Here is a 55,960-nt window from a genome sequence, read left to right as displayed (position 1 = left end):
GGACTTCGCCGCTTCGGTCGCCGGCCTCTCTTTCGCGGGTCGGGTGCTGCGCCACGGACCGCGGCCACCCTACGATGAGCCGATGTCCTCGCCCCGACTCGATGTGCTGCGCTGGCAGTTCGACCTCACCTGGTCGCTGTTCGAACTGCACCTCGGACAGTTGCAACCCGGCGACTTCCTGTGGGAACCCGCGCCGCTGTGCTGGTCGGTGCGCCGCGGCGACGACGGCGAATGGGTATCGGACTTCGACGAATCCGAGCCCGACCCCGCGCCGGTACCGACGATCGGCTGGCTCACCTGGCACCTGGGCTGGTGGTGGTCGGTGACGATCGACCATGCCCGTGGCCGGACTCCCCGCGAGCGCACCGAGATCCGGTGGCCGGGCGACGGTGCGTCGGCGATCGCTTGGCTGCGTGGCCTGCGCGACGAGTGGACGGCCCTGTTGGACACCCTCGGTGACGCCGATCTCGACGCCCCCGCGCCGTTCCCGTGGCCGGACGACCCCGACAAGACCGTCGCCCACATGATCGCGTGGGTGGACGCCGAGTTGATGAAGAACGTCGCAGAAATCGGCCAGTTGCGGTTGCTGCGAGCCGCAGTGTCCTGACGCTGCCCGTTCATCCACGTGGCAGTATCCCGGCCATGCATCGCATCGCGTCCACCGGTATCCGGAGCATTCTGCGCTCTGCACTCCGCATCGCCGATTCGGCCGAATCATCGGACGGACAACCCTTCTCGGAACCGGAAATCCTCCTGCCGCGTCTGCGGTCCCGCCGGTACGGATGGACACATTTCGGAGTCATGATTCCGGATCTTCCGGAGCCGCACCGGTTCTTCTCGATGATGTCCCTGGTGGGCGCGACGGGATCCGTCGCATTCGACAACGACGACGCGATCGCCGGGAGTCCTCGCCGCAACGCGGCGCTGGTGGCCGGGACCGCGGCGTCCCATCCCGCGCACTTCGGCAACTATGCATTCGGCGACACCTTCGTTGCCGAACCGGACGGCTCACTCGTCCGGTTCGGTGACGACCTGACGCTGACCGGCAGCTACCCGGAGTACCGGCTTGCCGGTCGACTCGGCGGCGTCGATATCGCTTTGCGCCTCACCAATACCGACAAGGTGTCGTGGTTCTTCCGCAACCCGGTCTACAAGCACTTCGGGCTACTGACCGAGTACGACGGGACGATCACCCATCGCGGGACCACCGCGGAGGTGAACGGGTTGTGTTCCTTCGAATACGGGGCCTGCCCCAGCCCGTATCTCTTGCGCGACCGTCCACTACCCGCGGCACTCAAGGCACCGCTCGACTACTTCGTGTACCAGATCGTCAATCTCGATGCCGACAACCAGATCCTGCTGAGCCGGTACTCCCTCGGCGGAGTCCCGTTCATGACCACCGCGCTGCACCGGTCCCGCGACAGGTACGGCACCCGTTTCGAGAACGTCTCGTTCGAGGTGGTGCGACTGCGTGACTCACCCGAACCGACGCCGTACGGAGTCCCGATGCAGGTACCGGCCGAGACCCGATTCGTCGTCGTGGACGCCGACGGACACGCGTGGCTGGATCTGCACGCGACCATGGATACCGAGTTCACGTTCGGTCTCGGCAGCGGATTCGTCACCGGGTTCGCATACAGGGCGGTGTGGCGAGGAGCCGAGGTCTCCGGACGAGGTTATTTCGAGTTCATCGATCGGCGGTCGCCGGATCGACGGGCTCTTCCAGGCCGCGGGCGCCTCGCCGAATCACCAGTACGGGACACGCCGCATGTTCGGCGACATACGAACTGACCGAACCGAGTAGCAGTCCGGCGAATCCCCCGTGTCCCCTGCTGCCCACCACGACCATGGTTGCGTCGTGGCTCGCCTCGGTCAGGACCTGAGCCGGATTCCCTTTGGCGACGCGCTCGCGTAGACCCGGTGGACGGTTCTCTCCGAACGCATCGGTCAGAGCCGTCCCGAGCACGCTCGCCGCGTCCACGTCGGGGCGGTAGTCCTCGGGATACGCCACGAATCCGTAGGTGTTCGGAAGCTCCCACGCAGTTACGGCGTCGATGCCCGCGCCGAGGCCGGACGCGAGTCGCGCTGCCCATCGGAGAGCATTGATCGACGATTCGGACCCGTCGACTCCCACCACCACTCGCGGAGACTCGTTGCTCGAGGTCATCGTGCGGCTGCCCTTCGTCGCGGTCCTTCGACCGTAATCGAATGCCGTACGCGACCGCAGGCGAACGCATCCGCCTGGTGCAGGCGTGCGTCAGATGCCGGGGATGAACCCCGGATAGACGTAATGGCTGTTTCCTCCGCCCGGCATGGAACTGCCGGTCACGCTGGGTATGTTCGCGGGCAATTTCACGAGCTTGTGCGGGTTTCCGTGCTCGTCGGCCTGCCAGCAGTCGTACGTCACGCCGTGGAATGCGGTGCACACGATTCGCGTGGAGGTCCCGAAAGGCGACGTGAGCCGCTCCCGTGCGTCGAGCGGATTCCAGTAGCCCGGGTCGGTCGGGGTGAGGAAGTTCTTCGTCTCGAACGGCACGAACGGCGTGGGATAATCGGGCATCGGCGGCCATTCGTCGGCGGCAGCGGTCCCCGCCGCGCCCAGGGCGACGGCTACAGCACATCCCACTGCGAGAACACCTCGGGCGACGTATCGCGATACGGAAGTCATCGGATCTCCGTTACTGTCGCTGCCCGCTCGTCCGCCGGCAGTTTCGGAAACTGTAGACCGGCGCGGCGGCGATGCGGCCGCGTTTCCGCCATTGGGTCGGATGGTTGTTATCCGTCACTATTCCCGGACCCGCCATTGTTTCCGGATCTGCTCCGGGTCAGCACCAGTCCCGTTCCGACGATGCCGATCACACTGATCGCCAGCGCGACCGACGGCCATCCTTCGGATTGCCAGTACACGTCTTCGAGAGTGATCAGCAGTGCCGCCTCGTCGACGATGAGAGCGAGCGCCACCCCCAACGCGAGACCCATCCACGCTCGCGCTTTCGGAGTCCGGTCGACCAGGCCGAAGATCGCAACACCTGCCAGCAGGACGATCCCCCACAGATAGTGGTGCAGGTGCACTCCGCCTGCGCTCACGTCACCGAGGTTGCTGGTGTCGACCTGAATCAGCCACGTCACGAGTCGGGCGCCACCGAACGTCAGAGTGAAAGCGACCCAAGCCAGCACAACACCCCGACGCGAGGGATCGATCTGCTTCCACCGCCGAGGAACCCTGCGTTGTGCTTCAGCACAGTCCGACGATCGCGTCTCTGTCATCAATCAGTTGTATCGCAGCCGATCGGGTCGACTCACGTCAGGTTTCCCACCGATCCAGCGTGGGCGTTCCGGCGCCGGGTCGCCGATTCAGGGCGTGCGTTGCCGGGTACGCAGCGACGAGTACCCGCCCATCGAATCAGGAGGACGATGTGTCAACCCATCTGACGGCCGATGATCTGCGCGACCTGCTCAGCTCGTCGTCTCCGGACCCCGTGCTGGTTCTCGAGGAGGGCCGGTTCCACGTCGTGGACGCCGCCGACACCGACGAGCGCCGTCGAGCATTCGTCGTCGTCACGGGAGAGGAACTGCGGCAGCAGTTGCCGCAGGACCGAGAGCACACCGAGACCGACCTCGAACTGGTGGCGAGCACCCTGGAGGCGACGGTCGCACATCTCGGGGGATGACCCGGACGACCGGTTCCCACCGACGACGGAACGGCGAGGGCCCGTGGGTCGAACCCACGGGCCCTCGCTGCGCTCTACGAGCCCGCTACAGACCGGCAGCCTCAGCCGAACCGGAGAAGAAGTTCAGGGCCTCGAAGAGGTTCGCGGCGGCGCTGAAGAAATCTGCCAGGAAGGCCAAATCGATCACGGTGCTTCTCCTATCAGGCGGTGTACATCGGTCGTATCAGTGACGTCTGCCACTGGCATCCCATTGTTACCGCATTCCGTCGCTTCCGCAGCCTGGGGGGCGAGATCGACTCGGGGCGAAGGTTATTGCGGGGATTGTCCGGTTTTCGGAGTCGGTGACGTGCCCCGCGTACTCCGACAACGATCGGGTCAGTCGAGATTTCCCGACAGGCGCTCGAGGCGCTCCATGCTCACGCCGTCGAGTCCGACGATCTCCACTCGCTTCCCCTTCTCCGCGTACTTGTGCTGTACGGAATCGAACGTCGCCACGGTCGAGGCGTCCCATACCTCCGCATCGGTGAGATCGATGACCACGTGCTCGGGATCGCCCGCATAGTCGAAGCGGTACACCAGGTCGTTGCTCGACGCCCAGAACAGCTCGCCGGACACCCGGTAGGTGCGACTGCCTTCCCCCTCGTCGACCGTCTCCACCCGGGTCATGTGCGCGACGCGCCGAGCGAACGCGACCATCGCCGTGAGCACACCCGAAACCACTCCGATCGCGAGATTGTCGGTGACCAGTGTCGCGCCGACCGTCACCAGCATCACCACGGTTTCGCTCCGGGGCATCAAGCGCAACGTCCGCGGTGCGATGCTGTGCCAGTCGAGGGTGGTCACCGCGATCACGAGCATCACCGCCACGAGCGCAGCCATCGGGATGGCCCCGACCACGTCGCCGACCGTCACACACAACAGGAGCAGGAACAAGCCGGCCAGGAACGTCGAGATCCGGGTCCGCGCGCGTCCCTCCTTGACGTTGATCATGGTCTGGCCGATCATCGCGCAGCCGCCCATGCCACCGAAGAGCGCACCCGCCCAGTTCGCAACACCCTGGCCCCACGCTTCGCGGGTCTTGTCGGAACGACTGTCGGTGATCTCGTCGACGAGCTTCGCCGTCATCAGTGATTCCATGAGTCCGACCAGCGCCAGGCCCACCGCATACGGGGCGATGATCGCGAGGGTGTCCATGGTGAAGGGGACGTCGGGAATCATCCACGTGGGAAAGCCCCCGGGCAGCTCGCCCTGATCGGCGACGTCGGGCACGTCGATACCGAAGAGGACGACCACACCGGTGAGTGCGACGATCGCGATGAGCGCGGCCGGCACTGCGGTCGTGAGTTTCGGGATGACCACGATCATGACGATCCCCGCCGCGACCAGCGGATACACGAGCCACGGCACCCCGAACAGATGTCGCAGTTGCGCCGCGAAGATGAGGATCGCCAGGGCATTGACGAAGCCGATCATCACCGATCGTGGGATGAATCGCATGAGTTTCGCGACTCCGGCGACGGCGAGCACGATCTGCAGCGCACCGGCGAGCCAGACGGCCGCGATCAGATAGTCGAGTCCGTGCGAGGCGACGAGGGGTGCGATCACCAATGCAGTCGCACCGGCCGCGGCGGACACCATCGCCGGCCGACCGCCGACGAACGCGATGGTCATCGCCATGATGCAGGACGTGTAGAGCGCGACCTTCGGGTCGACTCCGGCGATCACCGCAAAGGAAACGACTTCGGGGATCAACGCCAGCGACGTCACCAAACCGGCAAGAACCTCGGTCGTGAGTCGTCGAGGCGAGCGGAGAGTGTCGGACACGGTGTGCACCGGAAGATTCTAGGCGCGGCGCGTCCGGACGCCGTGTCGCGTCGCCGTAGCCGACATCGACATATAGGGTGTGATGCAGCGCACGGTCGTAGCCCGCACCACGCAGCCCGATGAACACCCGTGCTCCACAAGCACATCCGAGCGGACTCGATCGTCATCGCGCCTGATCGTCCAGCGCACGTGATCGTCAGCGGGCCCGATCGTCACAGGACCCCGCACGTTCTACCCGCCCCGGCGACCCTCACCGCCGAGAACGCTTCCGTCGCCCCGAGTTCCGAAGAACCCTGTTCCGAAAACCCCGTTCCCGAAAGCCCGAGTCCGAAAGAAGGACGGCATGAGCCACGACAGCGAGTTCACCGGTCCGCTCTTCCTGCAGCCGAGCAACCCGAACGACGAGACAGTGCCCGAATCGGTGCCCCAGAGCCCGCCTCCCGCCGCGCCCGAGTACGAAGGGTTGTTCTCGTCGCGCCCCTGACATCGTCACGTAAATCACACGTCCGCAGGTGCGGTCGCCCCACGCTTCGCGACAATGCGTGCCCCAGGCTGCACGACGATGCGTGCCCCACGGGGAGACGACGACTGCACCTGTGTGCCGACGATCGCACTTCCGGCGCACGGGGAACTTTGCGGCAGGCATATCCGTCTTATCCTGTGAAGACCCTTTGTCCGCGAGTTACCAGAGAGAGCCATGAGTCGCGCCAAGCGCAAACCTCGAAGACCCATCCCGCCCAACAGTGACGACCCCCCTGTCACCGAGCCCCGGATCCTCCCGTGTTGACCGCCCTCGGAATCGCGTTCGGAATCGCCGTCGTTCTGGCCATTACCGCCGTGACCGGCTACTTCGTAGCCCAGGAATTCGCCTACATGGCCGTAGACCGGTCGCGTTTGAAAGCCCGCGCAGAAAGCGGCGACACCTCCGCCGCACGCGCCCTGTCCGTCACACGACGCACCTCCTTCATGCTCTCCGGCGCACAGCTCGGAATCACCGTCACCGGCCTTCTCGTCGGTTACGTCGCAGAGCCCCTCATCGGTAGCGGGCTCGGAGAAGCATTCGGCGGACTAGGAATCCCCACCGCAGTCGGTGTGGTGTTCGGCACAGTACTTGCCGTCCTTTTCTCGACAGTCATCCAGATGGTCTTCGGCGAACTCGTCCCGAAGAACCTCGCCATCGCACGGCCGGAACCGGTCGCACTGTGGCTGGCACTGTCGACGACGATCTACCTGAGGCTGTTCGGCTGGCTGATCCGGCTGTTCGACGCTTCGTCCAACCTGCTTCTGCGAGCACTGCGAATCGAACCCGTCCACGACGTAGAGCATTCCGCGACACCCCGCGACCTCGAGCACATCGTCGCCGAGTCCCGCAACGCGGGCGAACTCCCGAAGGAACTCTCGACGCTTCTCGACCGCATCCTCGACTTCCCCACCCGCACTGCAGAACACTCCATGATCCCGCGCGCACATGTGGACGTCGTGGACCTCGACGAACCGGTGAGCGACATCCTCGCGAAGATGAGCACCGGGCACACGCGGTACCCCGTGGTCGGTACCTCGTCCGATGACCTGCGCGGCGTCGTACATCTGCACGATCTTCTCGACGCCGGTGTCCAGGCAGGTACAGCCGCATCGGTGTGCCGTCCACCGGTCATCGTCCCCGCGACATTGCCGTTGCCGGACGTGCTGACCGAACTGACCGCGGCAAACGATGAGATGGCGCTGGTGATCGACGAATACGGCGGTTTCGCCGGTGTGGTCACGATCGAGGACATTGCCGAGGAACTCGTCGGTGAGATCGCCGACGAGCACGACCCGGCGGCATCGGCCGAGGTCATCGTGCGAGACGGTGACGGTTGGCTGATTCGGGGCGACGCCCACCTCGACGAGGTGAGCCGCACCCTCGAACACGAACTGCCCGAAGGTGATTACGAGACACTCGCCGGCTTGGTCATCACCGAATTCGGTGGCCTGCCCGAAATCGGAGACACCGTCGAGATCCCACTCGATCCTGATCCCGCGGACCTCGTCCACGAGGAACGGCCACCACGTCGAATGCTCGTCGCGGAGGTCCGCGACATCGACAAGCATGTGCCGGCCTCGCTCCGCGTGACCGTCGAGAACCGTGACCGTCGAGGACAAGGAGGCGGCACGCGATGAGTAATCCCTGGGTTGTCGTGGTCGTCACGGTCGGATTGATCGCGGCGAGCGCGTTTTTCGTTGCCGTGGAGTTCGCTCTGATCGCCGCGCGCCGCCATCGGCTCGAAGACGCGGCACCTGACAGCCGGTCCGCACGCGCGGCCCTGCGCAGCGCGTCGGAACTGTCGGTGTTGCTCGCGGGATCTCAGCTGGGCATCACGGTGTGCACGCTCGCGCTCGGTGCGACGACCAAGCCCGCCGTGCACCACTGGCTCACTCCCCTGTTCGGGGCGTGGGGAGCGCCGTTGTGGCTGGCCGATGTCGCCGGGTTCATCCTCGCGCTGATCGTCGTGACGTTCTTGCACCTCGTCGTCGGAGAAATGGCGCCGAAGTCCTGGGCCATCGCGCATCCCGAGAAGTCGGCGACGATGCTCGCGATTCCGATGCGCGGCTTCATGTGGCTGACCCGGCCGATCATCGTCCAGCTGAACCACCTGGCGAACTGGTGCCTCCGCAAGGTCGGTGTCGATGCGGTCGACCAGGTCAGCACCGGCCAGGATCCGGATGCGCTGCGGCATCTCGTGGAGCATTCCGCGACTGTCGGCACGCTCGACGAGAGGTACCACGGGCACCTGACCAGCGCGCTCGAACTCGAGGCACTGACCCTCGCCGACATCGTTACTCCCCATCCGCCGAGCAGCGTGCGGCCGGAGGCCACTGCGCCGGAGATCCAGGAAACGGCCCGTCGCACGGGTCACCTGAGACTGCTGGTGCGCGGCAACGGCCATGTCGACGGAGTCGTGCACGTACGGGACAGCCTGCGTGCGGACGCCGACGTCACCGCTGCGGATCTGATGCGGCCGGCGTTGACCCTCGACATGTCGGTGCCTGTATACGAGGCGTTGCGCACCATGCGGGAAACTCGCAATCATTTGGCGACGGTCACAGAAGACGGTCGGGTGGTCGGCTTGATCACCCTCGCCGACGTCCTCGCCAGGTTGCTCCCGACGGCGGCGGCGCCCGCCTGACGAGCACACGCGCTCGAGCCCGAACACAACCAGGGGCCACCCCGCCGGTACATCCGGCGCGGTGGCCCCGCGGTTTTTCGCATACCCCGCCACCTGGCCTTTCCCCACCGATCGAGCGCGACACGCCGTACCGGCGAGTAGGGCTGCGTGTCTGTCATAGTTTTCACGTGGACACGGTGTGTGCGTAACGTCACTTTTCGATCACAGTCCAGGCCGCACCACTCTGAGGTACAGCACAAGACAGGGGCTCGACACATGCAGACATCCCAGCGACGCCTGTTGTTCGTGGGTTATCCCGATGCTTCGGAGATATCCCAATGGGCGGCGGTGCGTGCAATCGCGGTTCAACAAGGCTGGCAGACGACCCGGACCTATACGCCGGGCCACATCGCTTGTGCCGTCGTGTCCGAGAACGTGCTCGACGGCGTGTGCTCGCCGACCGAGGCAACACTCATGCAGAAACTCCATGCCGACGACGTCCGGTGCGCGAGCGCACTCGACGCCGTCAGCGATCTGTTCGCCTCCGCAACGTAGCTGCCGCCGACTCTCGGTAGCTCGAAGACCCTGTCACTCGGACGTCCTGTCGCTCGGACGTCCTGTCACTCGGACGTCAAGGCCCGGATGAGGTCGGAAGGAGCCGGTTCGGGACGCTCGAGAATATCGAGTACGAACTCGCGACGCTGCTCGGGCACGACGTGCACGCCGCCGTAGTTGTGTAGTTCCGAGTCCACCGGCAGGAGCCGGAGCGCGACCGTGGCACCGTCGAGGACGGCGGAGACCGTGCGGTCCCGGACGTCGGACACGGTGCCGGTCCGCACGTTCCGGACGGTGAGTCCTTCTCCCGGATCGGTCGCCTCGACCACGAACCCGTCGAGGGACGCTCCCCTCCATCGCAGTGCGAGCTCACCTTCGTCGACCGGGAGCAGCGCCGACCAGTTGTCGACGAACTCGTCGAACGCCCCCGCATCGAACAGCGCGACATCGGCGACGAGCCGATCCACCGAGGACTCGCCCACGTGTGTCCCCGCTGCGACGTCGAGTTCCGCACGCACTCCGGTCCACCGCGGTTCGTCGAGGACCACGCTCGCCTTCGCATACAGCCACACCGCACGGTCGCTCAGTGATGCGTCGGATCGTCCCAGATGGCACACCTTGTACTTGCGTCCCGATCCGCACCAGCACCTGTCGTTGCGCCCCAGCTCCGGATGTTCGACCGGCTCGAAACGACGAAGGAACGGATACATGCCGTGGGATGTGCCCCCGGTGGCCCGTTCGAGCAGGCGAAGACCGCGTGCCGCATCACCTCGCATCGCAGCGATCGTGGCGAGGTCTTCGAGCGCAGGTTCCCAGTCCGGGCTCTCTGCCAGGGCGAGCTGGTAGCGGTGTTCGGCCTCGTCCACGTCACCGCCCACCTGGGCGGCCCGGCCGGCGATCCAGAGGGCACTCGCACGCGTCCGGCGCGGTCCTCGCCGCAGCACCTGTTCGGCGGCCGCGGCCACCACCACCGGATCGAACCCGAGCCGCCCGAGCGCTTCGTCCACGCACACCCGGGCAACACGCGCGTCGGCGAGACCCGCGAAGTCGTCGGGCTCCGCGAAATGCGAGTCGAGGGTGGTGGTGCTGTCGCTGCCGACGGCAAGCGATCCCGCAAGGGCGAGGAATGCCATGGCGCCCCGTGCGGACCGGGTGTCGAGATCGAAGGCACGGGAGAAGGAGTCGGTGGCTACTTCGACCAGGTATCCGCCTGTCGGTGCCGAAGTGACGGTGCCGGACCGCACCAGCCGGAATCCGTCCCGCACGAGTCCGGCCCCCTCGAGTTGCTCGCTCAGGGGCAGGCACGCGTCCCGGGCCAGATCCTTGTCGTCGGCGAGGGCGACGAACAGATCGGTGTCGGGGTACAGCGCGTCCTCAGGGTCCGACAACCGGGCGGCGCGATCGGCCAGCCACCCGCCCAGACTCCCGCGACCGGCATTCTGGTCGGGATACAGGTCGACGACGAGTTCCCCACCGACGCAGGTCACCGCGATCAGGTCACCGAGAGTGGTGTCGGAGAGAAAGCCTTCCGGGAAGAGCAACACCCCGAGACGGGCCCAGGCCACGCCCGGCAACCCCCGTGCTTCGAACGATTCCTCGCCCGGCATCACGACACGCATCGCCGGGTCCGCGCTCGGCAGGCAGACCGGGATCATCACGTCGAACAGTTCTATCGCGTCTGCCGAGATCTCCCCGGCCGTGAGGCGGTGCGTCCAGATGCGTCCCTCGAGCAGGTTGCGCGGCAAGACGAACCGGCCGTCGCTCAAGTGCATGATTCGCGGGTCGTCGAACGCGTCGCCCAGTTCGAGGGCTGTTTCGAGCGTGCAGACGTCGCCGAAACCACGATCCGACAGCGCCGCGGCCATTTCGTCGACGGTGAGCGGCCATCGTTCGTCGAGTATCGCGACGGCAGCGGCGACAGGGTCGGTTGACGGTTCGTTCACCACACGATCCTACGGCCCCGTCTCGGACGATCGACGTCCTCTGCTGTGGCGGTGTGCCCGTCTCGTGGCGACTCGGGAAAGCCGCCACCCCGGTCATGCTGCGGGGCTGCCGAGGGCCGCGTGCATTTCCCACACGATGATTTCGGCACCGGACCGGGTGGTCACGTGCTGCCCTCCCCCACCGCTGATGCGCACGGCGTCGCCGGCTGCCAGCGGACCGACACCTTCGAGCGCCGCTTCACCGCGGGCGACGAAGACATGCAGGTACGGTGCGTCCGGCAGTCCGATCGGCTGCCCGGGCCGGACCCGGGACACGTGCATCGCCGCGTACTTGTTCTTGATGCGGATCGCGGAATGGTCGGCGTACTTCGTCATGCCGGACGCCACCGGTACGAGACCCCCGGACAGCAGTTCGTGGTCGATCTCGAGTTGTTCGTAACCGGGAGTGATGCCCGCTTCGTCGGGCAGCACCCACATCTGGACGAAGTGCACCGGATTGTCGTGCCGGTCGGCGTGAATGCCGCTCGCCCCGTCGAAACGCCACGCATCGTTCTTCTCGGAGTGGAGGATTCCTGTCCCCGCACTCATCCGCTGAGCCAAGCCCGGGTAGAGCACACCGGAGTGCCCGGCCGAGTCCTGGTGGACCAGCGACCCTTCCAGGACCCAGGTGACGATCTCCATGTCCTGGTGCGGATGCGTGTCGAATCCCTGTCCGGCCGAGACGATGTCGTCGTTGTTGACCATCAGCACCCCGTGGTGGGTGTTGGCGGGATCGTAGTGGTGCCCGAACGAAAACGAATGACGCGAATCGAGCCACCCGATCGTGGTCTTGTCGCGCTCGTCCGCGCGCCGAACGTCGAGCCGGATGTCGTGGGCTGCGGTACTCATCGGTTCTCTTCCCGGGGTCGGTAGTGCGCGTCTGCGGTCGGCGGGTTGCGACGCGGTCGGATACGAGCGTGGGGCAACTGCGGAGCAGGCAGGCGCGCCACCTCGCCCGCGTAGCCGTCCACCCGGCCGAAGCGGTCGGATTCCCGTTCCCATTCTTCGCGGAAGGCGGCGATCTCGTCGTGGTCTCGACCGACGAAATTCCACCACATCACGATCTCTTCGCCGAACGGGGTTCCGCCCAGCAGCACCAGGCGCGCGGGGCTGTCGCCGGGGTTCACCACCCACAGCGAGGACACGCCGGTTCCGACATAGCCGAGCACACCGCGGGACAACCGCGTGTCGAACAACTCGACAGCTCCGGTGTCGACCAGCAGTCCGTGTTCGAACGCGGGATCGATCTCGACCGTGACGCTCGCGCCTGGTTCGACGACGATCTCGGCACCGAGCAGCGGCGTGAACGTGGTGACGGGCGAGGACGACCCGGCCAGGGTCCCGAGAAACACCCGCGCCCTCCCGCCGCCGAGATCGATGGCCGGCGGGACGTAGTGCTGGAAGTCGCGGGCAGCATCCCGGGCACCGTCCGGCAGCGCCACCCACAGTTGCACGCCGTGCAGCGTGGTCGTGCCGGCCGTCGATACTTCCGAGTGGCAGATGCCGTGCCCGCCGGTCATGAGATTGACCTCCCCGGGACGGACGAGTGCGTGCACACCGTGACTGTCACGGTGCTCTATTTCCCCGGTGAACAGCCACGACACGGTCTGCAAGCCGGTGTGCGGATGGGGTGCGACATCCATGCCGCCGGTCGCGGCCACATCGTCGGGACCGTAGTGGTCGACGAAGCACCATGCGCCGATGAGTGAGCGCTGCCGCTGCGGCAGAGTGCGGCGCACGGGCATGGCTCGTGGACCACCGAGAGGCACGTCGCGCGCGCTGATGATCTCCACGCGTGGGTGCCGCGCGGCGCCGACCGCACGATCCTCGGTGCAACACCGGATCTCGGTGGGATCTGCCTCTGTGTTGCTCATGGATTCGGTGCCTCCGATCGAGGGACGGACGTAGGGATCGCGGGAGCGGATCGGGTCAGAGCACGTCGGATCCGTACATCTCGCCGAGTGGATCGGCGATCAGTTCGAGTCGTGCTCCGTCGGGGTCCCGGAAGTAGAGCGACACCTCGTTGTGTTCGAGCAGGTCCACACCCGCGTCGACCAGCTTGTCTCGCAGGCGATTCCATCGCACGGGTTCCACACTGATCGCGACGTGGTGCAGCCCCCCGAGGACCTCGCGATACGGCCCGAGGTCGAGGCCGGGAAAGTCGAAGAACGCCAGGAGATTCCGGTTTCCGATGTCGAAGAAGAAATGCGAGGATCCGGCGTAGTCGCGGTTCTCGATCACCTCGGTGAGCGGAAACTCGAGCAACCCCTGATAGAACTCGACGGTGCGTTCCACATCGCTGCTCACGAGCGCCGTGTGGTGAAGTCCCCGCGCCGAGGACGCCGGGCGGGTAGCCGGGGGCGCCAGATATCGGGCGCGGATCCGCTCGCGCTGCTGCTCGAACCGGTCGGCCGAGCCGGTGCGGTCGTCGGTCATCGCGGCCTCCTCCGTCCACCGGCGATCGTACGCCGGACCGATGTAGTTGATTGCTCAACCAGAGTCGCACACGGTTCGTTGCACAGTCAACTACTTCGGATATAGTGCACATATGGCGACGACGTGGCTGGACGACGAGGAACAAGCATTGTGGCGGTCCTACCTGGACGTCACTCGCATGCTGTTCAAAGAACTCGACAAGCAACTTCTCCGCGACGCCGGAATCTCCTCCGCCGACTTCGAAATCCTGGTGCTCCTGTCCGAAGCACCCGACAGGCGCATGCGCATGAGCGATCTCGCGGAGGCGAGCACGACCACCCGCAGCGGAATCACGCGGGCGATCGCACGGATGGAGAAAGCCGGGTGGGTCAGCCGAGTGGAATGCGAGTCCGACAAACGCGGCGCCTGGGCCGAGTTGACGGACAAGGGTTCGTCGACCCTCACGGACGCGAGTCCGGAGCACGTCGCCACAGTGCGGGCTGCGATGTTCGACGTACTCGATCCGCAGGAGGTGGCCGTGATGGGTGAGGCGTTCGCGAAGGTGCGCACTCGTCTGGCCGAACGGCGCCGACTCGCCTGACACCCCGTCGCCGCGGGCCGCTAGGTTGTGTAGCGCCACAGACTCGACACCCGAAGGCGGTTCCCCGATGCGCCACGACCCGCGCCGCACCTCGCTCGATCTCTATCCCATCCAGCGAACGATCACGACGCTGTTCAGCGACACCGACTCGCTCGGGCACATCAACAACATTTCGATCGCGCGCTACTTCGAACAAGCCCGGGTCATGATCATGGAAGCGATCGCGCCGGCACACGGAAGCCCACTGTTCGAGCGTGCAGTACTCGCGCGGGTGGAGATCGACTATCTTTCCGAGGTCTTCTATCCCCACGAGGTCGTCATCGCGACAGGGATACTGCGCGTCGGCACGTCCTCGCTCACGGTGGGCTCGGCGCTGTTCCAGCAGGGCCGGTGCGTCGCCCTGGCCGATTCGATCGATGTGAGCACCGCACTCGGTGGCGGCCCGCGCCCGATCACCGACGACGCACGTGCCGTCCTCGACAAGTTCCTGCTCGACCTCCCCGCCTGAACGGACTGCCGAGCCTCAACTCCCGTGGTGTGCGGCGAGCGGGTCCGCCCACTGCACGACCGGACCTTCCACCGCGTTTCTCAGCGCCGACGTCTCGGGATCGTCACCGATCGTGCCCTCGTTCGCCAGCAGGTTCTTCTCCAGGAAGCACCGGACCGGCGCGGCATCGAGACCGTCGCCGCGCCGGGACCGATCGTCGATGGCGAACGCCAAAAGCAGGAGATGCGGCACCCGCACGTCCTCCGGCCGCAACCGCGGCTGGAAGTAGGGCACGTCGAGCACGCGTGCCCCCTCGTTCACGTAGAACGCGAGCCTCCGGCCCGGATCCCCGAACCCTCTGTCGCGGTGATGGCGCGGATCTTCCGCTTCTCCGAGGATGAGCAGCGGATCGTATCGCCGTAGCCACTCTTGCCTCACGGCCCGGAGCACCGCCCGGCCTATCCCACCGCCGCGGCGCCCCGGGTGCGTTGCGAGATACACCGTCAAGAGCACTCTGCATTCCGGAAACCACTGTCCGACAGCGCCCCCCACGACAAATCCGTCGTCGCTGACAGCTACGGAGGCGCACATCGTCCCCGCAGGGTCGGCAAGGGCGGCAGCGAGCGCATCGGGTGAGAGCAGTTCCTCGTCCGGAAACGACGGCGTGAGAACATCGTCGTAGAACTCGTCGAGCATGTCTGCCGGAAGATCCCCGATATCGACGATCCTGATCGGGAGCCCACCCGCCACATTCGCTTCGGTCATCACACTCTCCGTTTCGGACAGATCGCCGACTCGACATCCTCCCCCGACGTTACAGATACGGACGGGTTATCAGCTCGATGGCGTGCCCGGACGGGTCGAAAAAATACACCCCTCGCCCACCGTGCCCGGAGTTGCATTCACCCGGCCGGGTCATCTGCGGATCGGCCCAGTGGTCGATGCGGCCCGCGGTCAGTCGCGCGTAGGCACGGTCGAACAGGTCGTCGTCGACGAGAAAGGCATAGTGCTGCATCTGGATGTCCACCGGCGGTTCCGCGAACTGCAGCAGAACGCCGTCGTCGAGCACGAGGTTCGTGAACACACCCCAGGACGGGGCTTCCCCGAGTTCGAGCAGTTCGCGGAAGAAGTCGGCCGATCGGTTCCGATCCCTCGACGCAATGATGGTGTGGTTGAACGTAGCCGGCATGAAGAGACCTCGCTTTCTGTTCGTGGAGTAGTGGCTGCGGTACTCACGAAAGCGAGGCGGTCCTCGAACTGTGGTGTCACGACGCCGTGTCGGCGCCTGTGCGGAGATCAGAACTCCACCGGATCACCAATCCGTGTGTGGCATGATGCCGGCCCGGTGTTCACCGGCCCGAGGCTACACCGCAATGCTCCGGCGGACAACGCTTTCCGGCCGGGAGAAAGTCAGAACAGGGTCGGCGCGACGACCGTGCCGGCGTCTTCCCTACCCCGCTCGGAAGACACCGGCGGAATCTCCCGATGCTCGAGTTTCCGGCCGCCGAGTCCGTAACGCTCGACCAGTGGGGCAACCCGGTCGTCGAGCCAGCGCGAGTATTCCGGAGACACGTAGGCACCGCGCCCGTAGAGCGCGCGATAACGCCGCATCAGCGCAGGATGTTCCTGCCCGAGCCACGACAGGAACCATCCGCGGGTGGCACCGCGAAGATGCATCGGGATCACCGTCGTGGAGGACGCGCCGGCAGCGGCGAGGGCTGCGAAGAGTTCGTCGAGGTGGCGGCTCGAATCCGTGAGGAACGGGATGACCGGAGCAACCATCACGTGACACGACAACCCGGTGTCGGTGATGGCGCGAATCATGTCCAGACGCGCCCTGGGCGACGGGGTGCCCGGCTCGATCTGCTGCTGCAGGTCGTGGTCGCCGATCGGCAGAGACACCGCGAGCCGGACATCGACCTGCCGGGCAGCGAGTGTCAGCAACGGCAGGTCGCGGCGCAGGAGGGTGCCCTTGGTGAGTATCGAGAAGGGTGTGCCGGATTCGGCGAGGGCACGAATGATCCCGGGCATGAGCCGGTATCGCCCCTCCGCCCGCTGATAGGGATCGGTGTTGGTGCCGAGTGCGACGTGCTCGCGGGTCCACGACCGGCGCGCGAGTTCCCGTCGCAGCACAGCGGCCACGTTGGTCTTGACGACCAGCTGACTGTCGAAGTCGTGGCCGGCGTCGAGATCGAGATACTCGTGCGTGGGCCGGGCGAAACAGTACCGGCACGCATGGCTGCACCCTCGGAAGGTGTTGACCGTGTACCGGAAGGGCAGTTTCGATGCCTCGGGGGTCTTGTTGAGCGCGCTCTTGCAGAGCACCTCGTGGAACGTGATTCCTTCGAACTCGGGGGTCTGCACGCTGCGTACGAGACCCGCCCGATCCAGTCCGGGCAGGGCTCCGTCGTCCGCATCCACTGTCTGAGCCGCCCACCGCATACAGACAGTCGAACATGTGTGCGATGACCTGTCAATCGGCAATCCACGACGAGATGGGTCGCCCGATCACCTACGGCACGGAGAAGGTGGCAAAACCTGGGGTCGTGGTCGTGCCGACTGTCGACCGGAGTGTGAGAACAACCTGCCCACTGCCGGTGTTCAGAGTGGTTTTCGGCGGGAACCCGTTCAGCCCGTCCGACAGCCACGCGGTGCCCGAGGCGCCGGTCGACAGGTTCAGCCACGTCACCTCCGAGCCGACGATGCAGCCCCACCCGTCCTGCTTCCCGCCGGAGATGGTGACGATACCGGGGCGATCCTCGAGCACGGCCACGCATCTGGACGGCGGTACGTCGAAGCTCCCGTTCGGGTTTCCGAACGATGCGGGGTCGATCTGGAACGGGACGGTCGCTGCCGCAGAGGCGATCCCCGCCGTCGCGGAAGCAGAGATGCCGAGTGCGATCGTGCAGGCACCGAGAGCACGCAAGAGGTTCATGGGATTCCTGGGGTCGGTGAGTCCGGAGAGATCCTGCGAAGCATATGCGCCGACGACGGTGAACGGCTGGGTTTCGTTGCCGCGACGGCGGTCGTCGTGGGTCCTGTGCCGCGTTACCGGAAGTCCCCGGCGTAGTAGTGTCCTGTTCCGCCGTTCTGCGGAAGGATCGGTGCACTTGTGCGCCCGAGCAAAGGGGAACTCGTGAGCGAAACCACCGTGCCTGTGACCGCCGCCGGTCCCGGCCGAGACCGCCAAGGCGTTGTCTACCGCAGCGGAGCGCTGGGGCGCCGGCCCGCAGTGCCGACCGCGTTCGGCGATCTCGAACGCGCCGCGCGGCGCGCCAGCTCGACGCGGGCCTGGGCGTATGTCGCCGGCGGCGCCGGCGAGGGGCGCACGATGCGCAACAACCGGCGCGCGTTCGACCGGTGGGCGATTGTTCCGCGGATGGCACACGGTGTCACCGAGCGTGACCTGAGTACGACGGTGGCGGGCACGTCGTTGTCGTCGCCGCTGTTGCTTGCCCCCGTGGGCGCCGGCGCGCTGATGGCCCGCGACAGCGACCTGTCGATCGCGCGGGCAGCGGCGTCGACCGGCGTGCCGTACATCTTCTCCAATCAGGGCTGTAACCCGATGGAGGACTGCGCCGCCGCGATGGGCTCGGCGTCCCGCTGGTTCCAGCTCTACTGGAGTTCGGACGAGGACCTCGTCGACAGCCTGCTCCGTCGGGCGGAGGCGAGCGGTGCCGAAGCCGTCGTCGTCACGCTGGACACCACGATGCTGGGATGGCGTCCCCAGGATCTGAATCTCGGTTCGCTGCCGTTCGCGCGGGGCGAAGGCATCGCCCAGTACACCTCGGATCCGCGCTTCCTCGACATCGTCCGGCAGCGGGTGGCCGCAGCGCGGGACTTCGTCACGGAACGGCCGGACATCACAGCGGGAGCGGTCCGCACGCTGATGTCGATGACCCGCAACTATCCGGGCAGGTTTCTCGACAACCTTCGCTCCCCGATGCCCCGCGCAGCCGCGGAAACCTTCCTCGACATCTACTCGAATCCGGGCTTGAGCTGGGAGCACCTCGCTACCCTCCGCGACCGGACGAGCCTGCCGATCGTGCTCAAAGGAATTCTGCACCCCGACGATGCCCGCCGCGCCGTCGATCTGGGTGTCGACGCGATCGTGGTGTCGAACCACGGCGGGCGCCAGATCGACGGGTCCATCGCGTCGCTCGACGCGCTTCCCGAGATCCGGGCCGCGATCGGGCGTGAACCTACTCTGTTGCTCGACAGCGGTATTCGAAGCGGATCCGATGTGTTCGTCGCGCTCGCGCTCGGTGCGGACGCCGTGCTGCTCGGCCGGCCCTACATGTACGGATTGGCCGTCGCGGGACAGCGCGGGGTCGAAGAAGTGATCCGCAACGTGATCGCCGAGTTCGATCTCACCATGGCGCTCGCCGGGGCCCGGTCGATCCCCGACATCGACGAGCGGTTCGTTCGCCCCAATCCGTCGTTCTGACGGTCCGCGGCCGAGGACACACCGATCGGGATGCGCACGGCCGCCGACCGCCGGCTGTCACCTCGCCGACGCAGGTGCCTCGAGCTACAGTGCTCGGCACACTGATCTTCGAGGGGGGTTCGATGAGCGGTTTGTTTCCCGGTGCCGGAATCCGGGTGGTGCCAGAGGGAATCAGGGCATTCGGTACCACGAATCTGCACGCGGCCGAGAGTGTCGCGCACGCCGGGGCGATCGATCTGCACGCGAACATCGCGTCGCTCAGCCCGGCGTTGGGGTTGATCGGCGCCGAGTTCCTCGGCGTCTTCGGCGCAGCGCAGTCCGAGCACACCCGCGCCGTCGGGCAACTCGCTCTCGCGTACGGCTCCTGCGGGATCGCGGCGCACGAGGCCGCAGCCGGGTACGAGAGCGCCGATGTCACCACCGCAACAGCACTGTCGCAGGCAACGGGGGCACTGTGAACCAGGCCGTGCACACCGCTCTTCCGCCGGCGCCGACCGTTCTCGACGCACTCCGTGCATCTCCCGTCGGACCGGTGCTCGACGCGCCGCTCCCGGCGCTCACGTGCCCCACACCGCCGCCGCCGGGGGAGCTTCCCCCGTTGCCCGACGCGAATGCGATCACGGAACTGCTGCAGTCGCTTCCGGTTCCGGTCCTACCCGATCTCCACGAGTTCCTGCGGCCACTCACCGAACTCGGCTCGCTCTTCGGCACGGGAGTCGTCGAGGCACTCGATCCCTCGGCCGTGCTGCAGCAGGGGTCACGGCTCCTCGAGAACGCGACGGCGCTGGGACGCAGCGCACTTCACGCTCTTCCCGAATCGTGGGAGGGCTCGACCGCAGATTCTGCCGCCGATCACAGCCTCCGTGCCCGGCAGGCGAGCGTCGAACTCGCCGACCGCGGCGACCGGATCGGCGCCGTGACGCGCGCGGCGACCGCAAGTGTCGAGCGGGGAAACATCGAGTTGACCGGTATTGCAAGCTCTTTCGTGTCGATCGCGGTTGCGGCCGCCCCGGTGGCGATCACGCCGCCCGGCCAAGCGGCACTGATCGCCTCGGCAATCGAACACCTGCACGCCGCACTCGCCGTCGTCGCTCGAACCCGAGGTGAGCTCGCGGTACACACCGGGGCGATGACTGCGCTGACCACGCCCATCCCGGTGCCCGCGCCGGTGGCGACGGCGCTCACCGACCCGCGGGCGCTTTCCGGGCTCGCGACCGACACCGTCTCGACGGTCACCGGAACGGTCTCCAGCCTCGCCGGCTCCGCAGCGCCGGGTGGCGATGCCTCCACCACCCCCTCCGCATACGCACCGACAGTTCCCGCAGGGCACACCCTCCCGAATACCGTGCCGAGCGCCACTGCGAGCGGAGGTATGTCGTCCGCCTTTGCGGCGCCGGGCGCGGGTTACGGGGCCGCCGGGTCGAACCCCGTCTCCCTCCCCCCGGCTGTGCCGGGCGCGGCGATGGCACCGGGCACAGCGGGCGGAGCCGGTGCGGCGGGTATCGCAGGAACGACGGGACGTGGGTCGATGGCCGGGGCCCTCCCGTCGACCGCGGGCGCGCGTCAGGACGACGGCGAACACCGCACCACCCCCGGTTTCCTCGTCGCCGCGGCGACGAGCACCGACGTGGTGGGCGACTTGCCGCTGGTGACCCCGGCGGTCATCGGTGGCGACCACACCTGGTAGCCGCAGCCCACACAATCAGGCCCGAACCTGCGGTACCGAAGGACGGCCGGGACCGAGGTCCTCTCGCGTACCGTCGTGAGAGTGGTCGATGTGCATCCGAGGCAGATCGGCGTCGAAGAGGAATTTCAGCTCATCGACGTGAGGACGCGACGTCTCGTTCCGCGCGCACCCGCACTGCTCGCCCGTCTGTCCGACGCGAGTTACGTCGCGGAGATGCAGCGGTGTGTCGTGGAAGCCAACAGCGCCGTCCATACCCGTCTCGCCGCGTTACGAGCCGACCTGCAGGCCAAGCGCGCGTTCCTCGTCTCCACCGCGGCGACGATGGGGCTGGGCGTGGTCGCAGCGGGATCGGTTCCTCTGGCTGTGCGGGAGGAGATCCGGGTGACCGAGACTCCCCGGTTCCGCCGCATGCTCACGGATTACCAACTGCTCGCACATGAACAGTTGATCTGCGGAACCCAGGTTCACGTCGAGATCTTCGACCGCGACGAAGCGATCCGGGTGGCACACCGGGTGGCGGCTCACCTTCCCCTGTTCCTCGCGCTCAGCGCGAGCTCACCGTTCTGGCCGGACGGTTCGGACACCGGGTACTCGAGCGTCCGGCCGCTGATGTGGATCCGATGGCCCACCTCCGGGCCCGCTGCGCCGGTGTCGTCTGCCGCCGAGTACGACCGACTGGTCGCGGACCTGGTGTCGAGTGGGGTCATCACCGATCCCGGAATGGTCTATTTCGATGTGCGCCCCTCCTCGCATCTGCCCACCCTCGAACTGCGCGTGTGCGACAGTTGCCCGTCGGTGGACACCATCACGCTCGTCACCGGTCTCTACCGCGCCCTCGTCGACCGGGAAGTCGCGGCGGTGCGAGCGGGAGACGCGAACCCGGTCCCGTCGCCGACGCTCGTACGGGCGGCGATGTGGCGAGCAGCGCGAAGCGGCATGGAGGGCGACCTCATCGATCTCGACGTGTCACTCCCCCGCCCCGCCGTCGACATTCTCACGCGGTTCGTCGACACAGTGCGGCCGCAACTCGAAGAGAACGGCGACTGGGACCTGGTGTCGCAGCTCGCATCGGACGCCGCCACGCGCGGAAGTTCGGCCGCCCGGCAGCGAAGAGTGTTGCGCCGCAGAGGAAAACTGACCGATGTCATCGATCATCTGCTCGCGGAAACCGCCGGCTGCCCCTCGTCGGCCGGGGCCGCGACGCGCCCTCCCCGCACCTTGTTCCACGGGTACCGGTCTTCCGGTGGCGATACGCCGTACGACGAAGCGATCGACGCCGACGGTGCGCCGCGAGCCGTCTACCTGCGCACGGTCGAGGCCTTGTCGCGGTTCGGCGCTGCGGCGCTGCAGAAGGTGCAGGAGGACATCGGACATGCGCAGCGCGCGGAGAAGTTCACCTTCCGTGCGCGCGGTGCCGGAGGCCCCCAGCCGTTCCCCATGGACGTGGTGCCCCGGATCGTCACCGCCGAAGTGTGGCAGCACCTTCAACGCGCGCTCGAGCAGCGCGCGAGAGCCTTGAACAGCTTCCTCGTCGACATCTACGGGCGCGGGGAGATCGTCGCGGCGGGCGTGCTGCCACCGGAGGTTCTCGATCTCGCACGCGGTTACCGCAGTACCGGAAAGGTGTCGCAGGGACGCGCGGTGCGCGCACACATTTCCGCCGTGGACCTCGCCTGCACAGGACCGGGCCGCTTCGTTGTGCTCGGGGACCACCTCCGCAGTCCGTCGGGTACGGGACATGCGCTGGCACACCGTGCGATGACGCGGCGTTTCCTGGGCGATCTGTGGCCGGCGACCGGCGTCGTCGACGTCGAGACGGTTCCCGCGCAGATCGCACGAACGCTGCGGGACGCTGCGCCCCCGGCAGCGCGCGGCGACGCCACCGTTGCCGTCCTGAGCGCGGGAGCGCAGGACCCCAGTTGGTTCGAACACACGATGATCGCCGATCTCGCGGGAATCGAGCTCGTCCAGACCGACGAACTGGTCGTGCGCGACGACGTCACCTACATCCAGCGCGGGCCGTCCTTCACGCGGGTGGATGTGCTGTACGCACGGATCGACGAGGACAGGTTGCTGTCGTCGGCCGGCTACGACGGGCGTCCGCTGGGACCGGGACTTCTCGCGGCGATGCGCGGCGGGACCCTCACGCTGGCCAACGCGCTCGGCAGCGGCGTGGCCGAGGACAAGGCCGTCTTCGGCTACGTGCCCGCGATGATCGAGTACTACCTGGGACAGCGTCCGCTGCTCGACCAGGTGTCCACATGGGCGTGTGCGGACCGTGCGCACCGCGACCATGTTCTCGCCCACCTCGGCGAACTGGTGGTCGAACCCGTCGACAGCAGCGACGACGCGGAGATCATGATCGGTCCGGAGGCCGGTGCCGCCGAACTCGACCTCCGCCGCCACGAGGTGATGTCGTTTCCGGAACGGTTCGTGGCCCACGAAATGGTGCCGTCGTCGACGCATCCGACGTTCGACGGCGAGACGGTGCATCCCCGTGCGGTCGATCTCCGTGCGTTCGTGCACCTCGTCGCGTCCGGGTCCTCGGTGTCCGCCGAAGTCGCACCGGCGCTGCTCACGCGCGTCGCGCCGATCGGGAGCGCGGTCGTCGACAGGTCGCGGGTCGGTGGAACCAAGGACACCTGGATTCTCGACGCCTGAGACCGCGCAACGACGCGCACCCGCGACACGTACAACCCCGGCCCTGCTTCACTCGATGAGCGAGGCCACTTCGTGATCGGTCAGGGTGGTCTGAGGAACCCGCCCCGCGTCCCGGGCGAGCACGATCGCCCGGTAGAGCGGCCGTTCGACGAGGCCGGCGTCGCGTGCCTCGGCGCGGAGCTGTTCCACCAGAACCGACGAGATCGCCGCTGCCGGTGCGAGTTCGCTCGCGGCGAGCGCATTGGCGAGGGTGCGCAGCGCGAGCACGTCGAGTTCGCGCGCTCCCTCGCCGGCGTAGAGCGCCAGAGGAATCGTCACCAGGCCGTGGTTGCCGTCGTTGACCCGCAGCACCACCTGGGACACGCGCGCGACCCGGACGAGCAGTTCCACCCCCGCGAGCTGCCGTAGATCCACACTCCGGGAACGGAGCACTCCCGAGACGGTGACGACCGTCCCGTCGATCCGCAGATGGCGGTGGGTTGCGGCGAACGCACCGATCGTCGGCGGGGCCACCACCAGCACGCCCACCACGATCGCGGCCCACAACGGGGCGATGAGGTACACGAGTACACCCGCGACGAGTCCGATCCCCAGCGCGGCCAGCGCGACCTTCCGAACACGTGGCCGCAGCAAGCGGGCAGGGATCAGGTCGAGAGACACCGCTGCGGGCGAACCGCCCCGGCCTCTCGCGGCCGAGCCGTCACGCCCGTCATCCGCCGGCAACGACCTGCCCCACGCGTGCGACGACATCGGCGAGCGGCACGGTCTGCTGTTCACCGTTGCGGAGATCCTTGACGACGATCTCCCCCGCTTCGAGTTCCCGCTCGCCGAGGACCAGCGCGACCACGGCGCCGGACTTGTCCGCCGCCTTCATCGCACCCTTGACGCCGCGTCCGCCGTACGCGAGGTCGACGCGGATCCCGGCCGCGCGCAAGCGATGTGCGACCGGGACGAGTGCAGCCTTGGCCGCATCGCCCATCGGCACCCCGTACACCTCGCAGCGCGCCGGGTTTCCGGCCGTCTTGCCCTCGGCGGCGAGGGCGAGGATCGTGCGGTCGACACCCAGCCCGAACCCGATGCCCGACAACGCTTGCCCGCCGAGTTGTTCCATCAGTCCGTCGTACCGTCCACCGCCACCGATGCCCGACTGGGCGCCGAGGCCGTCGTGCACGAATTCGAACGTCGTCTTCGTGTAGTAGTCCAGTCCGCGCACCATCCGCGGGTTGACCACGTACGGGACGCCGAGCGCGTCGAGATGACCGAGTACCTCGTCGAAATGCGCCTTCGCACTGTCGGAGAGGTGATCGAGCATCAGCGGAGCGTCCGCGGTCATCGCTTTCACGTCGGGACGCTTGTCGTCGAGCACCCGCAGCGGGTTGATCTCGGCGCGCCGTCGGGTGTCCTCGTCGAGAGGAAGGCCGAGGAGGAACTCCTGCAGCAGGTCCCGGTACCGGGGACGGCAGGTCTGGTCGCCGAGCGAGGTGATCTCGAGCCGGAATCCCTCGAGACCGAGGCTCCGGAATCCGGCGTCGGCGATCGCGATGACCTCGGCGTCGAGCGCCGGATCGTCCACACCGATCGCCTCGACGCCCACCTGCTGGAGCTGACGGTAGCGGCCTGCCTGCGGCCGTTCGTACCGGAAGAACGGACCCGCGTACGACAGCTTGACGGGCAGTTGCCCGCGGTCGAGGCCGTGCTCGATGACCGCACGCATCACGCCCGCAGTACCTTCCGGACGCAGCGTGACGGAGCGGTCACCGCGGTCGGCGAAGGTGTACATCTCCTTGGAGACGACGTCGGTCGACTCACCGACCCCCCGCGCGAACAGGCCGGTGTCCTCGAAGATCGGCAACTCGATGTGCCCGTAACCGGCGAGTCGCGCAGCTCGGGTCAAGCCGTCGCGCACGGCGACGAATTCCGCGGACTGCGAGGGAACGTAATCGGGCACACCCTTGGGCGCCGAGAACGTAGAGGCCTTGCTCACTGGTACTGCTTTCTCTCGTGGGCGGTTCGATGGTGCCGGCAGCGCGAAGCCGTCAGCGGGACTGCGGGAGCCCGACCAGGAACTGGTTCGACGTACGCTCCTGGCCGATAGTGCTGGACCCGCCGTGTCCGGGCAGGATCGCGGTGGAGTCGTCGAGGACGAGCAGCTTGCGCGCGATCGAGTCCAGGAGCTGTTCGTGATTGCCACCGGGCAGATCGGTACGGCCGATCGAGCCCTGGAACAGGGTGTCGCCGGTGAGGGCTACCTGCAGGCCGGCACCGTCCGGGGTGCTGGTGCGGGTGCGGAGCACCACCGAGCCCTGGGTGTGGCCGGGCGTGTGGTCCACCACGAACTCGATGCCTGCGTGCTCGATCTCGTCGCCGTCGGCGAACTCGACCACTTCCTGCGGCTCGACGAACTCGACGCCGTCGAGGAAGGGCGCGAGGCTCGACCCCATGCCCTGCAGCGGGTCGGTGAGCATCATCCGGTCGCCGGGATGGATGTAGACGGGGATCTCGTACCGGTCCGCGACAGCCTGAGCCGACCACATGTGATCGAGATGGCCGTGCGTGAGCAACACGGCGCGCGGCGCGAGATCGGAGCCGATGAGGAATTCGCCCAACGGCTCGGCGGCATCCTGTCCGGGATCGACGACGACGCACTCCTTCGCGTTGTCCTGCGCGAGGATGTAGCAGTTGGTCTGGAACATCCCGGCAGGGAATCCGGTCACGAGCACGGGCATCGCTCCTACGAGTGTGGGCATTCGCGGTCCCCTACAGAGTAGGCGCAGCGCCCCGTCCTTTCGCTCTCAGGTTGGGGTGGCAAACTCGACTCGGCCCGAGAGCGCGGGCACACCATCGATCGGTTCACGGGAGGACAACTGCAGTGCCGAGCAACGCACAGCGGCGCAACGCCGCGAAACGCAAACTCGAACGGCAGCTCGAGCACAGGGCCGAACGCGAGCGCAGGCGCCGACGCATGACCATCGCGCTGTCGGCGCTCGGCGTCGTCGTGGTCGTCGCTGCCGCCGCGGCCCTCTGGTCGATCACCGGGAGTGAGGACGACACGGCCACGGATGCGTCCGCGGCCGAGACGACGGCCGAGACCGACAGCGAGTATCCGGCACTGCCCGCGGGCCGCTCCGAACCGCTGCCGGAGACCGTGAACTGCGAGTACCCGGCCGACGGGAGCGAACCGGCGAAGCCGGTCGAGGCGCCGCGCACCGAAGGCATCATGACCACCGGTGAGAACAACACCGATATCAGCGTGAGCGTGGAGACCACCCAGGGCAACATCGGGCTGATCCTGCACAACAGCGACTCCCCGTGCACGGTCAACAACTTCCTGTCCCTCGCGAGCCAGGGATATTTCGACGACACGACCTGCCATCGCCTGACCACGTCGCCTTCCCTGCGGGTACTGCAGTGCGGCGACCCGACGGGCACCGGTACCGGCGGACCCGGCTACGGCTTCGCGAACGAATTCCCCACCGACCAGTACGCGGCCGACGACCCCGCGTCGCAGGAGCCGGTGGTCTACCCGCGCGGAACGGTCGCGATGGCGAACACGGGCCAGCCGGGTAGCAACGGCAGCCAGTTCTTCCTGGTGTACGGGGATTCGCTGCTGCCCCCGCTGTACACGGTGTTCGGCACGATCGACGAGACCGGACTGACCACTCTCGACAAAATTGCCGAGGCGGGCGTCTCCGGTGGGGCCGCCGACGGTGCCCCCGCGGCAGCGACGACACTCACCTCGGTCAGGATGGACTGATGATTCGATTCCGTACCACCCTCGCCGTCGGCGCTGGGCTCGCATTGATCCTCACCGGATGTTCGGACGACGGGGGTGACGACACCGCCGCCTCCCCGTCCGGATCGGCGACGGCAAACGGTGCGGCGCAGTCACCCGAGTACACGGGCGCGCTGCCCGAGCGTCCCGCGGGCGGAGACCCGGTGTCGTGCACCTACACCCCGTCCGGCGACCCTGCTCGTGACGTGAGCGCTCCGGCCGCAACGGACGTACCCGCCGACGGCACCGTCGGCGTGTCCCTCACCACCAGCGTGGGGCCGATCGGGCTGGAACTCGACCGGGCGGAAGCACCGTGCACGGTCAACAGCTTCGTCTCGCTCGCCGAGCAGGGCTACTTCGACGACACGCCGTGCCACCGGCTGGTGACCTCTCCCGGTCTGCAGGTCCTGCAGTGCGGAGACCCGAGCGGCACCGGGACCGGAGGACCCGGATACGGGTTCGACACCGAGTACCCGGAGAACCTCTACCAGCAGGGTGACGCGCAGCTTCGGCAGCCCGTGATCTACCCGCGCGGCACCGTCGCGATGGCGAACACGGGACGGCCGGGCAGCAACGGCAGCCAGTTCTTCCTCGTGTACGCGGATTCGCAGCTTCCGCCGTCGTACACCGTGTTCGGCACCGTGGACGACGCCGGACTCGCCGTGATCGAAGAAGTCGCGGCCGAAGGTGATGACGGCTCGATGGCCGCCGGCGGCGGCGCGCCGAACCGCGGGGTACAGATCGAATCGGTGACCGTCGAGGGCTGATTCCCACCCGTTCTCACGACCGCCGGTCGTCCGCCCGTATGCCGGGACGGACGGCCGGCGTCGTCTCTGGGCACTCTCATGGCGCCTCGTACCGCGTGAGCGCCACTCCTCCACGGAATCTCCGCGCATCCAGGAGACGCAGCCCGGCCGTCGTGTACCCGTCGGGAAACAGCCGACGACCGCGGCCCTGCACCACCGGGTACACGAACAGCCGGTACTCGTCGACCAGGCCCGCCTCGATGAGGCTGTGGCACAACGTGATGCTTCCGGTGGTCACGATGTCCAGGCCGGGACCGGCCTTCAGTGTGCGGACCTGTTCGATCGGGTCTCCCCCGAGAATCGTGGCGTTCTGCCATCCGGGATCGCGAAGGGTCGACGACACCACGTACTTGTCCACATCGTCGAGGTATTCGGCCACCCCGGTCGGATCGTCGCGCTGCAGCGGCCAGTAGCTACGGAAGTCTTCGAACGTCCGCCTGCCGAGCAGCATCGTGTCGGATTGCCCGGACTGCGCACGGGTCTCCGCGAGGAGGTCCTCATCGGCGTCCTCGACCTCCGTGGGCGGGGAGAACCAGTCGTCCAGGATCTCGATGGATCCGTCGAGGGTGATGTTCTGGGTTATCGCGAGTGTGCGCATCGCGCCTCCTGGGGCAGTCCGGTTCTGTACCCGTACCGACCCCGGCCGGGAAACGAACTCATCGAGGATCGCTCGTACGAGGGCATGTCATCCGGTGGGACGACATCGGGTCCCTATCCGTTCGTCACCGCGTAGGCTACGCTCCCCGAATTGTGACCTTCGACACTTCTGTGCGTACGCACCTGGTACGTCTCGTTCTCGCGGTATTCGTCGCCGCGGTACCGGTTCTCGCAACCGGTTGTAGCAGTGACGAAGGCAAGACGGCCCCGGTCCTCGCCGCCGGGGAATCGAGCACGCGTGGCGCGCCACCCCGTGACATGTCCATCTACCCCGCACTGCCCGCTGTACCGCGTCCCGCCGCGGCGACGGTCTCGTGCACCTACGTCGACCGGGGAGAAGGCACCGTTGCCCACCCGCCGTCGACCGCACCCACCTCCGGCGTCGTGAATCTGACCTTGGACACGTCGGCCGGGCCGGTTCCCCTCGTCCTCGACCGCTCCCTCGCGCCGTGCGCCGTCAACAATTTCGTGGGTCTCGCGGAGCGCGGTTTCTACACCGGAACGTCGTGCCACCGGCTGTCCAACGATCCGGGCAGTCACCTCTACCAATGCGGTGACCCGACCGGGACCGGCACGGGCGGCCCCGGATACACCTTCGCAGACGAGTATCCGGTGCCGGCCTACGACGGACAGCCGCACCGGCCCGCAGCCGTCGTGTACCCGCGTGGCACCGTGGCGATGGCCAACACGGGCGTGGCCCACACCAACGGAAGCCAGTTCTTCCTGCTTCTCGGCGACTCGCTGCTGCGTCCGAACTACCCCGTGTTCGGACGTGTCGCCGATGCGGGGCTGCCGGTGCTGGACGCGGCTGCGGCATCCGGCAACGACGGCACCAATCCACTCGGCGGCGGCACGCCGATCACGCCCGTGACCATCGAGGCGGTGCGATAACCCTGCCCGTCAGGACGCAGAGGTGACCCGGTACACGTCGTACACACCCTCGACGTTGCGGACCACGTTCAGCACGTGGCCGAGGTGCTTGGGATCGCCCATTTCGAACGTGAAGCGGCTCACCGCAACTCGATCACCGGTCGTGGTCACCGAGGCGGACAGGATATTGACCTTCTCGTCGGCGAGAGCCTTCGTCACATCCGACAACAGCCGGTGCCGGTCGAGTGCCTCGATCTGGATCGCCACGAGGAACACCGACGACGGCGAGGGCGCCCATTCGACGTCGATGATCCGCTCGGACTGCTCACGCAGCGAACCGGCATTGGTGCAGTCGGTGCGATGCACGCTCACCGCACCGGTGCGGGTCACGAACCCCATGATCTCGTCGCCCGGCACCGGGGTACAGCACTTCGCGAGCTTCGAGACGGTGCCCGGTGCACCCGGCACCAGCACGCCCGAGTCGCCGCTCTGCCGCGACCGGGTGGGGATGGTGGACGGCGTCGACCTCTCGGCCAGTTCCTCCTCCACCCCTCCGACACCGCCGAGCAGTGCGACGAGGCGCTGCACGACATGGTGTGCCGAGACGTGGTGCTCGCCCACCGCGGTGTAGAGGGCCGAGACGTCGGAGTACTTCAGTTCCCGGGCGACACCGAGCATCAGGTCGGCGTTCATCAGACGCTGCAACGGCAGACCGACGCGACGGACTTCCTTCCCGATCGCGTCCTTACCGGACTCGAGCGCCTCTTCGCGCCGTTCCTTCGCGAACCACTGGCGGATCTTCGCCTTCGCACGCGGCGAGACCACGAACGACTGCCAGTCGCGGCTCGGGCCGGCGTTCGGATCCTTCGAGGTGAACACCTCGACGACCTCACCGTTCTCGAGTTTGCGCTCCAGCGCGACGAGACGGCCGTTGACACGTGCCCCGATGCAGCGATGCCCCACCTCGGTATGCACGGCATACGCGAAGTCGACGGGCGTCGAACCGGACGGAAGGGTGATCACATCACCCTTCGGGGTGAAGACGAAGATTTCCTTGACGGCCAGGTCGTACCGCAACGACTCGAGGAACTCGCCCGGGTCCGCGGCTTCCCGCTGCCAGTCGAGCAACTGCCGCATCCAGGCCATGTCGTCGAGTTCGCCGACGTCGCCCGAGTGGCGTCCCTTGGTCTCCTTGTACCGCCAGTGCGCGGCGATGCCGAACTCCGCGGTGCGGTGCATCTCGTGCGTGCGGATCTGCACCTCGAGCGGCTTGCCCTCGGGCCCGATCACGGTGGTGTGCAGCGATTGGTACACCCCGTAACGCGGCTGCGCGATGTAGTCCTTGAACCGTCCGGCCATGGGCTGCCACAGCGAATGCACGACACCGACCGCGGCGTAGCAGTCGCGTATCTCGTCGCACAGGATCCGCACACCGACCAGGTCGTGGATGTCGTCGAAGTCGCGGCCCTTGACGATCATCTTCTGATAGATCGACCAGTAGTGCTTGGGGCGTCCCTCGACAACCGCATCGATACGCGATGCCGCGAGCGTCTGATTGATCTCCGCCCGGACCTTCGCCAGATAGGTGTCACGAGAGGGCGCACGCGTCGCGACGAGACGAACGATCTCCTCGTACTTCTTCGGGTGCAGGATCGCGAACGACAGATCCTCGAGTTCCCACTTGACGGTCGCCATGCCGAGCCGGTGTGCGAGAGGTGCGATGACCTCGAGCGTCTCCCGCGCCTTGCGCGCCTGCTTCTCTGGCGGCAGGAACCGCATCGTGCGCATGTTGTGCAACCGGTCGGCGACCTTGATCACGAGTACCCGGGGGTCCCGGGCCATCGCGATGATCATCTTCCGGATGGTCTCGCCCTCGGCGGCGTTACCGAGCACCACCTTGTCGAGCTTGGTCACACCGTCGACGAGGTGTGCGACCTCCTCACCGAAATCGGCGGTGAGGTCTTCGAGCTTGTAGCCGGTGTCCTCCACGGTGTCGTGCAGCAGTGCCGCCACGAGAGTGGTCGTGTCCATGCCCAGTTCGGCGAGAATCGTCGAGACCGCGAGGGGATGGGTGATGTACGGGTCGCCGGACTTGCGCTTCTGATCGGCGTGGCGTTCTTCCGCTACGTCGTAGGCGTGCTGCAGCTGCGACAGGTCGGCCTTCGGATACAACTCGCGATGGATCGTGACGAGCGGTTCGAGAACCGGCTTCAAGGTGGTACCGCGCTGGCCCGTGATGCGGCGCGCCAACCGGGCGCGCACACGGCGGGATGCGGACGTCGACGCCGGGGTCGGCGTCGGTCCGGAGCCTTGGGACCGATCAAGATTCTGGGTCATGCCACTCTCCCATCTCGGCCACGCGCCCGGAGTCCGGACAGATCCTGTCCGGACGTACGGGGCACGGCCGGTCCACCGGTACCTGCCGCAACTGTAGTACTCAGATCCGGACGAGCGAGGTCAGTGGGTACCCCGCGAGCCGCGCACGCCCGCCCAGGGCCTCGATCTCCGTCACCACGGTGACGCCGACGATGTCGGCGCCGGCGCGCTCGAGGAGTTCGACGGTCGCGCCGAGAGTGCCGCCGGTGGCGAGCACGTCGTCGACGATCAGTACCCGCCGCCCGTGCAGAATCTTGGAATCACCCGGGATCTCGATGGCGGCAGTGCCGTATTCCAGGGTGTACTCGCACGTCTGCACCGGCGGGGGAAGCTTGCCGGCCTTGCGCACGGCCAGCACCCCGACGCCGAGATCACGGGCGATGCCACCGCCCAGCAGGAACCCGCGGGCGTCGATCCCGGCGACCAGTTCTGCACCGGGCGCAACCGAGGACAGAGCGGAGATGATCGAGGAGAACGCCGGACCGTCGGCGAACACCGGCGTGAGATCGGCGAATCGGACACCCGGGTTCGGGAAGTCGTCGACCCACCGCGTGTGGGCGGTGACGGCAGCGGCGGCCTGGTCGATCAAATCGGAGGAATCGGTCCGAGAAACGTTCATCCTGTCAGTATCCACCGGTCCATGTTCCAGCCCGAACCCGCGGTGGTGGGATTCGGAACCCCGGCTGCCAGCCCGGACGCAAACCCGATCGAACGGGGCTGCACGAACAGCGGCAGAGTCGGCATCTCGTCCCACAGGATCCGTTCTCCGTCGCCGACGAGACCCGAGATGCCCTGCTGGTCGCCCGCGACGAGCAGTCCGTCGAGAATCTCGTCCACCCGCCCGTTCGCGAATCCGCCGATGTTGCTGCCGGTACCCGAGTGCAGCGCCCCGCGCGCGATGTCCATGTCGGCAGTGCCACCGGAACCTGCCGCCGCGGCGGTACCGGCGAGCACGGCATCGACGTCCGTTCCCAGCTGGGACGGGACGAACGACTCCGATCCGGCGTCGACCACGTCGATCCCCGCGTCGCGGCACGACGCGGCGATCAGCTCGACGGTGCGGGCCCGCCTGTCGTCCGGCGCGAGGTAACCGACCCGGACCTCCATGCGTTCCTGACCGGACGCGGTGCGTTCGCCGCGCGCCGCCTCGAGGTCGGGTTGGAGGTATCGCTCGGCGGGACCAGCCGTCTGCGGGTACAACGGCGAATCGGTCGCCAGCAGACGCGAGGAGACCGGGCCCGTCGCGAAGCCCGAGCCCGCGCCCGAGGCACCGAGCTCGTCGAACAACTGCGTGCGGGGAACGCACAGCGCGAATGCCCGGCGCGCTGCGGGATTCTCGAAGACCCCGCGGGTGGCGAACACGATCTGTTCTAGATTGCGGGAGATCACCGTGGAGGATTCGACGGTGCCCACCACCCTGTGCGCCTCGCTCATGGATCCGGCGCCGACGTCGACGACCTGGATCTGTCCGCTTTCCGCCGCAGCCGTCATCTCCGTCCCTCTCGGCCAGACGACGATCCGGTCGGTGCCGGGTGCGTTACCCCACCACCGTTCGTTGGCGACCAGGACGAGTCCCTCCTCCACGGTGTAGGACTCGATGCGGTACGGGCCCGCGGACGGGAACAACGCGGGATCGAATTCGCCCGGCGTGAGCGACCATCCGGTGTTCCAGAACTCGGCGATCCGGCGGACGTCGTCGAGGTTGTTGCCGTTGATCGCCCCGACCAGGTCGGCGACACCCGCCTGCCGCGCGGCGATGTGGGCGGGCATCAGTTCGGTCGCACCGAAGAGCGTGTTCCAGTCCGCGTCGCCGCGACCGCCCTTGAACACGACGGTCGCGTCTTTCGATCCGGGTTGGCAGTCGACGCGGTCGATGTCGGCGTACCCGCCGCGCCGGGACGAGTCGAACACGTTGACCTGCCCGCCGGATTCGTCCGGCGTGGTGAACCGTCCGCTCGCCGCCGCCCAGGTGAGTACGAGATCGTCACACGACATCGGCACACCGTCCGAGTAGACCGAGTCGGGCGAGAGCCGGTACTGCACGGTGAGCGGATCCCCCGGCACCGCGGTGGCGGTGCCGATGTCCGTGTCGGAGACGGCATAGCCCGACGGGGCGATGTACCCGAAGCCCGGCAGTACCCGCGTGAACGCCTGCCGGGCTCCCGACGCAGCACCGTCGACCGTGTTGGCGTTGTAGCTGGTCACCGTGTTGTCGATGGCGTAGCCGATCGAGTGCACCCGTTCTTCTTCCGTGGCACACGAGACCGTTGCCGCCGCGACCACCGCAAGCGCGATGCCCAGAGCCGCGCGTCGTGGCCGGCCCCTCCGGCGGGAGGCGTGCGTTCGCTGAATCCACTCGGTCACCGGCATATCAGGACTTTCTCTTGGCGCGCTTTCCGGTCGGTCGGGCTCCCGGCCTGGGGGCTCGCTGAACGGGCGCGTAGCGGGCTGCCGGAGGACCTGCAGGCGTGGCCACCGAAGTCCCTGCGGTGCCGGGGACTTCGCCGCTTCCGGCGGCTGCGGCGCGTGCCGCTGCCTCCTCGCGCTTGGCCAGTACCTTGCGGGTGTGCTTGGCGATCGGTCCGCGCCATTCCTTCAGCGTAACGAGCAGCGGGGTGGCGAAGAACACCGACGAGAACGCGCCGACGATGATGCCCACGAGCTGGACGAGTGCCAGATCCTTGAGCGTGCCGACCCCGAGCAACCACACCGCCACGACCATCAGCGCGATCACGGGCAGCACCGAAATCACGGTCGTGTTGATCGACCGCATGAGGGTCTGGTTCACGGCGAGGTTCGCCTGCTCTGCGTAGGTCCGCCGATGCAGATGCAGGATGCCCCGGGTGTTCTCCTCCACCTTGTCGAACACCACCACCGTGTCGTACAGGGAGAAACCGAGGATGGTCAGCAGGCCGATGACGGTCGCGGGCGTCACCTCGAAACCGACGAGCGCGTACACACCCGCGGTGACGATCATGTCGAAGAACAGGGCGGCGATCGCCGCGACCGCCATGTCCCGTTCGTACCGGATCGCGATGTACACGCTGACGATCACCAGGAACACCACCAAGGCGATGAGTGCCTTGTCGGTGATCTGGCTGCCCCACGTCTCGCTCACGTCCGCGACGCTGATCGAGTTGATCGAGGGCTGCCCGTCGGCGCCGGCCGGCTGGAACTCCTCGAACAGTGCCGACTGCACGGCGGCGACCTGTCCTTGGTCGAGAGTGTCCGAACGGATCTGGATGGTGGCGCCCGAACCGGCGCCGACCGTCTGGACCGACTCCGGCTCGAAACCGAGCGTGTCGCTGAAAACGGTCTCGACGTTCTCGGTGGTCACATCGGCGACGACCGGCATCTGGATGCGGGTGCCGCCTTCGAAGTCGATGCCCCACGTGAAGCCGCGCACGAGCATGCTCAGCAACGCGAGCAGCACGATCACCGCGGTCACGATGTACCAGCGTTTGCGCTGCCCGACGATCTCGAAGGCGCCGGTACCGGTGTAGAGCCCGGCAAGTGTTCCGCGACGCGTGGTGGGTCGTTCCGCTGTTGTCGTGTCGGTCATGGTCACGCCTCCTTCGCCGCTACCGCAGCGAGCTGGCGCTCGTGCGCCACCTGCTGAATTGCGCCCAGACCGTTCACGCTCGGCTTGGACCAGAACTTCGACCGCGAGGCCAGGTGCACGAGCGGCCAGGTCACGAGGAAGACCACCACGACGTCCAGGATCGTGGTCAGACCCAGGGTGAAGGCGAACCCTCGCACCTGTCCGACCGCGAGAACGTACAGCACCGCTGCGGCGATGAAGCTGACCGCATTGCCGGACAGGATGGTACGGCGGGCACGTGCCCAGCCTCGCGGCACTGCGGAGCGGAAGCTCCGGCCTTCGCGGATCTCGTCCTTGATGCGTTCGAAGAAGACCACGAACGAGTCTGCGGTCATGCCGATACCGATGATCAGGCCCGCGATTCCGGCGAGGTCGAGCGTGAATCCGATGTACCGGCCGAGGAGCACCATCACCGCGTAGACCGCCAGCCCGGACAGGATGAGGGACAACGCGGTGAGGATACCGAGCATCCGGTAGTAGACCAGGCAGAACAGGAACACCAGGACCAGTCCGACGGCACCCGCGATCAGACCCGCTTCGAGAGAAGCGAATCCGAGGGTGGCCGAGACGGTCTCGGCTTCCGATGCGACGAAGGACAGTGGCAACGAACCGTACTTGAGCGTGTTCGCGAGTTCGCTCGCCTGAGTGTTGGTGAAGTTGCCGGTGATCGAGGTGGCACTGCCCGCGGGCGTCGCACCCTGGATGACCGGAGCGCTGACCACCTGCGAGTCGAGGGTGAAGGCGGCCTGCTTACCGATGTTGGCGGCGGTGAACTGCGCCCACGTGTTGCTGCCCTCGGTGTCGAAGGTCAAGCTGACCTCGTAGCGGGACTGCTGAGAGTTGAATCCCGAGGACGCGTCGGCGATCTGCTGTCCGTCGATGATGCTCGGGCCGAGCAGGTAGACGGAGGTGTCGTCCGTCGAGCAGGCCACGAGCGGAAGTGCCGGATCGTCGTTGCCCGCGAGCGGGTCGGCAGCCGAACAGTCGAGCGAGAGAGCCGCCTCCTGCTGAACGGCAGGGTCGGAACTCTGACGGAGGGCCCGGGCCGCAGCGATCTGGTCGGCGGCCTCTGCCTGCGGGCTTCCGGGAACCGCGTCGGCGGCCGGGGCTTCGGCGGGAGCGTCCGTCGCGGGAGCGTCTGTCGCAGGCGCAGGTGTGTCCGCGGGCTCGCCCGGTTCGACCGGCGCGTCCGTCGGGTTCTGTGCCGGGAACGGACGGCCCTGCGGCTCCGCGCCGTCCGTGGCGGGTGCCTGACCCTCTTCTTCGGCCGGCGGAGCTTCTGCCGGAGCGTCCGTCTCCGATTCCGGGGCCGGGGCGCCGTCGGCGGGGCCGTCCTCCTCGACAGGCTGCTCGGCCGCCGAGTTGGAGCTTGCGATCGGTCCTCCGAGCACGGGACGGATATAGAGCCGCGCCGTCTGTCCGAGCGTCTTCGCCTGCGAGCTGTCGTCGCCGGGCACCGTGATCACCAGGTTGTCGCCGTCGACGACCACCTCCGAGCCCGATACACCGAGCCCGTTGACGCGGGTTTCGATGATCTGCTGAGCCTGCTTCAAGCTGTCGGCGCTCGGGCTGCTGCCGTCCGGGGTGCGCGCGGTGAGCGTCACCCGGGTGCCGCCCTGCAGATCGATGCCGAGCTTGGGAGCCGGCGACTTGTCCCCGGTGAAGAAGACCAATGCATACAGCGCTACCAGGATCACCCCGAACAGGGCGAGCGAACGCGCGGGATGCACCGATCCATTGGAAGGTGCCACGGTGTGTGTGTCTCCTCGATACGAGTGAGTGGAATCGGAGATGAGCAGCCCTCAGAGGCGCATTACGCGCGTGGGGCGGCCACGCAGCCGCATCGGCGCCGACACAATGTCTCGGTGCGCCGCAGCGTCGGCGTCAGTGCTCGGTGGGACGCCCTTCGGACGGGTCGTCCTTGCCCAGCGACACGATGCCGCCGTCGTCTGCGGAGTCGTGCGCGGGCTCGACGCGCTCACGAACGACCAGGCGCGACCATGTGGTCACGACGCCCGGTGCGATCTCGAGTTCGACCGTGTCCTCCGCGAGCGAGACCACCGTGGCGTGCAGGCCTGCCGTCGTCATGACGCGGTCGCCGATGCGCAGCGAGTCCTGCAGCTCCGCTACCTTGGCCATTTCCTTCTTCTGACGCCGTACGCCCAGGAAGGTCGGGACGAGCAAGGCGAGAATCAGGAGCGGGAATAGCAGTTCCATCGTTGAAGTCAGTCCTCGGTTGTAGCCAGTGTCGTGGCGGCAGCAGGGCCGGCTCGACGTCGGAATCGGCCTCCACGGACCGATGCAATAAACCAGTGTGCCATTACCTCGCCGCAGACCCTACGACCACGCGCACGGGGCGCTAGACCCCGGGTGGTCCCGGGCCCTCACCGGATCGATCGAGCTGCGGTTCCCGTGCGCGCACCTCGATGCCACCGGTGGCTGCCTCCGGGGGCGGAGTCAGTCCGAGCTGCAGCCAGGCCGCCTGCGTCGCGACGCGACCACGTGGCGTGCGGGCGATCATTCCGGCACGCACGAGGAACGGCTCACAGACCTCCTCGACGGTTCCCGGCTCCTCGCCGACCGCCACCGCCAATGTCGACACGCCGACCGGCCCACCACCGAAGCTGCGCACCAGAGCGCCGAGCACCGCGCGGTCGAGGCGATCGAGGCCGATCGGATCGACGTCGTACACCTCGAGCGCCGCGCGGGCGATGTCGCGTGTCACGACACCGTCTGCCCGGACTTCGGCGTAGTCGCGCACCCGGCGCAGCAGCCGGTTGGCGATGCGCGGTGTGCCGCGCGAGCGTCCGGCGATCTCGGCGCTCGCGTCGTCGTGCAGGTCGATACCCAGAATCGTCGCCGAACGCCGCAGGATGAGCTGCAACTCCGCGGGTTCGTAGAAATCCATGTGGGCGGTGAACCCGAACCGGTCGCGCAACGGACCGGTGAGAGCACCTGAGCGGGTGGTGGCACCGACGAGCGTGAACGGCGCGACCTCCAGGGGTATGGAAGTAGCTCCCGGCCCCTTCCCCACAACCACGTCCACCCGGAAATCCTCCATGGCGAGGTAGAGCATCTCCTCGGCCGGGCGCGCGATCCGGTGGATCTCGTCGATGAACAGGACGTCGCCCTCGACGAGGTTCGACAGCATCGCCGCGAGGTCGCCCGCACGCTCGAGCGCCGGACCGGACGTCAGGCGCAGCGACGCTCCCAACTCGGCGGCGATGATCATCGCCATGGACGTCTTGCCCAGCCCGGGAGGACCGGAGAGAAGGATGTGGTCGGGTGTGCCGCCGCGCATGGTCGCGCCGCGCAACACCAGCTGGAGTTGCTCGCGCACTCTGGGCTGCCCGATGAAGTCGTCGAGACTCTTCGGACGCAAGCTTGTTTCGATGTCACCGTCGGTCGCGGTGAACGCGGCCGTCACCGGAGAGTCGTGCGGATCGTCGTACGAACCGCCCTCGTCGGGCAGGTCGTCGCCGGTCACCGGGACTTACCCAGCAACGACAGCGCCGCCCGCAGCGCGGTGGACGTGTCGGCGTCCGGGGCATCGGCCAGCACCGTGTCGGTGGACTGCTCCGCCTGTTTGAGCGGGAAACCGAGACCGACGAGCGCCTCGACGACCTGCTCGCGCACCGGCGATGCGGGCACGGCCGACAGTGGAGGCGCGCCGTTGCCGCCGAACGCGGCGACCTTGTCGCGCAGTTCCACGATCATCCGTTCGGCGCCACGCTTGCCGATTCCCGGAACCCGGGTGAGGGCGGCGGTGTTGCCGTCCGACAGCGCCGCCCGCAACGCGTCCGGTTCGAGGACGGCGAGCGTCGCCATCGCGAGCCGGGGTCCGACGCCGGAGACGGTCAACAGGAGCCCGAACAGATCGCGGGCATCGGGATCGGCGAACCCGAACAGGGTCATCGAGTCCTCGCGCACGATCATCGCCGTCATGAGCCGCGCGTGCTCGCCGCGTCGCATGGTCGCCAGGGTTGCCGGGGTCGCGTTGACGCGGTAGCCCAGCCCCGCCGATTCGATGACGACGTGGTCGAGTGCGATCTCGAGGACCTCGCCGCGGACGGAGGAGATCACCGTGTTCCTGCCTTCCGGGCTGCGGCCTGCTCCCGCAACCGTGCCTCGTAACGTCGTTTCTGTTCTGCCGCAGCGGCTTCCGCCGCGGCCATGCGGGCCATCATCGGCGCCCGCCAGCAATGGCAGATCGCCAGGGCGAGAGCATCGGCGGCGTCGGCGGGTTTCGGTGCCTGCGCCAGCCCGAGGATGCGGGTGACCATCGCGGTCACCTGCTTCTTGTCTGCTCCACCGTTGCCTGTGACCGCCGACTTCACCTGGCTGGGAGTGTGGAACATGACGGGTATGCCGCGTCGCGCGGCGGACAGTGCGACCACTCCCCCGGCCTGCGCCGTTCCCATCGCGGTACGGACGTTGTTCTGCGAGAAAACTCGTTCGACCGCGACGACCTCGGGCCGGTACCGGTCGAGCCAGGTCTCTGCCGCATCGGAGATCTGCAGCAGTCGTGTCGCAAGGTCGAGATCGGTGGGCGTCCGGACGACGTCGACGGCCACGGCGGTGACCTCCCGCCCCCGGCCGGCGTCCACGATCCCGAAGCCGCATCGCGTCAGCCCCGGGTCGACACCCATCACACGCACCCGTCATACCCCTTACGCACTACGAACAATTGTTCGATAGCCTATCGGAACGGGTCCGCCGCCCGCCGGTCCGACACGCGATCGGCCGGCGGACGCCGGGGGGTCAGTCTTCGAGTTCGGCGAGGACCTCGTCGGAGACATCGACGTTGGTGTACACGTTCTGCACGTCGTCGCAGTCTTCCAGCGCGTCGACGAGCTTGAAGACCTTGCGCGCGCCTTCCGCATCGACGGGGACCTCGACGGACGCCCGGAAATCGGGATCGGCCGAGTCGTAGTCGATACCCGCGTCCACCAGCGCGGTGCGTACCGCGATGAGATCGCCGGCTTCGGAGACCACCTCGAACTGGTCGCCCAGGTCGTTGATCTCCTCGGCGCCTGCTTCGAGCACGACCTCGAGGATCTCGTCCTCCGAGCGCTCGCCCTTGTCGAGCACGACGACGCCCTTGCGGGTGAACAGGTAGGCCACCGAACCGGGATCGGCCATGTTCCCGCCGTTGCGGGTCATGGCGGTGCGGACCTCGCCCGCTGCACGGTTGCGGTTGTCGGTCAGACACTCGATGAGCACCGCGACACCGTTGGGGCCGTAGCCCTCGTACATGATGGTCTGCCAGTCGGCGCCACCGGCTTCTTCGCCGCCGCCGCGCTTACGGGCCCGCTCGATGTTGTCGTTCGGGACCGAGCTCTTCTTCGCCTTCTGGATGGCGTCGAACAGCGTCGGGTTTCCGGCGGGGTCACCACCACCCGTCCGGGCTGCCACCTCGATGTTCTTGATGAGTTTCGCGAACATCTTCCCGCGCTTGGCGTCGATGACCGCCTTCTTGTGCTTGGTGGTGGCCCATTTGGAGTGGCCGCTCATTCGCTTGGAGCCCCTTCCGGCGAGGTACGTCGGATCACTACCGACTGTTCGGAGAGCCGATTCTACCTGCCGGATCACGCGTGTACGCGCACCGCATCGACGAAGAGCCGGTGCACTCGCAGATCACCGCCCACCTCGGGGTGGAACGAGGTCGCGAACACCGCGCCCTGCCTCACCGCGACGACGCGGCCCACAGCAGGTCCGGTGGGCACGGTGGCGAGGACTTCGACGTCCGGTCCTGTCCTCTCGACCCACGGGGCCCGGATGAACACCGCCCGGACCGGACCACCCTCGACGCCCCTCACATCGAGGTCCTCCTCGAACGAATCGACCTGCCGCCCGAACGCATTGCGGCGCACGGTGATGTCGAGCGCGTCGAGGTGCTCGGCGTCCGGTCGCGTGTCGAGAACCTCGGAGGCGAGCAGGATCATCCCGGCACACGAACCGTATGCGGGCATCCCCTCCCCGAGCCGGGATCGCACCGGGTCGAGCAGATCGAACACGCGCAGCAACCGGCTCATCGTGGTGGACTCCCCGCCCGGGATCACTATCCCGTCGACAGCGTCGAGTTCACCGGCGCGGCGAAGCGCGATCGTGCGGGCACCGGCGGCCTCGAGTGCTGCGCGATGCTCCCGCACGTCGCCTTGCAGTGCGAGCACCCCGATGGTCGGCGTCGTGGTCATGTATTCGTACCTTCTCCCGGGGGAAGCCACCTACGGCCGCGGCGTGCGGCTGAGGCCCTCCTGCACGACGGCAGCGACGAATTGTCCACGGCTGTCGAAGATTCTGCCCTGGGTCAGTGCGCGCCCGAATCCCGCGGCCGGAGAGGTCTGATCGTAGAGCAGCCAGTCGTCGGCGCGGAACGGGCGCATGAACCACATGGCGTGGTCGAGCGAGGCGCCCTGGATGTCCTCGTCGCGGTGGATGACCATCGACGAGCCCAGCAGCGTCATATCGCTCATGTAGGCGAGCGTGCACACGTGGAGAACCGGGTCGTCCGGCAGCGGCAGGCGCGACCGGAACCACAACTGCTGCTGGGAGGCCGAGCCGTCGCGTCGCACGATGCGATCCTGCGGTACGAACCGGAACTCCCATTCCGACCACTCCCGGTTCACCCACCGGTATTCGGGGTCGGGTGAGTCCATGGCGTCGGTCAGCTCGTCAGGCATCGGCACCGCGGGCATCACGTCCTGATGCTCGATGCCGTGGTCCTCGATGTGGAACGACGCCGACATCGTGAAGATCGCCTTGCCGTCCTGTACGGCCGTGACCCGCCGGGTGGCGAACGAGCGTCCGTCCCGCATCCGTTCGACCTGGTACACGATGCTTTTGTCCGGATTCCCCGGACGCAGGAAGTAGCCGTGCAGCGAGTGCACACCGAAGTCCGGATCGACGGTGCGCACCGCGGACACGAGGGACTGCCCGGCCACCTGACCGCCGAATGTCCGCTGCAGCAACGTCTCGGTCGCGATACCTCGGAAGATGTCGTTCTCGATCCGTTCCAGCGCCAGGATGTCTTCGATCTTCGCCATAGGGGCCCCTTCTCTGCTCCGTACCCGTTGAAGGCTAGCGGCAGGCCGGAACGGACACGCAGTTGCTCCTCCGCAGGTCGACGAGCACGCAGTCTCCGCAAGGGCCCGATTTGTGGCACTCTCTCACGCAAGGGAGGGTGGACATGGGGAACCACGTGCGGACACCGAGCAGGAACCACGTCACCGTAACCGGACGCCGAGGCGCCCCGGTGATCGTGCTGGCACACGGTTTCGGCTGTGATCAGAGTCTGTGGCGTCTCGTGGTTCCCACCCTGGAACAGGACTTCACCGTGGTGCGGTTCGACCATGTCGGAGCCGGCCGCTCGGACCTGTCCGCATGGAGCGCGTCGCGGTACTCGACTCTCGACAGCTACGCCGAGGACGTGCTCGAGGTGTGCCGCGATCTGGGGCTGGGACCCGTTGTCTTCGTAGGTCATTCGGTGAGCGCGATGATGGGGGTTCTCGCCGCGGCACAGGACCCCGACGCGTTCAGCGGCCTGGTTCTCCTCGTGCCGTCGCCGTGCTTCATCGACGACCCGGCCACCGGATACCGGGGCGGGTTCAGCGCCGAGGACATCGACGAGCTTCTCGAGGCACTGGAAGCGAACTATCTGGGCTGGTCGGGTGCGATGGCGCCGGTCATCATGGGGAACCCGGAGCGTCCGGTACTCGGCGACGAACTGACCGATCTGTTCTGCCGCACCGACCCCGACATCGCCCGTGTCTTCGCGCGCGTGACCTTCCTGTCGGACAACCGCGACGATCTTGCGGCGGTTTCGGTGCCCACGCTCGTCGCGCAATGCTCGCGCGACGCGATCGCACCGCCGGAAGTGGGCGCTTTCGTCCATGCGGCCATCCCCGGCAGCGATCTCGTGACGCTGGATGCGACAGGCCACTGCCCACAGCTCAGTGCGCCGGACGAAACGGCCGCCGCCATCGCCGAGTTCGTGTCACGGATCGGATGACGACCCCGCCCCATCCCGAGGACCGGCCCGCGCGACGCGACCTGCCGGGCGCGCACCCGGACGACGAACCGGGGAGCGCAGCCCTCGGGCAAAGCCTCCAGGAAAGCGCGGAAAGCCTGTACGAGAATGCTCCCTGCGGCTACATGACGACCCTCCCCGACGGACGCATCGTGAAGATCAACACGACGCTCCTGGCGTGGCTCGGCTATCCGCGCGAGGACCTCGTGGGCCGGCGATACTTCTCCGATCTGCTGTCCGTGGGTGGACGCATCTACCACGAGACCCATTTCGCGCCACTTCTCCTGCTTCACGGCGAAATCGGCGGAATCGCATTGGAATTGACGGCGGCGAACGGGTCGCGGCTTCCGGTTCTGGTGACCTCGAACCTCGAGAGGGACGCAGCGGGACGGCCCGTCCTCGTCCGGACCACGCTGTTCGACGCGAGGGAACGACGCGCCTACGAGATCGAACTGCTCCGTGCGCGGCGCGAGGCCGAGAAGGAACGCGAACGACTTCAGCGCATCACCGCGGTCCTGCAGACCACCCTCCTGCCGCCGGCCCTGCCCCAGGTACCCGGACTCGACGTCGCCGCCCACTATCACATCGCGTCCCCGGACGAGGTCGGCGGAGATTTCTACGATCTGTTCCCGCTCGGCACCGATTCGTGGGGTCTGTATCTCGGTGACGTGTGCGGTAAGGGTGCCCGCGCGGCGGTGGCGACGTCGATGGTCCGGTACACGCTGCGCGCCGCGGCGGTGCACGAGTCCGACCCGGTCGCGGTACTCGGCGTACTCAACACCGCGTTCCTCGAAGAACGGGCGCGTGAATCCCGCGACGGTGAGCCCCGGGCGCCGTTCTGCACGATCGTGTTCGGCACCATCACCCCCGGCACCCGCGCGGGGAGCTTCGTGATCTCCCTTGCCACCGGCGGCCACCCACCGGCCGTGCTGATGCGAGCGGACGGCACGGCCGACTATCTGCCCATGGTGGGAGGGCACCCGGTCGGGCTGCTCGCCGATCCGCGTTTCGTCACCGCGCAGGTCCGGCTCGATCCCGGCGACACGCTGCTCCTCTACACCGACGGGGTGACCGAGGCGCGTATCGCGGACACCGTTCAGGACCGGTACGGCGAGGAGTCGCTGATCGATTTCGCCAGGGCAACGACGCCCGCGACCGCTACGGACGCCGTCGCCGCGGTGCGGCAACTGCTCGGGGCTCTCGGGTCCGGCGTCCAGGACGACGTCGCGGTCACCGCGATCCACGCACCTCGACGGCTGCCGTCGACCGGCTGACAATGTGGGCCGGTTCGACCGGTTCCGCTGCCAACATGCTCGCCGAGCGAGCAGAATGCACCCATGGCCGACACGGGGCACCATCGCCGGGAAGACCCTCAGCGCACGCCGCTCTACGGCGTGCTGATGATCATCGCGGCACTTGCGGCCGCGATCGCGGTGAGTTTCTACGGGCCGGTGTGGCTCCGGATCGTCGTCTACATTCTCGCTGTCGTCGTCATCGCCATAGGGTTCGTGTTCACCCTGCGCGATTACTCCGGATAGTCCGACCGCACGCCGCGCACCCGGAAACCACCGGGTGCGCCCCTCTGTGTCGTCACAGATCGACCACGCTCACCAGCCGCGCTCTGCCAGGCGGTGGGGTTCCGGGATCTCGTCGACGTTGATTCCGACCATGGCCTCACCGAGGCCCCGGGACACCTTCGCCAGGACATCGGGGTCGTCGTGGAACGTGGTGGCCTTGACGATCGCGGCCGCACGCTGCGCCGGATTTCCGGACTTGAAGATGCCGGAACCGACGAAGACACCTTCGGCCCCGAGTTGCATCATCATGGCCGCATCGGCGGGGGTCGCGATGCCACCGGCGGTGAACAAGGTGACCGGCAGCTTGCCGGCCTTCGCAACCTCCACGACGAGGTCGTAGGGTGCCTGAAGTTCTTTTGCCGCTACGAAGAGTTCGTCTTCGGGAAGCGAACCCAGTCGCCGGATGTCCTGGCGGATCCGTCGCATGTGGGTGGTCGCGTTGGACACGTCACCGGTGCCGGCCTCGCCCTTCGACCGGATCATGGCAGCGCCCTCGTTGATCCGTCGCAGCGCCTCACCGAGGTTGGTGGCCCCACACACGAACGGCACGGTGAACGCGAACTTGTCGATGTGGTGCTCGTAGTCGGCCGGGGTGAGCACCTCGGACTCGTCGATGTAGTCGACGCCGAGGGACTGCAGGATCTGCGCCTCCACGAAATGACCGATCCGCGCCTTCGCCATCACCGGGATGGAGACGGCGTCGATGATGCCGTCGATCATGTCGGGGTCGCTCATGCGGGAGACACCCCCCTGCGCCCGGATGTCGGCAGGCACCCGCTCGAGAGCCATGACTGCGACGGCGCCGGCGTCCTCGGCGATCTTGGCCTGATCGGGTGTGACCACGTCCATGATCACCCCGCCCTTGAGCATCTCGGCCATGCCGCGCTTGACGCGGGCGGTGCCGGTGACGGACGTGGATTGTGGGGTGCTCACAGCGGGACTCCTGGAAGAGGTCGACACGGAAAACGCCGCAGCACGAACCGGCCTGCGCGATACGGCGAGTCTATGGACGCGCACCGGCACCGCCCATAGCCAGTCACGGTGGGCTGGCCTTGCCGTGTCTGCCTGCCGCGTCAGCGAATTGCGCGGACCTCGGGTTCGCGATGCCGGGCCGCGACCGCACGTGCCTCGTCGAGCAACTGCGGCAGATCCTGCGGATAGACGGACTCCCCCGCCCCGACCAGCTCCCGGACCCCGGCCGGATCGAACCAGCGGTGCTCGAGGCTCATCCGGCGTTCGAGGTCGGTGAATCCGTCCGCTCCGGGTTCGAACGCGGGTACCTGCACGGCGAAGAACAGTTCCTCGGAGTGCAGTACCTCACCGTTGAACGGGAAGACCGCCACGCGCCGCCACATGGGCCCGAACACCTGATCCGGATCGACGTGAAGTCCCGTTTCCTCGGCGATCTCCCGGATCGCCGCATCCAGCAGGCTCTCCCCCGGTTCGACGGCGCCACCCACCGTGAACCAGAAATGGGCCTCGGGGGTCGTGGGGTCGTGCCCGCGCAGGAGCAGCACCCGCCCTTCGTCGTCGAGCAGCACCACGCGCGCCGACGTGCGCGCGCGGTCGGGTACCGGCGCAGGCGAACTCGGGGTTGGGGAACTCGGGGTGGACGGACTCGGTGTCGGACGCACTGCCACAGCCTGAGCGGACACCGGGACGGATGTCCCCGCCCGCTCGGCGATTTCGAAGTAGGTCGGCAGAGGGGCGGTGCCGCCGAGATGCAGCCACTGCACGGTGCGCCGGGTTCGCAGCGCCAGCGTGTCGCGCACCGCGTCGTTGTGGAAACGACGAGCGATGAGCACGCGCGCTTCGGCGTCGGCGAGTTCGGCCACCAGCGGCGAACGCAGCCGATCGGTGTCGATCTTGGCGAGCGCCGCGGACAACTCGTTCTCCGCGGCTTCGCGGTGGCCTCGGTCGGCGCGTTCGGCGACGTCGGCGAGATGTGCCAGGCTCCGGCCCTCCGACGCGGAGATGGACGCGGCGATGCTTCTCGCGACCACGGCACGTCGTGCGAGTGCGGCGTCGAGCGCAAGCCACGACAGATCCGAGCGCACATGGAGCCGGTCGAGTCGGTTCGCGACGGAGTACGCCCAGAACCCCACGGTCACAACAAGTGCCGCGACGAGCGCGAGGACAAGGATTGTCAGTGCACTGAGTGTCACGAGCGCACCTCGCGAACGCGACCGGCGCCGACGGTGACCGTCTCGTACACCCGGAGGATCTGCTCGGCGACGACCGGCCAGTCGTAGCAGCCGACGATCTCCGTGCCCGCCTCCACCAGCGCATCACGGCGCGTGTCGTCGTCGAGCACTTCGAGGATCCCCAGGGCGAGTGCGTGCGAGTCGCCCACGGGGACGAGGACACCGGCACGGCCGTCGCGCAGAACACGACGGAACGCGTCGAGTTCGGACGCCACCACGGCGGTCCCCGCAGCGAGCGCCTCCACGAGGACGATGCCGAAACTCTCACCACCGAGGTTCGGAGCGCAGTACACGTCCGCCCCTCGCATCGCGGCGGCCTTCATATCGTCGTCGACCTGCCCGAGCAGTCGCAGGTGGCCGGCGTGTGGTCCCGCATCCTTGCGAAGTTTGTCCTCGTCACCGCGACCGACGACCAGGATTTCGATGTCGGGATAGCGCGCGACGATCGTGGGCAACGCTCCGAGCAGGACTTCCATGCCCTTGCGGGGTTCGTCGTACCTTCCGAGGAACAGCACCGTGCGACCCGCCCGCGGGTAACCCGGTAGCGGCGGGGTGTGCTGGAAGAACGGGACGTCGACGCCGTTGGGAATCTCCACCGCGTCCGCGCCGAGGGAGTTGACCTGCCACCGGCGAGCGAGTTCGGACACGGCGATGCGGCCGGTGATCTTCTCCAGGTACGGCTGCAGGACACCGTGGAACGTGCTCAGCACCAGCGACTTGGTGGTGGAGGTGTGGAACGTGGCGACGATGGGACCTTCCGCGATCTTGAGCGCCAGCATCGACAGGCTCGGTGCGTTGGGCTCGTGGATGTGCAGGACGTCGAAGTCGTTGTCGTTGATCCAGCGCCGCACCCGCGTGTAGGAGACGGGTCCGAAGCTGAGCCGTGCCACCGACCCGTTGTACGGAATTCCCACTGCGCGGCCGGCGGAGGTCACGAAGTCGGGCAGCACGGTGTCCTCCGAGGCCGGCGCGAGGACGCTCACGTCGTGGCCCCGCGCGATGAGCACCTCGGCAAGGTCCGCGACGTGCGCCTGGACTCCGCCGGGCACGTCGAACGAATACGGGCAGACCATTCCGATCTTCACTTACGCCTCCATTCGGGCGCGGCGAGCCTCGGACAAGTCGTCGAGCCACAACGGCTGCAGCATGTGCCAGTCTGCCGGGTGAGCGGCGATGTCGGCGGCGAACCGGTCGGCGAGAGCCTGCGTCGCCGTCTCGACGCCTCCGGTCACGTCGATCTCGGGATGCACGCGAAATCCCCACCCGTCCTCGGTGAACCAGCAATGGACCGGGAGCAGCGCCGCCCCCGTCTCGAGGGCAAGCTTCGCAGGTCCGGCGGGCATACGTGTGGGCTCGCCGAAGAAGGTGACCGGGACGCCCTTTCGGGCGAGGTCACGCTCGCCGAGCAGGCAGACCACCTTGTTCTCCCGCAACCTTTCGGCGAGTTCGACGAACGGCGGGGTCTCCCCACCGGTGAGAGGAAAGATTTCGAATCCCAGCCCTTCGCGGTATTCGACGAATCGCTTGTACAGCGCTTCCGGACGCAACCGCTCGGCGACCGTCGCCAAGCCTCCCGTGTGCCGCACACACCACACCCCGGCGAGATCCCAGTTACCGCTGTGCGGCAGAGCCAGGATCGCACCGCGTCCCGCCGCGAGTGCCGCGTCGAGATGTTCGCGCCCTTCGATGGCGTCGTCGATCGACACCGCCGTCTCGTCCAGATCCATGGACGGCAACCGGAACGCTTCACGCCAGTAGCGGGCATAGGACCGCAACGATGCCCGGACGAGTTCGTCGGGAACCTGGTCCGGCGCCGTGCCCAGCACCCGGGCCAGATTGCGACGCAACTGCTGCGGTCCCCCGCCCCGGCGCGCGGCGTAGTCCGCACCGGTGTCGAACAGACGACGGGCGAGTCCTTCGGGAAGCGCACGCACCACGCGCCATCCCGCCGCGTACCCGAGGTCCGCGGCGCGATCGGCGGGCCTCACCGGTCGCCCTCGTTCTCGTCGTTCGTGTCCGCGGGGGTACCCGTGGCGATCGGGAGCAACTCCCGCGCGCTGGGCGAGTTCCGCACGGCGAGAACCCGCTGGAACACCGTGATCACCGAACCGGCGGCAAGCAGCCACATGGCGATGTGGATTGCCCAGTCGAGACCGAGACCGGTGAAGCCGGCGCCGACGAGGACGATGACCAGGCGGTCGGGACGTTCGATCAGGCCGCCGTCCGCCGAGAGCCCGCTGGCCTCGGCCCTGGCCTTGGCGTAGGAGATGACCTGCGAGCACACCAGGCAGATCAGGGTCGCGACGAGGAGCGGGCGGCTGTCCTCGTGGTACACCGCCCACCACGCCAGACCGGCGAAGATCGCACCGTCGGCAACCCGGTCACAGGTCGCGTCGAGGACCGCGCCGAACCGGGTGCCGCCGCCGCGCGCTCGCGCCATCGCCCCGTCGAGCATGTCGAACATGACGAATATCCAGATCGCCAGTGCTCCCCAGAACAACTCGCCGATGGGGAACAGCGTCACGGCGGCAACGATCGTCGCGACGGTGCCGATGACGGTCACGGCGTCCGGCGTCAGTCCGGTTCGGATCAACGCCTTGCCGAGCGGCGCGGTGGCCTTCGACACCGACGCGCGCCCGAAGAAGCTCAGCATTGTTCGACCCCCGTTTTCCGATTCGACCGTTGTGCCCGGGACACGATCCTGCCACGGCCGGGAAGCCCACGGTCGACGCTACCGCCGACGGGTGCAGGAACCTGCACTTGACGTGAGTTTCTCACTCGTCCCAGGCCGACGCCAGAAGTGCCCGGGTGTCGCGCAGCAGTTGCACCATCACCTTGGAGCCTCCGAGGACCGTGATGAAGTTGGCATCTCCGCCCCAGCGGGGCACCACGTGCAGGTGCAGGTGCTCGGACAGTGAGCCTCCCGCGGCCGCGCCGAGGTTGAGACCGACGTTGAAGCCGTGCGGCCGCGACACCTTCTTGATCACCTGGAGGGCGCGCTGGGCGAACGCCATGAGTTCGGCGCTCTCCTCGGCGGTGAGGTCCTCGAGATTCGCAACCCGCCGGTACGGCACGACCATGAGGTGGCCGGGGTTGTACGGATAGAGGTTGAGCACCGCATACACGAATTCACCGCGGGCGACGACGAGGCCCTCTTCGTCCGGCATCTTGGGGATGTCGGTGAACGGCTCGTACGGTTCGCTGCGCGCACCGGGCGACTCGGTGATGTACGACATGCGGTGCGGAGACCACAGTCGCTGCAGGTGGTCGCGGTCGCCTACGCCCCGGTCGACGAGCCCGTCGGCCGTGTCGGCCGGTTCCGGGGTTCGGCGGGGGTCACCTGCCGGTGCAGCGGCAGGGTCGGTGTACGCACCCGACTCGTCGACGGGGCCGCCGGTCACGGCTGCCCGCCCGCCCCGGCCGGCTGTACCAGTTCGGCGGTGGGCGATGCGTTCTCGCGGCGGCGCACCCAGTCGACGACGATCCGCACTGCTTCGTCGACGGGCACCCCGTTGATCTGCGTGCCGTCGCGGAACCGGAAGCTCACCGCGCCGGCCGCGACGTCGCGTTCGCCGGCGAGCAGCATGAACGGCACCTTCTGGGTGGTGTGGGTGCGGATCTTCTTCTGCATCCGGTCGTCCGAGATGTCGACCTCGGCACGGATGCCCTCGGCCTTCAGAGCGGCGACGACGTCGAAGAGGTGGTCCTCGAAGTCGGCGGCGACGGGGATACCGACGACCTGTACCGGGGAGAGCCACGCCGGGAACGCCCCGGCGTAGTGCTCGGTGAGCACACCGAAGAACCGCTCGATCGAGCCGAACAGCGCGCGGTGGATCATCACGGGACGGTGCTTGGCGCCGTCCGATCCGGTGTACTCCAGTTCGAACCGCTCCGGCAGGTTGAAGTCGAGCTGAATGGTGGACATCTGCCAGTTGCGTCCGAGCGCATCGGTGACCTGCACCGAGATCTTCGGGCCGTAGAACGCAGCGCCACCGGGATCGGGGACGAGGTGCAGACCCGAGGCTTCGGCGACCTCGCGCAGCGTGTCGGTGGCGGTCTCCCACAGTTCGTCGCTGCCGACGAACTTCTTCGGGTTCTTGGTCGACAACTCGAGGTAGTAGTCGTCGAGTCCGTAGTCCCGAAGCAGCTCCAGGATGAAGTTCAGCACCGAGGTGAGCTCGTCGCGCATCTGCTCGGGCGTGCAGAAGATGTGCGCGTCGTCCTGCGTCATTCCGCGCACGCGGGTCAGTCCGTGGATGACGCCCGACTTCTCGTACCGGTACACGGAGCCGAACTCGAACATCCGCAGCGGAAGCTCACGGTACGACCGGCCGCGGGAACGGAAGATCAGGTCGTGCATGGGGCAGTTCATCGGCTTGAGGTAGTAGTCCTGGCCGGGCTTGCGGACCGTGCCGTCGTCGTTGAGTTCCTCGTCGATGTGCATGGCCGGGAACATGCCGTCGCGATACCAGTCGAGGTGGCCGGAGATCTCGTAGAGATGTCCCTTGGTGATGTGCGGCGTGTTGACGAAGTCGTACCCGGCGGCGACGTGCCGCTCGCGGGAGTAGTTCTCCATCTCCTGCCGGATGATGCCGCCCTTGGGGTGGAAAACGGGCAGACCCGAGCCGAGTTCGTCCGGGAACGAGAACAGGTCGAGTTCGGCACCGAGCTTGCGGTGGTCGCGGCGTTCGGCCTCGGCGAGCAGTTCGAGGTGGCGGTCGAGGGCTTCCGTGGATTCCCACGCGGTGCCGTAGATGCGCTGCAGATCGGCGTTGTCCTGGTCACCGCGCCAGTACGCGGCAGAGCTGCGCGTGAGCTTGAATGCCGGAATGTATTTGGTGGTCGGCAGGTGCGGACCGCGGCAGAGGTCCTTCCAGACGAGTTCACCGGTACGCGGGTTGAGGTTGTCGTAGATGGTCAGCTCGTTACCGCCGACCTCCATGATCTCGGGATCGTCGATACCGGACTTGTCGTCGATGAGCTCGAGCTTGAACGGCTCGTCCGCGAGTTCCGCACGCGCGTCGGCGATATCCGCGACGACCCGGCGCGAGAAGCGCTGCGCGTCCTTGACGATCTTCTTCATGCGCTTCTCGAGCTTGGCGAGATCTTCGGGCGTGAAGGGCCGGTCGACCTTGAAGTCGTAGTAGAAGCCGTCCTTGATCGGCGGGCCGATGCCGAGCTTCGCCTCGGGGAACTCCTGCTGCACTGCCTGTGCGAGCACGTGAGCTGCGGAGTGCCGGATGACGCTGCGTCCGTCCTCGGTGTCGGCACCGACGGCCTCGACCTCGACATCCTGATCCGGCACCCATGCGAGGTCTCGTAGCGCACCGTCGGCGTCCCGGACGACGACGATCGTGTCCGGTCCTTTGAGCGGCAGTCCCGCCTCACGTACGGCCGCGCCCGCACTGGTTCCAGCCGGCACCCGGACGAGCGTGGCTGATTTCGCGGATGCGGGCGTGGTCACTGTGGTGAACTCCTCGGCTCGATGCCTGATAAAAGGGCGTCGCCTGCGCGTAGACGTGCGCGATGGCAACCCCTACATGCTATCGACATTCACTCTGCCGACGAACACAGGGCGTCACCGGCCGCGGACGCCCCGAGCGGCGAACGTCAGATCCCGTGCAGGCCGACGAGTACGCGTTCGAGCAGATCGACACCCGGGCCCACCTGATCGACCGTGCGATGCACCGTGAGTTCTCCTGTGGCGGCGAGATCGCCCACCAGAACTCGGGCGACCCCCAAGGGAATGCCCGCCAGCGCCGCGACCTCCATGATCGAGCGTGGCTGCACGCACAGGGCCAGCACGGTCCGGTGTTCCTCGAGCGCGAATCCCCGTTCGATTCCCTGCGCGGAGGGCACCGCGGACACGAGTGCTTCGAGCGGTAGCTCTACCTCCGCACGGGTGCGCCCCCCGATTCGCACGAACGGCCGCACGAACGACGACGTCTCTGGCTGGTCCATGTCCTCGTTTCCCACATCGATCTCGGATCCCCTGTCGGTGCCGGACATCGCTGCCCGCCTTTCAGGGGTACCGCCCACCACCCGGGTTTGCCCGGAAACACTGCCTTGATCCACTTCGCCCGACGGCCGGCCGCGCTGCGCAAGCTCTGCACCCGCGCTGTTTCGGCGCTGCCGGGATCTTGCCGAACCGAACCTGGCGCCGGTTGCCCCGACAACCGGCCACTCGCTGTCCGCAACACTCATCTAGGGCGCACCCCCTCCTGGGACGAGGTCAATCCTGCCATCAATCGCTCGCGCGGACACCGATGGCCACGAAAGTGGGACGCTGCCGACCCGGGCACCCTCCAGCACCATCGGTCGCACAGTGCCCAACTGTTACATGACACAACCGAAAAATGGGCACCCTCCGGTGGGTGCCCTTCATCACTCTTCCCGGGAGACAGCCCTGAGGGCGATCCCCATGCGCGCCGGCGTCTGCAACGCCGCGTCACCGCGTCCTCCCCGGACCTGCGGGAAACCCATCAACCCCCCGTGTCGCCTGGTTACGGTGTCGGGAGGGCGAGGCCCGATTCCGGCGTGCGCCCGTTCGCGCCCTGCCGTCAGCAACCCCGCACGCGGCGTCCTGCACGACTCACACACCGGCAGCGTCCGGCAAGGAGGACAGACCATGCGAGCGTTCGTATTCGACAGGTACAAGCAACCCCTCCACGAAGCGGACGTCCCCGAACCCGCCGTGGGCACTCGGGACGTCCTGGTCAGCGTGAGTGCGGCGGGCGTGAACCAGCTGGACGACAAGATCCGCGACGGCGAGTTCAAGCCGATCCTGCACTACAAGCCCCCGCTCACGCTCGGCCACGATGTGGCCGGGACGGTGGTCAGCGTGGGCGCACACGTGCGGGGGTTCGAAGCCGGGGACAAGGTTTACTCACGCCCGCGCGACTACCGCATCGGCACGTTCGCCGAGCGCATCGCGATCGATCAGGCTGATCTCGCCGTCGCTCCCGCATCGATCGGTCCCGTGGAGGCGGCGTCGCTGCCCTTGGTGGCATTGACGGCGTGGCAAGCGCTCGTGGAGAAGGGACGAGTGACGGGCGGGCAGAAAGTCCTCGTCCACGCCGGTGCCGGCGGCGTCGGGAGTATCGCGATCCAGCTCGCCAAGCACCTCGGGGCGCAGGTGGCGACCACGGTATCCGGTCGGAATGCGGACTTCGTTCGCGAACTCGGTGCGGACGTGGTCATCGACTACCACACCCAGGACTTCGGCAAAGAGCTCTCCGGGTACGACTTCGTCCTGGACTCCCTCGGCGGCGAACACCTGCTCGAGTCCCTCCGGGTGCTCAGGCCCGGCGGGAAGGCCGTGGGAATCTACGGAGTCCCCGATCCGGCCTTCGCGAAAGAGATCGGCGCGAACCCCATCGTGCGCCTGGTCATCGCCGCTCGCAGCCGCACGACCCGCTCCCTTGCCAGGAAGCTCGGCGTGACCTACGAGTTCTTGTTCATGCACGCGTCCGGGGAGCAACTGCGTCTCATTGCCGATCTCGTCGACGCCGGTTCCATCCGCCCCGTCGTCGGCGCCACCTTCGCGTTCGACCAGACGCCCGAAGCCCTCGCGTCTCTCGGCAAGAGCAGCATTCGAGGGAAGTCGGTCATCACGGTGCCCTGACCTGGCGAGCCGACGATGCGAAGGACTCGTCCGCACCGGCTGGCGAGGGGGAATCAGAAGATCCTGCACGCGGATATACCGGCCTATGAGGATGCGGCGAGGAGTAATGAGGATCGTCGCTGACACGGGGTGCCCATGCGACATTGGGTGGTCCCGGCTGGGATCGAACCAGCGACCTTCCCGGTGTGAACGGGACGCTCTTCCACTGAGCCACGGGACCGGGCCGCATCGCTGCGGCTCGAACGGAAAGGAACATTAACACTCTCTCGCTCCGAACACGAATCCGCAGGTCACCGCGGTTCGACCACACTCGGGACGCTACTCCGCACGCACAAACACCGCACTGCAAAGACCGAACACCGCGCTGCAAGAAGAGGGACTTCGCGTCCGATGTCGTGAATGGACGCGAAGGGGCTCGCGGGGCCCTGGACCGCACTGCCGGTAGAGGACGCGCGATGCCGCGCAGGGGACGTGTAGGGGAAAGGCCTGTACGGGTCGGATCGCGGCAGGCCGGAGCGGGCCCGGCAGCGACGGCCCCGCCACACTCCCTTCCCCTCCTCCCGTCGGCTGTTTCCCACCGGGTTCCTCACAGAGCCTGCACCCCACCACGCAACCGGCCCGGACGATGGTCGTCGACCACCACGACCGATTCGGCATGCCGGCACAGACACCACAGGGAACCCTGCAGCCCCTCGAACCGCATTTCGCGCCACGACCTGCTGATTTGTGTGTTTCGACGGTGGTCGGCTAGTGTTCTGAACCGCACCACGGAGAGCAAAACGCCGAACGGTGCGAATGCGGATGTAGCGCAGCTGGTAGCGCATCACCTTGCCAAGGTGAGGGTCGCGGGTTCGAATCCCGTCATCCGCTCGAGAGGTTGGACTCGACCTTTTAATGGTGGAGTGGCCGAGTGGTGAGGCAACGGCCTGCAAAGCCGTGCACACGGGTTCGATTCCCGTCTCCACCTC

General features: G+C 67.3%; 56 protein-coding genes and 3 tRNA genes. 22 read left to right on the top strand and 37 right to left on the bottom strand.

Annotation, left to right across the window (positions count from 1 at the left end; all coding sequences use genetic code 11):
* Positions 1-82: 82 nt before the first annotated feature.
* Both ACLQ3J_RS02290 and ACLQ3J_RS02285 read left to right on the top strand, forming a co-directional pair.
* Positions 83-607: a DinB family protein gene (locus tag ACLQ3J_RS02290; RefSeq protein ID WP_296550802.1), complete on the top strand. Its 525-nt coding sequence runs from the start codon at positions 83-85 to the stop codon at positions 605-607.
* Between the two features lie 35 nt (positions 608-642).
* A complete protein-coding gene (locus ACLQ3J_RS02285) occupies positions 643-1,791 on the top strand; it encodes a DUF6670 family protein (RefSeq protein WP_425902042.1) in 1,149 nt (382 codons plus the stop codon).
* Here ACLQ3J_RS02285 and ACLQ3J_RS02280 read toward each other — a convergent pair.
* From ACLQ3J_RS02280 to ACLQ3J_RS02270, 3 genes are all read right to left on the bottom strand, one after another.
* A complete protein-coding gene (locus tag ACLQ3J_RS02280) occupies positions 1,688-2,167 on the bottom strand; it encodes a universal stress protein (protein ID WP_169621775.1) in 480 nt (159 codons plus the stop codon). The two genes, ACLQ3J_RS02285 and ACLQ3J_RS02280, sit on opposite strands and share 104 nt — an antisense overlap.
* Before the next feature lie 90 nt (positions 2,168-2,257).
* Positions 2,258-2,668 (bottom strand): hypothetical protein, encoded by a 411-nt coding sequence (locus ACLQ3J_RS02275; protein WP_169621774.1) that lies wholly within the window; start codon positions 2,666-2,668, stop codon positions 2,258-2,260.
* A 107-nt stretch (positions 2,669-2,775) separates the two neighbouring features.
* On the bottom strand, positions 2,776-3,267 hold the full coding sequence (locus ACLQ3J_RS02270) for a hypothetical protein (RefSeq protein WP_367113048.1): 492 nt from the start codon (positions 3,265-3,267) through the stop codon (positions 2,776-2,778).
* 149 nt (positions 3,268-3,416) lie between these two features.
* Between ACLQ3J_RS02270 and ACLQ3J_RS02265 the strand changes: the two genes are divergently transcribed.
* Complete coding sequence (locus ACLQ3J_RS02265; RefSeq protein WP_169621773.1) at positions 3,417-3,671, top strand: hypothetical protein; 255 nt, start codon at positions 3,417-3,419, stop codon at positions 3,669-3,671.
* 375 nt (positions 3,672-4,046) lie between these two features.
* On the opposite strand, the gene ACLQ3J_RS02260 is transcribed toward ACLQ3J_RS02265, so the two are convergent.
* Positions 4,047-5,504: a SulP family inorganic anion transporter gene (locus tag ACLQ3J_RS02260; protein WP_169652169.1), complete on the bottom strand. Its 1,458-nt coding sequence runs from the start codon at positions 5,502-5,504 to the stop codon at positions 4,047-4,049.
* A gap of 334 nt (positions 5,505-5,838) precedes the next feature.
* Between ACLQ3J_RS02260 and ACLQ3J_RS02255 the strand changes: the two genes are divergently transcribed.
* The 4 genes from ACLQ3J_RS02255 to ACLQ3J_RS02240 all read left to right on the top strand — a co-directional run bounded on the left by ACLQ3J_RS02255 (position 5,839) and on the right by ACLQ3J_RS02240 (position 9,196).
* Positions 5,839-5,979 carry a hypothetical protein gene (locus ACLQ3J_RS02255; RefSeq protein ID WP_169652170.1) on the top strand — a complete coding sequence of 47 codons (141 nt, stop codon included), beginning with the start codon at positions 5,839-5,841 and terminating at the stop codon, positions 5,977-5,979.
* 296 nt (positions 5,980-6,275) lie between these two features.
* Positions 6,276-7,655, top strand: a complete 1,380-nt coding sequence (locus ACLQ3J_RS02250) for a hemolysin family protein (RefSeq protein ID WP_425902041.1) — start codon at positions 6,276-6,278, stop codon at positions 7,653-7,655.
* Positions 7,652-8,662: a hemolysin family protein gene (locus tag ACLQ3J_RS02245; protein WP_425902040.1), complete on the top strand. Its 1,011-nt coding sequence runs from the start codon at positions 7,652-7,654 to the stop codon at positions 8,660-8,662. Before ACLQ3J_RS02250 ends, ACLQ3J_RS02245 begins: the two co-directional genes overlap by 4 nt.
* Positions 8,663-8,917: 255 nt before the next feature.
* Positions 8,918-9,196: a hypothetical protein gene (locus ACLQ3J_RS02240; RefSeq protein WP_169621768.1), complete on the top strand. Its 279-nt coding sequence runs from the start codon at positions 8,918-8,920 to the stop codon at positions 9,194-9,196.
* A gap of 65 nt (positions 9,197-9,261) precedes the next feature.
* On the opposite strand, the gene ACLQ3J_RS02235 is transcribed toward ACLQ3J_RS02240, so the two are convergent.
* From ACLQ3J_RS02235 to ACLQ3J_RS02220, 4 genes are all read right to left on the bottom strand, one after another.
* The gene (locus ACLQ3J_RS02235) at positions 9,262-11,139 is read right to left on the bottom strand and encodes an SEC-C metal-binding domain-containing protein (RefSeq protein WP_425902039.1); all 1,878 of its coding nucleotides are present in this window, start codon (positions 11,137-11,139) and stop codon (positions 9,262-9,264) included.
* 93 nt (positions 11,140-11,232) lie between these two features.
* A complete protein-coding gene (locus ACLQ3J_RS02230) occupies positions 11,233-12,027 on the bottom strand; it encodes a pirin family protein (protein ID WP_425902037.1) in 795 nt (264 codons plus the stop codon).
* Entirely contained in the window at positions 12,024-13,052 is a 1,029-nt protein-coding gene (locus ACLQ3J_RS02225; RefSeq protein WP_296549488.1) for a pirin family protein, read from the bottom strand. Before ACLQ3J_RS02225 ends, ACLQ3J_RS02230 begins: the two co-directional genes overlap by 4 nt.
* 55 nt (positions 13,053-13,107) lie before the next feature.
* On the bottom strand, positions 13,108-13,614 hold the full coding sequence (locus ACLQ3J_RS02220; RefSeq protein ID WP_169621764.1) for a VOC family protein: 507 nt from the start codon (positions 13,612-13,614) through the stop codon (positions 13,108-13,110).
* A gap of 112 nt (positions 13,615-13,726) precedes the next feature.
* Between ACLQ3J_RS02220 and ACLQ3J_RS02215 the strand changes: the two genes are divergently transcribed.
* On the top strand, positions 13,727-14,194 hold the full coding sequence (locus tag ACLQ3J_RS02215) for a MarR family winged helix-turn-helix transcriptional regulator (RefSeq protein ID WP_169621763.1): 468 nt from the start codon (positions 13,727-13,729) through the stop codon (positions 14,192-14,194).
* Positions 14,195-14,261: 67 nt separating this feature from the next.
* Positions 14,262-14,702 carry an acyl-CoA thioesterase gene (locus tag ACLQ3J_RS02210; RefSeq protein ID WP_425902035.1) on the top strand — a complete coding sequence of 147 codons (441 nt, stop codon included), beginning with the start codon at positions 14,262-14,264 and terminating at the stop codon, positions 14,700-14,702.
* Positions 14,703-14,717: 15 nt separating this feature from the next.
* Here ACLQ3J_RS02210 and ACLQ3J_RS02205 read toward each other — a convergent pair whose 3' ends face one another.
* The 4 genes from ACLQ3J_RS02205 to ACLQ3J_RS02190 all read right to left on the bottom strand — a co-directional run bounded on the left by ACLQ3J_RS02205 (position 14,718) and on the right by ACLQ3J_RS02190 (position 17,616).
* Positions 14,718-15,446, bottom strand: a complete 729-nt coding sequence (locus tag ACLQ3J_RS02205) for a GNAT family N-acetyltransferase (protein ID WP_169652177.1) — start codon at positions 15,444-15,446, stop codon at positions 14,718-14,720.
* A gap of 49 nt (positions 15,447-15,495) precedes the next feature.
* Positions 15,496-15,870, bottom strand: a complete 375-nt coding sequence (locus tag ACLQ3J_RS02200) for a VOC family protein (RefSeq protein WP_425902034.1) — start codon at positions 15,868-15,870, stop codon at positions 15,496-15,498.
* A 221-nt stretch (positions 15,871-16,091) separates the two neighbouring features.
* On the bottom strand, positions 16,092-17,123 hold the full coding sequence (locus ACLQ3J_RS02195) for an Rv2578c family radical SAM protein (protein WP_296549490.1): 1,032 nt from the start codon (positions 17,121-17,123) through the stop codon (positions 16,092-16,094).
* A 70-nt stretch (positions 17,124-17,193) separates the two neighbouring features.
* Positions 17,194-17,616, bottom strand: a complete 423-nt coding sequence (locus ACLQ3J_RS02190; RefSeq protein ID WP_425902032.1) for a hypothetical protein — start codon at positions 17,614-17,616, stop codon at positions 17,194-17,196.
* 201 nt (positions 17,617-17,817) lie between these two features.
* Between ACLQ3J_RS02190 and ACLQ3J_RS02185 the strand changes: the two genes are divergently transcribed.
* From ACLQ3J_RS02185 to ACLQ3J_RS02170, 4 genes are all read left to right on the top strand, one after another.
* Entirely contained in the window at positions 17,818-19,128 is a 1,311-nt protein-coding gene (locus ACLQ3J_RS02185; RefSeq protein ID WP_296549491.1) for a lactate 2-monooxygenase, read from the top strand.
* A 122-nt stretch (positions 19,129-19,250) separates the two neighbouring features.
* Entirely contained in the window at positions 19,251-19,586 is a 336-nt protein-coding gene (locus tag ACLQ3J_RS02180; RefSeq protein WP_169621757.1) for a type VII secretion target, read from the top strand.
* Entirely contained in the window at positions 19,583-20,815 is a 1,233-nt protein-coding gene (locus tag ACLQ3J_RS02175; RefSeq protein WP_296549492.1) for a hypothetical protein, read from the top strand. Before ACLQ3J_RS02180 ends, ACLQ3J_RS02175 begins: the two co-directional genes overlap by 4 nt.
* Before the next feature lie 81 nt (positions 20,816-20,896).
* Positions 20,897-23,476 carry a glutamate--cysteine ligase gene (locus ACLQ3J_RS02170; protein ID WP_425902031.1) on the top strand — a complete coding sequence of 860 codons (2,580 nt, stop codon included), beginning with the start codon at positions 20,897-20,899 and terminating at the stop codon, positions 23,474-23,476.
* A gap of 48 nt (positions 23,477-23,524) precedes the next feature.
* On the opposite strand, the gene ACLQ3J_RS02165 is transcribed toward ACLQ3J_RS02170, so the two are convergent.
* The 3 genes from ACLQ3J_RS02165 to ACLQ3J_RS02155 are packed head-to-tail and all read right to left on the bottom strand — an operon-like array spanning position 23,525 to position 26,196.
* Positions 23,525-24,199, bottom strand: a complete 675-nt coding sequence (locus ACLQ3J_RS02165) for a hypothetical protein (protein ID WP_378527830.1) — start codon at positions 24,197-24,199, stop codon at positions 23,525-23,527.
* The gene (gene hisS, locus ACLQ3J_RS02160) at positions 24,186-25,460 is read right to left on the bottom strand and encodes a histidine--tRNA ligase (RefSeq protein ID WP_296549494.1); all 1,275 of its coding nucleotides are present in this window, start codon (positions 25,458-25,460) and stop codon (positions 24,186-24,188) included. Before hisS ends, ACLQ3J_RS02165 begins: the two co-directional genes overlap by 14 nt.
* A gap of 52 nt (positions 25,461-25,512) precedes the next feature.
* Positions 25,513-26,196, bottom strand: coding sequence for an MBL fold metallo-hydrolase (locus tag ACLQ3J_RS02155; RefSeq protein WP_296549510.1), 684 nt, complete (start codon positions 26,194-26,196; stop codon positions 25,513-25,515).
* Between the two features lie 149 nt (positions 26,197-26,345).
* Between ACLQ3J_RS02155 and ACLQ3J_RS02150 the strand changes: the two genes are divergently transcribed.
* Both ACLQ3J_RS02150 and ACLQ3J_RS02145 read left to right on the top strand, forming a co-directional pair.
* Positions 26,346-27,230 carry a peptidylprolyl isomerase gene (locus tag ACLQ3J_RS02150; protein WP_425902029.1) on the top strand — a complete coding sequence of 295 codons (885 nt, stop codon included), beginning with the start codon at positions 26,346-26,348 and terminating at the stop codon, positions 27,228-27,230.
* Positions 27,230-28,015 (top strand): peptidylprolyl isomerase, encoded by a 786-nt coding sequence (locus ACLQ3J_RS02145; protein WP_169621753.1) that lies wholly within the window; start codon positions 27,230-27,232, stop codon positions 28,013-28,015. Before ACLQ3J_RS02150 ends, ACLQ3J_RS02145 begins: the two co-directional genes overlap by 1 nt.
* 76 nt (positions 28,016-28,091) lie before the next feature.
* Here ACLQ3J_RS02145 and ACLQ3J_RS02140 read toward each other — a convergent pair whose 3' ends face one another.
* The gene (locus ACLQ3J_RS02140; protein WP_296549495.1) at positions 28,092-28,652 is read right to left on the bottom strand and encodes a dihydrofolate reductase family protein; all 561 of its coding nucleotides are present in this window, start codon (positions 28,650-28,652) and stop codon (positions 28,092-28,094) included.
* 152 nt (positions 28,653-28,804) lie between these two features.
* Here ACLQ3J_RS02140 and ACLQ3J_RS02135 point away from each other — a divergent pair, with 152 nt between their 5' ends.
* Positions 28,805-29,602 (top strand): peptidylprolyl isomerase, encoded by a 798-nt coding sequence (locus ACLQ3J_RS02135; RefSeq protein WP_296549496.1) that lies wholly within the window; start codon positions 28,805-28,807, stop codon positions 29,600-29,602.
* A gap of 9 nt (positions 29,603-29,611) precedes the next feature.
* Here the strand turns inward: ACLQ3J_RS02135 and ACLQ3J_RS02130 are convergent, their stop codons facing one another.
* From ACLQ3J_RS02130 to ACLQ3J_RS02075, 12 genes are all read right to left on the bottom strand, one after another.
* Positions 29,612-31,918: a RelA/SpoT family protein gene (locus ACLQ3J_RS02130; RefSeq protein WP_169621751.1), complete on the bottom strand. Its 2,307-nt coding sequence runs from the start codon at positions 31,916-31,918 to the stop codon at positions 29,612-29,614.
* Positions 31,919-32,018: 100 nt separating this feature from the next.
* On the bottom strand, positions 32,019-32,546 hold the full coding sequence (locus tag ACLQ3J_RS02125) for an adenine phosphoribosyltransferase (RefSeq protein ID WP_296549511.1): 528 nt from the start codon (positions 32,544-32,546) through the stop codon (positions 32,019-32,021).
* 26 nt (positions 32,547-32,572) lie between these two features.
* The gene (locus ACLQ3J_RS02120) at positions 32,573-34,327 is read right to left on the bottom strand and encodes an ABC transporter substrate-binding protein (protein WP_169621749.1); all 1,755 of its coding nucleotides are present in this window, start codon (positions 34,325-34,327) and stop codon (positions 32,573-32,575) included.
* 1 nt (position 34,328) lies between these two features.
* Complete coding sequence (gene secF / locus ACLQ3J_RS02115; protein WP_378527832.1) at positions 34,329-35,519, bottom strand: protein translocase subunit SecF; 1,191 nt, start codon at positions 35,517-35,519, stop codon at positions 34,329-34,331.
* Between the two features lie 2 nt (positions 35,520-35,521).
* Positions 35,522-37,309, bottom strand: a complete 1,788-nt coding sequence (gene secD, locus ACLQ3J_RS02110; RefSeq protein WP_169621747.1) for a protein translocase subunit SecD — start codon at positions 37,307-37,309, stop codon at positions 35,522-35,524.
* Between the two features lie 133 nt (positions 37,310-37,442).
* Complete coding sequence (gene yajC, locus ACLQ3J_RS02105; RefSeq protein WP_169621746.1) at positions 37,443-37,775, bottom strand: preprotein translocase subunit YajC; 333 nt, start codon at positions 37,773-37,775, stop codon at positions 37,443-37,445.
* A 142-nt stretch (positions 37,776-37,917) separates the two neighbouring features.
* On the bottom strand, positions 37,918-39,030 hold the full coding sequence (gene ruvB, locus ACLQ3J_RS02100) for a Holliday junction branch migration DNA helicase RuvB (protein ID WP_169621966.1): 1,113 nt from the start codon (positions 39,028-39,030) through the stop codon (positions 37,918-37,920).
* An 11-nt stretch (positions 39,031-39,041) separates the two neighbouring features.
* Positions 39,042-39,641: a Holliday junction branch migration protein RuvA gene (gene ruvA / locus ACLQ3J_RS02095; protein ID WP_296549499.1), complete on the bottom strand. Its 600-nt coding sequence runs from the start codon at positions 39,639-39,641 to the stop codon at positions 39,042-39,044.
* Positions 39,638-40,216 (bottom strand): crossover junction endodeoxyribonuclease RuvC, encoded by a 579-nt coding sequence (gene ruvC / locus ACLQ3J_RS02090; protein ID WP_169621744.1) that lies wholly within the window; start codon positions 40,214-40,216, stop codon positions 39,638-39,640. Before ruvC ends, ruvA begins: the two co-directional genes overlap by 4 nt.
* A 103-nt stretch (positions 40,217-40,319) precedes the next feature.
* A complete protein-coding gene (locus tag ACLQ3J_RS02085; protein ID WP_169621743.1) occupies positions 40,320-41,072 on the bottom strand; it encodes a YebC/PmpR family DNA-binding transcriptional regulator in 753 nt (250 codons plus the stop codon).
* A 74-nt stretch (positions 41,073-41,146) separates the two neighbouring features.
* Complete coding sequence (pdxT, locus tag ACLQ3J_RS02080; RefSeq protein WP_425902026.1) at positions 41,147-41,755, bottom strand: pyridoxal 5'-phosphate synthase glutaminase subunit PdxT; 609 nt, start codon at positions 41,753-41,755, stop codon at positions 41,147-41,149.
* Positions 41,756-41,785: 30 nt separating this feature from the next.
* Positions 41,786-42,604, bottom strand: coding sequence for an acyl-CoA thioesterase (locus ACLQ3J_RS02075; protein WP_169621741.1), 819 nt, complete (start codon positions 42,602-42,604; stop codon positions 41,786-41,788).
* A gap of 143 nt (positions 42,605-42,747) precedes the next feature.
* On the opposite strand from ACLQ3J_RS02075, the gene ACLQ3J_RS02070 reads away from it, so the two are divergent.
* The 3 genes from ACLQ3J_RS02070 to ACLQ3J_RS02060 all read left to right on the top strand — a co-directional run bounded on the left by ACLQ3J_RS02070 (position 42,748) and on the right by ACLQ3J_RS02060 (position 45,125).
* Positions 42,748-43,569, top strand: coding sequence for an alpha/beta fold hydrolase (locus ACLQ3J_RS02070; protein ID WP_425902024.1), 822 nt, complete (start codon positions 42,748-42,750; stop codon positions 43,567-43,569).
* Complete coding sequence (locus ACLQ3J_RS02065; RefSeq protein ID WP_425902022.1) at positions 43,566-44,861, top strand: SpoIIE family protein phosphatase; 1,296 nt, start codon at positions 43,566-43,568, stop codon at positions 44,859-44,861. The genes ACLQ3J_RS02070 and ACLQ3J_RS02065 overlap by 4 nt, the downstream gene beginning before the upstream one ends.
* A 63-nt stretch (positions 44,862-44,924) precedes the next feature.
* The gene (locus ACLQ3J_RS02060; protein WP_296549502.1) at positions 44,925-45,125 is read left to right on the top strand and encodes a hypothetical protein; all 201 of its coding nucleotides are present in this window, start codon (positions 44,925-44,927) and stop codon (positions 45,123-45,125) included.
* Positions 45,126-45,194: 69 nt separating this feature from the next.
* On the opposite strand, the gene pdxS is transcribed toward ACLQ3J_RS02060, so the two are convergent.
* From pdxS to ACLQ3J_RS02020, 8 genes are all read right to left on the bottom strand, one after another.
* Positions 45,195-46,097, bottom strand: a complete 903-nt coding sequence (gene pdxS, locus ACLQ3J_RS02055; protein ID WP_169621737.1) for a pyridoxal 5'-phosphate synthase lyase subunit PdxS — start codon at positions 46,095-46,097, stop codon at positions 45,195-45,197.
* Between the two features lie 140 nt (positions 46,098-46,237).
* The gene (locus tag ACLQ3J_RS02050; protein ID WP_425902020.1) at positions 46,238-47,329 is read right to left on the bottom strand and encodes an NUDIX hydrolase; all 1,092 of its coding nucleotides are present in this window, start codon (positions 47,327-47,329) and stop codon (positions 46,238-46,240) included.
* Positions 47,326-48,453 (bottom strand): glycosyltransferase family 4 protein, encoded by a 1,128-nt coding sequence (locus tag ACLQ3J_RS02045; RefSeq protein WP_425902018.1) that lies wholly within the window; start codon positions 48,451-48,453, stop codon positions 47,326-47,328. Before ACLQ3J_RS02045 ends, ACLQ3J_RS02050 begins: the two co-directional genes overlap by 4 nt.
* A complete protein-coding gene (locus ACLQ3J_RS02040) occupies positions 48,454-49,356 on the bottom strand; it encodes a phosphatidylinositol mannoside acyltransferase (RefSeq protein WP_425902017.1) in 903 nt (300 codons plus the stop codon).
* Positions 49,353-50,021, bottom strand: coding sequence for a phosphatidylinositol phosphate synthase (pgsA, locus tag ACLQ3J_RS02035; RefSeq protein WP_378527838.1), 669 nt, complete (start codon positions 50,019-50,021; stop codon positions 49,353-49,355). Before pgsA ends, ACLQ3J_RS02040 begins: the two co-directional genes overlap by 4 nt.
* A 121-nt stretch (positions 50,022-50,142) precedes the next feature.
* Entirely contained in the window at positions 50,143-50,631 is a 489-nt protein-coding gene (locus ACLQ3J_RS02030; protein WP_169621965.1) for an HIT family protein, read from the bottom strand.
* A gap of 134 nt (positions 50,632-50,765) precedes the next feature.
* Positions 50,766-52,832: a threonine--tRNA ligase gene (gene thrS / locus ACLQ3J_RS02025; protein ID WP_296549507.1), complete on the bottom strand. Its 2,067-nt coding sequence runs from the start codon at positions 52,830-52,832 to the stop codon at positions 50,766-50,768.
* A 146-nt stretch (positions 52,833-52,978) separates the two neighbouring features.
* The gene (locus tag ACLQ3J_RS02020; protein ID WP_240952431.1) at positions 52,979-53,377 is read right to left on the bottom strand and encodes a DUF742 domain-containing protein; all 399 of its coding nucleotides are present in this window, start codon (positions 53,375-53,377) and stop codon (positions 52,979-52,981) included.
* A gap of 619 nt (positions 53,378-53,996) precedes the next feature.
* Here ACLQ3J_RS02020 and ACLQ3J_RS02015 point away from each other — a divergent pair.
* Positions 53,997-54,992 carry an NADP-dependent oxidoreductase gene (locus ACLQ3J_RS02015; RefSeq protein ID WP_296549509.1) on the top strand — a complete coding sequence of 332 codons (996 nt, stop codon included), beginning with the start codon at positions 53,997-53,999 and terminating at the stop codon, positions 54,990-54,992.
* A gap of 148 nt (positions 54,993-55,140) precedes the next feature.
* Here ACLQ3J_RS02015 and ACLQ3J_RS02010 read toward each other — a convergent pair.
* Positions 55,141-55,212, bottom strand: a tRNA-Val gene (locus ACLQ3J_RS02010).
* Positions 55,213-55,789: 577 nt separating this feature from the next.
* Here ACLQ3J_RS02010 and ACLQ3J_RS02005 point away from each other — a divergent pair.
* Both ACLQ3J_RS02005 and ACLQ3J_RS02000 read left to right on the top strand, forming a co-directional pair.
* Positions 55,790-55,862 (top strand) — tRNA-Gly (locus ACLQ3J_RS02005).
* A 26-nt stretch (positions 55,863-55,888) separates the two neighbouring features.
* A tRNA-Cys gene (locus ACLQ3J_RS02000) sits at positions 55,889-55,959 on the top strand.
* Position 55,960 lies beyond the last annotated feature (1 nt).

Origin of the sequence: Rhodococcus sp. DT1 (assembly GCF_049844875.1) — a bacterium.
Lineage (GTDB): Bacteria > Actinomycetota > Actinomycetes > Mycobacteriales > Mycobacteriaceae > Rhodococcus.
The sequence above is the reverse complement of the archived record's forward strand: the minus strand, read 5'-3'. Positions and strand labels throughout refer to the sequence as shown.

What these genes read in the sequence shown, in the direction of transcription:
- ACLQ3J_RS02285 (WP_425902042.1), top strand. Translation starts at nt 643, where the DNA reads ATGCATCGCATCGCGTCCACCGGTATCCGGAGCATTCTGCGCTCTGCA.
- ACLQ3J_RS02255 (WP_169652170.1), top strand. Translation starts at nt 5,839, where the DNA reads ATGAGCCACGACAGCGAGTTCACCGGTCCGCTCTTCCTGCAGCCGAGC.
- ACLQ3J_RS02220 (WP_169621764.1), bottom strand. Translation starts at nt 13,614, where the DNA reads ATGACCGACGACCGCACCGGCTCGGCCGACCGGTTCGAGCAGCAGCGC.
- ACLQ3J_RS02120 (WP_169621749.1), bottom strand. Translation starts at nt 34,327, where the DNA reads ATGCCGGTGACCGAGTGGATTCAGCGAACGCACGCCTCCCGCCGGAGG.
- ACLQ3J_RS02240 (WP_169621768.1), top strand. Translation starts at nt 8,918, where the DNA reads ATGCAGACATCCCAGCGACGCCTGTTGTTCGTGGGTTATCCCGATGCT.
- ACLQ3J_RS02200 (WP_425902034.1), bottom strand. Translation starts at nt 15,870, where the DNA reads ATGCCGGCTACGTTCAACCACACCATCATTGCGTCGAGGGATCGGAAC.
- ACLQ3J_RS02190 (WP_425902032.1), bottom strand. Translation starts at nt 17,616, where the DNA reads ATGAACCTCTTGCGTGCTCTCGGTGCCTGCACGATCGCACTCGGCATC.
- ACLQ3J_RS02290 (WP_296550802.1), top strand. Translation starts at nt 83, where the DNA reads ATGTCCTCGCCCCGACTCGATGTGCTGCGCTGGCAGTTCGACCTCACC.
- ACLQ3J_RS02270 (WP_367113048.1), bottom strand. Translation starts at nt 3,267, where the DNA reads ATGACAGAGACGCGATCGTCGGACTGTGCTGAAGCACAACGCAGGGTT.
- ACLQ3J_RS02210 (WP_425902035.1), top strand. Translation starts at nt 14,262, where the DNA reads ATGCGCCACGACCCGCGCCGCACCTCGCTCGATCTCTATCCCATCCAG.
- ACLQ3J_RS02145 (WP_169621753.1), top strand. Translation starts at nt 27,230, where the DNA reads ATGATTCGATTCCGTACCACCCTCGCCGTCGGCGCTGGGCTCGCATTG.
- yajC (WP_169621746.1), bottom strand. Translation starts at nt 37,775, where the DNA reads ATGGAACTGCTATTCCCGCTCCTGATTCTCGCCTTGCTCGTCCCGACC.
- ACLQ3J_RS02060 (WP_296549502.1), top strand. Translation starts at nt 44,925, where the DNA reads ATGGCCGACACGGGGCACCATCGCCGGGAAGACCCTCAGCGCACGCCG.
- ACLQ3J_RS02140 (WP_296549495.1), bottom strand. Translation starts at nt 28,652, where the DNA reads ATGCGCACACTCGCGATAACCCAGAACATCACCCTCGACGGATCCATC.
- ACLQ3J_RS02275 (WP_169621774.1), bottom strand. Translation starts at nt 2,668, where the DNA reads ATGACTTCCGTATCGCGATACGTCGCCCGAGGTGTTCTCGCAGTGGGA.
- secF (WP_378527832.1), bottom strand. Translation starts at nt 35,519, where the DNA reads ATGACCGACACGACAACAGCGGAACGACCCACCACGCGTCGCGGAACA.
- ACLQ3J_RS02245 (WP_425902040.1), top strand. Translation starts at nt 7,652, where the DNA reads ATGAGTAATCCCTGGGTTGTCGTGGTCGTCACGGTCGGATTGATCGCG.
- ACLQ3J_RS02280 (WP_169621775.1), bottom strand. Translation starts at nt 2,167, where the DNA reads ATGACCTCGAGCAACGAGTCTCCGCGAGTGGTGGTGGGAGTCGACGGG.
- ACLQ3J_RS02230 (WP_425902037.1), bottom strand. Translation starts at nt 12,027, where the DNA reads ATGAGTACCGCAGCCCACGACATCCGGCTCGACGTTCGGCGCGCGGAC.
- pgsA (WP_378527838.1), bottom strand. Translation starts at nt 50,021, where the DNA reads ATGCTGAGCTTCTTCGGGCGCGCGTCGGTGTCGAAGGCCACCGCGCCG.
- ACLQ3J_RS02195 (WP_296549490.1), bottom strand. Translation starts at nt 17,123, where the DNA reads ATGCGGTGGGCGGCTCAGACAGTGGATGCGGACGACGGAGCCCTGCCC.
- ACLQ3J_RS02085 (WP_169621743.1), bottom strand. Translation starts at nt 41,072, where the DNA reads ATGAGCGGCCACTCCAAATGGGCCACCACCAAGCACAAGAAGGCGGTC.
- ACLQ3J_RS02065 (WP_425902022.1), top strand. Translation starts at nt 43,566, where the DNA reads ATGACGACCCCGCCCCATCCCGAGGACCGGCCCGCGCGACGCGACCTG.
- ACLQ3J_RS02020 (WP_240952431.1), bottom strand. Translation starts at nt 53,377, where the DNA reads ATGTCCGGCACCGACAGGGGATCCGAGATCGATGTGGGAAACGAGGAC.
- ACLQ3J_RS02180 (WP_169621757.1), top strand. Translation starts at nt 19,251, where the DNA reads ATGAGCGGTTTGTTTCCCGGTGCCGGAATCCGGGTGGTGCCAGAGGGA.
- ACLQ3J_RS02225 (WP_296549488.1), bottom strand. Translation starts at nt 13,052, where the DNA reads ATGAGCAACACAGAGGCAGATCCCACCGAGATCCGGTGTTGCACCGAG.
- pdxT (WP_425902026.1), bottom strand. Translation starts at nt 41,755, where the DNA reads ATGACCACGACGCCGACCATCGGGGTGCTCGCACTGCAAGGCGACGTG.
- ACLQ3J_RS02075 (WP_169621741.1), bottom strand. Translation starts at nt 42,604, where the DNA reads ATGGCGAAGATCGAAGACATCCTGGCGCTGGAACGGATCGAGAACGAC.
- ACLQ3J_RS02215 (WP_169621763.1), top strand. Translation starts at nt 13,727, where the DNA reads ATGGCGACGACGTGGCTGGACGACGAGGAACAAGCATTGTGGCGGTCC.
- ACLQ3J_RS02015 (WP_296549509.1), top strand. Translation starts at nt 53,997, where the DNA reads ATGCGAGCGTTCGTATTCGACAGGTACAAGCAACCCCTCCACGAAGCG.
- ACLQ3J_RS02130 (WP_169621751.1), bottom strand. Translation starts at nt 31,918, where the DNA reads ATGACCCAGAATCTTGATCGGTCCCAAGGCTCCGGACCGACGCCGACC.
- ACLQ3J_RS02070 (WP_425902024.1), top strand. Translation starts at nt 42,748, where the DNA reads ATGGGGAACCACGTGCGGACACCGAGCAGGAACCACGTCACCGTAACC.
- ACLQ3J_RS02205 (WP_169652177.1), bottom strand. Translation starts at nt 15,446, where the DNA reads ATGACCGAAGCGAATGTGGCGGGTGGGCTCCCGATCAGGATCGTCGAT.